At 71.7% G+C, this 55785-nt stretch carries 56 protein-coding genes and 1 riboswitch (1 of these 57 cut by a window edge); of the genes, 32 read left to right on the top strand and 24 right to left on the bottom strand.

Going from position 1 to position 55785, the window contains the following annotated elements; all coding sequences use genetic code 11:
• The 3 genes from ACFXOM_RS05935 to ACFXOM_RS05945 all read right to left on the bottom strand — a co-directional run.
• Window positions 1-896: cobalamin biosynthesis protein (locus ACFXOM_RS05935; RefSeq protein WP_385037081.1), on the bottom strand; the 896-nt coding region annotated here is incomplete at its 3' end.
• A gap of 30 nt (window positions 897-926) precedes the next feature.
• A riboswitch (cobalamin riboswitch) is annotated at window positions 927-1062 on the bottom strand.
• A 194-nt stretch (window positions 1063-1256) separates the two neighbouring features.
• Entirely contained in the window at window positions 1257-1493 is a 237-nt protein-coding gene (locus ACFXOM_RS05940) for a hypothetical protein (RefSeq protein ID WP_384935591.1), read from the bottom strand.
• Between the two features lie 12 nt (window positions 1494-1505).
• The gene (locus tag ACFXOM_RS05945) at window positions 1506-2762 is read right to left on the bottom strand and encodes an anion permease (protein WP_385037084.1); all 1257 of its coding nucleotides are present in this window, start codon (window positions 2760-2762) and stop codon (window positions 1506-1508) included.
• A 380-nt stretch (window positions 2763-3142) separates the two neighbouring features.
• On the opposite strand from ACFXOM_RS05945, the gene ACFXOM_RS05950 reads away from it, so the two are divergent.
• The 3 genes from ACFXOM_RS05950 to ACFXOM_RS05960 all read left to right on the top strand — a co-directional run bounded on the left by ACFXOM_RS05950 (window position 3143) and on the right by ACFXOM_RS05960 (window position 6569).
• Complete coding sequence (locus ACFXOM_RS05950; protein WP_384935586.1) at window positions 3143-3808, top strand: class II aldolase/adducin family protein; 666 nt, start codon at window positions 3143-3145, stop codon at window positions 3806-3808.
• A gap of 59 nt (window positions 3809-3867) precedes the next feature.
• Complete coding sequence (locus ACFXOM_RS05955; protein WP_384935583.1) at window positions 3868-4995, top strand: alpha/beta hydrolase; 1128 nt, start codon at window positions 3868-3870, stop codon at window positions 4993-4995.
• A gap of 203 nt (window positions 4996-5198) precedes the next feature.
• Window positions 5199-6569, top strand: coding sequence for a hypothetical protein (locus ACFXOM_RS05960; protein ID WP_384935581.1), 1371 nt, complete (start codon window positions 5199-5201; stop codon window positions 6567-6569).
• Between the two features lie 157 nt (window positions 6570-6726).
• On the opposite strand, the gene ACFXOM_RS05965 is transcribed toward ACFXOM_RS05960, so the two are convergent.
• Complete coding sequence (locus ACFXOM_RS05965; protein ID WP_385037115.1) at window positions 6727-7617, bottom strand: neutral zinc metallopeptidase; 891 nt, start codon at window positions 7615-7617, stop codon at window positions 6727-6729.
• A gap of 320 nt (window positions 7618-7937) precedes the next feature.
• On the opposite strand from ACFXOM_RS05965, the gene ACFXOM_RS05970 reads away from it, so the two are divergent.
• From ACFXOM_RS05970 to ACFXOM_RS05980, 3 genes are all read left to right on the top strand, one after another.
• The gene (locus ACFXOM_RS05970; RefSeq protein WP_384935578.1) at window positions 7938-9536 is read left to right on the top strand and encodes an ABC-F family ATP-binding cassette domain-containing protein; all 1599 of its coding nucleotides are present in this window, start codon (window positions 7938-7940) and stop codon (window positions 9534-9536) included.
• 640 nt (window positions 9537-10176) lie between these two features.
• Complete coding sequence (locus ACFXOM_RS05975; protein WP_006123601.1) at window positions 10177-10398, top strand: helix-turn-helix domain-containing protein; 222 nt, start codon at window positions 10177-10179, stop codon at window positions 10396-10398.
• Window positions 10399-10539: 141 nt separating this feature from the next.
• Window positions 10540-11331 carry an enoyl-CoA hydratase/isomerase family protein gene (locus ACFXOM_RS05980; RefSeq protein WP_384935575.1) on the top strand — a complete coding sequence of 264 codons (792 nt, stop codon included), beginning with the start codon at window positions 10540-10542 and terminating at the stop codon, window positions 11329-11331.
• Between the two features lie 176 nt (window positions 11332-11507).
• Here the strand turns inward: ACFXOM_RS05980 and ACFXOM_RS05985 are convergent, their stop codons facing one another.
• Complete coding sequence (locus ACFXOM_RS05985; RefSeq protein ID WP_385037087.1) at window positions 11508-12212, bottom strand: hypothetical protein; 705 nt, start codon at window positions 12210-12212, stop codon at window positions 11508-11510.
• Window positions 12213-12329: 117 nt separating this feature from the next.
• On the opposite strand from ACFXOM_RS05985, the gene ACFXOM_RS05990 reads away from it, so the two are divergent.
• The 6 genes from ACFXOM_RS05990 to ACFXOM_RS06015 all read left to right on the top strand — a co-directional run bounded on the left by ACFXOM_RS05990 (window position 12330) and on the right by ACFXOM_RS06015 (window position 14881).
• Window positions 12330-12779: an Asp23/Gls24 family envelope stress response protein gene (locus tag ACFXOM_RS05990; RefSeq protein WP_384935570.1), complete on the top strand. Its 450-nt coding sequence runs from the start codon at window positions 12330-12332 to the stop codon at window positions 12777-12779.
• A 24-nt stretch (window positions 12780-12803) separates the two neighbouring features.
• Entirely contained in the window at window positions 12804-12995 is a 192-nt protein-coding gene (locus ACFXOM_RS05995) for a hypothetical protein (protein ID WP_384935568.1), read from the top strand.
• Between the two features lie 6 nt (window positions 12996-13001).
• Window positions 13002-13373 (top strand): hypothetical protein, encoded by a 372-nt coding sequence (locus ACFXOM_RS06000; protein WP_384935565.1) that lies wholly within the window; start codon window positions 13002-13004, stop codon window positions 13371-13373.
• Complete coding sequence (locus ACFXOM_RS06005; RefSeq protein WP_384935562.1) at window positions 13370-13999, top strand: DUF6286 domain-containing protein; 630 nt, start codon at window positions 13370-13372, stop codon at window positions 13997-13999. The genes ACFXOM_RS06000 and ACFXOM_RS06005 overlap by 4 nt, the downstream gene beginning before the upstream one ends.
• Window positions 13996-14583 (top strand): alkaline shock response membrane anchor protein AmaP, encoded by a 588-nt coding sequence (amaP, locus tag ACFXOM_RS06010; RefSeq protein ID WP_384944713.1) that lies wholly within the window; start codon window positions 13996-13998, stop codon window positions 14581-14583. Before ACFXOM_RS06005 ends, amaP begins: the two co-directional genes overlap by 4 nt.
• 106 nt (window positions 14584-14689) lie before the next feature.
• Complete coding sequence (locus ACFXOM_RS06015; protein ID WP_384935556.1) at window positions 14690-14881, top strand: DUF6381 family protein; 192 nt, start codon at window positions 14690-14692, stop codon at window positions 14879-14881.
• Window positions 14882-15030: 149 nt separating this feature from the next.
• On the opposite strand, the gene ACFXOM_RS06020 is transcribed toward ACFXOM_RS06015, so the two are convergent.
• The 6 genes from ACFXOM_RS06020 to ACFXOM_RS06045 form a co-directional block, all read right to left on the bottom strand.
• A complete protein-coding gene (locus ACFXOM_RS06020) occupies window positions 15031-15786 on the bottom strand; it encodes an SDR family oxidoreductase (protein WP_384935553.1) in 756 nt (251 codons plus the stop codon).
• 4 nt (window positions 15787-15790) lie between these two features.
• Window positions 15791-17587 carry a glycoside hydrolase family 15 protein gene (locus tag ACFXOM_RS06025; RefSeq protein WP_384935551.1) on the bottom strand — a complete coding sequence of 599 codons (1797 nt, stop codon included), beginning with the start codon at window positions 17585-17587 and terminating at the stop codon, window positions 15791-15793.
• Window positions 17588-17628: 41 nt separating this feature from the next.
• Window positions 17629-18438, bottom strand: coding sequence for an SURF1 family protein (locus ACFXOM_RS06030; RefSeq protein ID WP_384935549.1), 810 nt, complete (start codon window positions 18436-18438; stop codon window positions 17629-17631).
• 93 nt (window positions 18439-18531) lie between these two features.
• Window positions 18532-18765, bottom strand: a complete 234-nt coding sequence (locus ACFXOM_RS06035) for a hypothetical protein (protein ID WP_384935546.1) — start codon at window positions 18763-18765, stop codon at window positions 18532-18534.
• A 122-nt stretch (window positions 18766-18887) separates the two neighbouring features.
• Window positions 18888-19862 carry a DEDDh family exonuclease gene (locus ACFXOM_RS06040; protein WP_384935543.1) on the bottom strand — a complete coding sequence of 325 codons (975 nt, stop codon included), beginning with the start codon at window positions 19860-19862 and terminating at the stop codon, window positions 18888-18890.
• 278 nt (window positions 19863-20140) lie between these two features.
• Window positions 20141-20854: a TetR/AcrR family transcriptional regulator gene (locus ACFXOM_RS06045; RefSeq protein ID WP_384935540.1), complete on the bottom strand. Its 714-nt coding sequence runs from the start codon at window positions 20852-20854 to the stop codon at window positions 20141-20143.
• Between the two features lie 182 nt (window positions 20855-21036).
• Between ACFXOM_RS06045 and ACFXOM_RS06050 the strand changes: the two genes are divergently transcribed.
• From ACFXOM_RS06050 to ACFXOM_RS06075, 6 genes are all read left to right on the top strand, one after another.
• On the top strand, window positions 21037-21837 hold the full coding sequence (locus ACFXOM_RS06050; RefSeq protein ID WP_384935537.1) for an acetoacetate decarboxylase family protein: 801 nt from the start codon (window positions 21037-21039) through the stop codon (window positions 21835-21837).
• The gene (locus ACFXOM_RS06055) at window positions 21834-22718 is read left to right on the top strand and encodes an SDR family NAD(P)-dependent oxidoreductase (protein WP_384935534.1); all 885 of its coding nucleotides are present in this window, start codon (window positions 21834-21836) and stop codon (window positions 22716-22718) included. The genes ACFXOM_RS06050 and ACFXOM_RS06055 overlap by 4 nt, the downstream gene beginning before the upstream one ends.
• Before the next feature lie 10 nt (window positions 22719-22728).
• Complete coding sequence (locus tag ACFXOM_RS06060) at window positions 22729-24024, top strand: amidohydrolase family protein (protein ID WP_384935532.1); 1296 nt, start codon at window positions 22729-22731, stop codon at window positions 24022-24024.
• A 59-nt stretch (window positions 24025-24083) separates the two neighbouring features.
• A complete protein-coding gene (locus tag ACFXOM_RS06065; protein WP_384935862.1) occupies window positions 24084-25313 on the top strand; it encodes an amidohydrolase family protein in 1230 nt (409 codons plus the stop codon).
• 24 nt (window positions 25314-25337) lie between these two features.
• Window positions 25338-26048, top strand: coding sequence for a VIT family protein (locus ACFXOM_RS06070; protein WP_384935529.1), 711 nt, complete (start codon window positions 25338-25340; stop codon window positions 26046-26048).
• 237 nt (window positions 26049-26285) lie between these two features.
• Window positions 26286-27329, top strand: coding sequence for a zinc-dependent alcohol dehydrogenase family protein (locus ACFXOM_RS06075; RefSeq protein ID WP_384935527.1), 1044 nt, complete (start codon window positions 26286-26288; stop codon window positions 27327-27329).
• A 172-nt stretch (window positions 27330-27501) separates the two neighbouring features.
• Here the strand turns inward: ACFXOM_RS06075 and ACFXOM_RS06080 are convergent, their stop codons facing one another.
• Both ACFXOM_RS06080 and ACFXOM_RS06085 read right to left on the bottom strand, forming a co-directional pair.
• A complete protein-coding gene (locus ACFXOM_RS06080) occupies window positions 27502-28851 on the bottom strand; it encodes a CoA transferase (RefSeq protein ID WP_385037090.1) in 1350 nt (449 codons plus the stop codon).
• A 95-nt stretch (window positions 28852-28946) separates the two neighbouring features.
• Window positions 28947-30479, bottom strand: coding sequence for a S8 family serine peptidase (locus ACFXOM_RS06085; protein WP_384935523.1), 1533 nt, complete (start codon window positions 30477-30479; stop codon window positions 28947-28949).
• A 281-nt stretch (window positions 30480-30760) separates the two neighbouring features.
• Here ACFXOM_RS06085 and ACFXOM_RS06090 point away from each other — a divergent pair, with 281 nt between their 5' ends.
• The 3 genes from ACFXOM_RS06090 to moaA all read left to right on the top strand — a co-directional run bounded on the left by ACFXOM_RS06090 (window position 30761) and on the right by moaA (window position 33905).
• Window positions 30761-31126, top strand: coding sequence for a DUF485 domain-containing protein (locus tag ACFXOM_RS06090; RefSeq protein WP_384935520.1), 366 nt, complete (start codon window positions 30761-30763; stop codon window positions 31124-31126).
• Complete coding sequence (locus tag ACFXOM_RS06095; protein WP_385037093.1) at window positions 31123-32754, top strand: cation acetate symporter; 1632 nt, start codon at window positions 31123-31125, stop codon at window positions 32752-32754. The genes ACFXOM_RS06090 and ACFXOM_RS06095 overlap by 4 nt, the downstream gene beginning before the upstream one ends.
• A 161-nt stretch (window positions 32755-32915) precedes the next feature.
• Entirely contained in the window at window positions 32916-33905 is a 990-nt protein-coding gene (moaA, locus tag ACFXOM_RS06100; RefSeq protein WP_384944707.1) for a GTP 3',8-cyclase MoaA, read from the top strand.
• On the opposite strand, the gene ACFXOM_RS06105 is transcribed toward moaA, so the two are convergent.
• Both ACFXOM_RS06105 and ACFXOM_RS06110 read right to left on the bottom strand, forming a co-directional pair.
• Entirely contained in the window at window positions 33888-34157 is a 270-nt protein-coding gene (locus ACFXOM_RS06105; RefSeq protein ID WP_384935512.1) for a hypothetical protein, read from the bottom strand. The genes moaA and ACFXOM_RS06105 overlap by 18 nt on opposite strands.
• Before the next feature lie 219 nt (window positions 34158-34376).
• A complete protein-coding gene (locus ACFXOM_RS06110) occupies window positions 34377-34757 on the bottom strand; it encodes a DUF3099 domain-containing protein (protein WP_384935510.1) in 381 nt (126 codons plus the stop codon).
• 215 nt (window positions 34758-34972) lie between these two features.
• Between ACFXOM_RS06110 and ACFXOM_RS06115 the strand changes: the two genes are divergently transcribed.
• The gene (locus ACFXOM_RS06115; protein ID WP_384935507.1) at window positions 34973-35248 is read left to right on the top strand and encodes a GlsB/YeaQ/YmgE family stress response membrane protein; all 276 of its coding nucleotides are present in this window, start codon (window positions 34973-34975) and stop codon (window positions 35246-35248) included.
• A 69-nt stretch (window positions 35249-35317) separates the two neighbouring features.
• Here ACFXOM_RS06115 and tyrS read toward each other — a convergent pair whose 3' ends face one another.
• From tyrS to ACFXOM_RS06130, 3 genes are all read right to left on the bottom strand, one after another.
• On the bottom strand, window positions 35318-36586 hold the full coding sequence (tyrS, locus tag ACFXOM_RS06120) for a tyrosine--tRNA ligase (RefSeq protein WP_384935505.1): 1269 nt from the start codon (window positions 36584-36586) through the stop codon (window positions 35318-35320).
• A 71-nt stretch (window positions 36587-36657) separates the two neighbouring features.
• Window positions 36658-38049: a metallopeptidase TldD-related protein gene (locus ACFXOM_RS06125; RefSeq protein WP_384935502.1), complete on the bottom strand. Its 1392-nt coding sequence runs from the start codon at window positions 38047-38049 to the stop codon at window positions 36658-36660.
• On the bottom strand, window positions 38046-39569 hold the full coding sequence (locus ACFXOM_RS06130) for a TldD/PmbA family protein (RefSeq protein WP_384944703.1): 1524 nt from the start codon (window positions 39567-39569) through the stop codon (window positions 38046-38048). The genes ACFXOM_RS06125 and ACFXOM_RS06130 overlap by 4 nt, the downstream gene beginning before the upstream one ends.
• A gap of 199 nt (window positions 39570-39768) precedes the next feature.
• Between ACFXOM_RS06130 and fabG the strand changes: the two genes are divergently transcribed.
• The 3 genes from fabG to ACFXOM_RS06145 all read left to right on the top strand — a co-directional run bounded on the left by fabG (window position 39769) and on the right by ACFXOM_RS06145 (window position 41803).
• Window positions 39769-40488, top strand: a complete 720-nt coding sequence (fabG, locus tag ACFXOM_RS06135; RefSeq protein WP_384935496.1) for a 3-oxoacyl-[acyl-carrier-protein] reductase — start codon at window positions 39769-39771, stop codon at window positions 40486-40488.
• Between the two features lie 4 nt (window positions 40489-40492).
• Window positions 40493-41263, top strand: a complete 771-nt coding sequence (gene fabI, locus ACFXOM_RS06140) for an enoyl-ACP reductase FabI (RefSeq protein WP_384935494.1) — start codon at window positions 40493-40495, stop codon at window positions 41261-41263.
• Window positions 41264-41461: 198 nt separating this feature from the next.
• Complete coding sequence (locus ACFXOM_RS06145) at window positions 41462-41803, top strand: hypothetical protein (protein WP_384935491.1); 342 nt, start codon at window positions 41462-41464, stop codon at window positions 41801-41803.
• Between the two features lie 27 nt (window positions 41804-41830).
• On the opposite strand, the gene ACFXOM_RS06150 is transcribed toward ACFXOM_RS06145, so the two are convergent.
• Window positions 41831-42505: a FadR/GntR family transcriptional regulator gene (locus ACFXOM_RS06150; RefSeq protein ID WP_384935488.1), complete on the bottom strand. Its 675-nt coding sequence runs from the start codon at window positions 42503-42505 to the stop codon at window positions 41831-41833.
• Window positions 42506-42634: 129 nt separating this feature from the next.
• Here ACFXOM_RS06150 and ACFXOM_RS06155 point away from each other — a divergent pair, with 129 nt between their 5' ends.
• The 4 genes from ACFXOM_RS06155 (at window position 42635) to ACFXOM_RS06170 (ending at window position 45072) form a co-directional block, all read left to right on the top strand.
• Window positions 42635-43915 (top strand): CynX/NimT family MFS transporter, encoded by a 1281-nt coding sequence (locus ACFXOM_RS06155; protein WP_384935485.1) that lies wholly within the window; start codon window positions 42635-42637, stop codon window positions 43913-43915.
• A 4-nt stretch (window positions 43916-43919) separates the two neighbouring features.
• Window positions 43920-44036: an SGM_5486 family transporter-associated protein gene (locus ACFXOM_RS06160; protein ID WP_384935483.1), complete on the top strand. Its 117-nt coding sequence runs from the start codon at window positions 43920-43922 to the stop codon at window positions 44034-44036.
• 146 nt (window positions 44037-44182) lie between these two features.
• Window positions 44183-44389 carry a hypothetical protein gene (locus ACFXOM_RS06165; RefSeq protein ID WP_384935480.1) on the top strand — a complete coding sequence of 69 codons (207 nt, stop codon included), beginning with the start codon at window positions 44183-44185 and terminating at the stop codon, window positions 44387-44389.
• Window positions 44390-44520: 131 nt separating this feature from the next.
• Window positions 44521-45072 carry a SixA phosphatase family protein gene (locus ACFXOM_RS06170; protein ID WP_384935478.1) on the top strand — a complete coding sequence of 184 codons (552 nt, stop codon included), beginning with the start codon at window positions 44521-44523 and terminating at the stop codon, window positions 45070-45072.
• Window positions 45073-45164: 92 nt separating this feature from the next.
• Here the strand turns inward: ACFXOM_RS06170 and serB are convergent, their stop codons facing one another.
• Both serB and ACFXOM_RS06180 read right to left on the bottom strand, forming a co-directional pair.
• Window positions 45165-46379, bottom strand: a complete 1215-nt coding sequence (serB, locus tag ACFXOM_RS06175) for a phosphoserine phosphatase SerB (RefSeq protein WP_384935475.1) — start codon at window positions 46377-46379, stop codon at window positions 45165-45167.
• 247 nt (window positions 46380-46626) lie between these two features.
• The gene (locus ACFXOM_RS06180) at window positions 46627-48291 is read right to left on the bottom strand and encodes a streptophobe family protein (protein WP_384944701.1); all 1665 of its coding nucleotides are present in this window, start codon (window positions 48289-48291) and stop codon (window positions 46627-46629) included.
• A gap of 244 nt (window positions 48292-48535) precedes the next feature.
• Here ACFXOM_RS06180 and ACFXOM_RS06185 point away from each other — a divergent pair, with 244 nt between their 5' ends.
• Window positions 48536-51073, top strand: a complete 2538-nt coding sequence (locus tag ACFXOM_RS06185; RefSeq protein WP_384935470.1) for an FHA domain-containing protein — start codon at window positions 48536-48538, stop codon at window positions 51071-51073.
• A gap of 97 nt (window positions 51074-51170) precedes the next feature.
• Here the strand turns inward: ACFXOM_RS06185 and ACFXOM_RS06190 are convergent, their stop codons facing one another.
• The 3 genes from ACFXOM_RS06190 to ACFXOM_RS06200 form a co-directional block, all read right to left on the bottom strand.
• Window positions 51171-51953, bottom strand: a complete 783-nt coding sequence (locus ACFXOM_RS06190) for a lytic transglycosylase (protein ID WP_384944699.1) — start codon at window positions 51951-51953, stop codon at window positions 51171-51173.
• A 278-nt stretch (window positions 51954-52231) separates the two neighbouring features.
• Window positions 52232-53350, bottom strand: coding sequence for an S-adenosylmethionine:tRNA ribosyltransferase-isomerase (locus ACFXOM_RS06195; RefSeq protein ID WP_385037096.1), 1119 nt, complete (start codon window positions 53348-53350; stop codon window positions 52232-52234).
• Window positions 53347-54042: an SDR family NAD(P)-dependent oxidoreductase gene (locus ACFXOM_RS06200; protein ID WP_384935462.1), complete on the bottom strand. Its 696-nt coding sequence runs from the start codon at window positions 54040-54042 to the stop codon at window positions 53347-53349. Before ACFXOM_RS06200 ends, ACFXOM_RS06195 begins: the two co-directional genes overlap by 4 nt.
• A gap of 171 nt (window positions 54043-54213) precedes the next feature.
• On the opposite strand from ACFXOM_RS06200, the gene ACFXOM_RS06205 reads away from it, so the two are divergent.
• Together ACFXOM_RS06205 and ACFXOM_RS06210 are read left to right on the top strand one after the other, a co-directional pair.
• A complete protein-coding gene (locus ACFXOM_RS06205) occupies window positions 54214-55368 on the top strand; it encodes a GAF domain-containing sensor histidine kinase (RefSeq protein WP_384935460.1) in 1155 nt (384 codons plus the stop codon).
• A protein-coding gene (locus ACFXOM_RS06210; RefSeq protein ID WP_384944695.1) for a response regulator crosses the window boundary here: on the top strand, window positions 55361-55785 show its 5' portion. The gene runs 220 nt beyond the window's last position; the window shows 425 of its 645 coding nt (coding positions 1-425); its start codon is at window positions 55361-55363; its stop codon lies beyond the right edge, outside the window. The genes ACFXOM_RS06205 and ACFXOM_RS06210 overlap by 8 nt, the downstream gene beginning before the upstream one ends.

Below are 55785 nucleotides of genomic sequence, written 5' to 3' on the forward strand. Positions count from 1 at the left end.
ACAAGACCGGTTCCCCCCACGCTCCGACACAGCCGCCCCGTACGAGCGATGCCCGTGACGCCGACTCCCCGACGGGCGGTGTGGGCCACTTTCTTTTGCCAACCACGGCCGCCGTACGCGAGGGTGCCGCCGAGCCGTACGCCGAGCGCCCCGGCGAACGACGCCTCCACCGGGCCCGCGTTGGGGCTCGGGTGCTTCGCCGCGTCGGCGCGCCAGGCCCGTGCGGCCCCGCGGGGATCACCGCCCGCGGCCGCCGCGAGGACGGCCGTCAGCCGCGCTCCCGGCCAGCCCGCCAGGTCGTCGAGCCGTGCCGAGGCCCAGCCGTACCGGCGGTGGCGGGGCGACTTGTGGCCCACCATCGCGTCGAGCGTGTTCACGGCGCGGAAGCCCACGAGGCCGGGGACCCCGCCGACCGCCCCCCACACCAGCGCCCCGACGACGGCGTCCGAGGTGTTCTCGGCGACGGACTCGACCACAGCGCGGGCGATTCCCGGCCCGTCCAGCGACTGCGGGTCGCGTCCGCACAGGTGGGGGAGCCGTTCCCGGGCGGCCTCGACGTCCCCCGCGGCCAGCAACTCGCCGATCGCCCGGGCCTCCCGACCGAGCGACGTGCCGCCGACGACCGCCCAGGTGGCAGCCGCGGTCAGGGCCAGGGAGGCGCTACGGGAACGGCGCGTGGCCCGCACGGCGAGCGCCGCCGCGCCCACGGCGCCTCCGGCGCACACGGCAGTGTGCAGTGCGCCCCATCCGCGGTGGTCACGCCACAGCTTCCGTTCGACGGCAACGGCAACCCGGCCGAACGCGGCGACCGGATGCCCGCGGCGGGGGTCGCCGAAGAGCAGGTCGCCGACGAGTCCGGCCGCGGCGCCGCACGCAAAGATCCGCGCGGTACGCATGTTCGTCCTCACTCAGGGTCCGCGCCCTGGCTCGACGTGACCGGCGGTGAGAGTTCCTGGCTCCGGGTGGGCACCCGTGACAGTGGCGGGACCGCGCCAGATTCGCACCGGCTTCCTCTTCTGCCGCCGTAAATGGCTCCGGAAGTCCACCATGGCTGCGAAGACGCGTCAACTCGCCTTTGACCTGGGGCGGGACAGTGTGCGGAGGCACACACGGCGGGCCGGAGCGGTGGTGTGCCCGGTGCCCGCGACGAGCAGGCCGGCGTCACCGCTCTCCGCTCCCACGGGCCTGTGCACGGACGACGTGGGCCGGGCGCACCCAGGGTGCGCCCGGCCCACGTGCGGGTCAGGGGGGATCCGTCAGGTGACGATCAGGTAGATCCCGTAGGACACGGCCGCCGCGCACAGCGCGAAGCACACGTACGCGCCGGTCCGGGCGAGAGGCGCGGAGCCGCCCCCACTGCCGTCGGCCCCTGCGGTGGCGGCCTCGTGCTTGGAGAGGCCCGCGATGCCGAGGGTGAACAGGCCCACGAGGGCGACGGTCACGACGAGACTCACGCCGAAGACGGAGCCCAGAGCTGCCCAGTCGATCTTCATGCTGTTCTTTCCTTACACCGTGGCGGCGGGCGCCGGGGCGGTCTCACTGGACGCGGCCGGAACGGAGGCCTTGGAGTCGACTTCGGAGGCGACCGCGGCGGCGGCCACGGTCGGCGGCGGGGTGACGGCCGCGATGGCGGTGGTGACCACGCCTGCGGGCTCGGAGGGCTCGTCGTCGGTCACGTTCGTGTGGGTGACCGGCTTGCGGCGCGAGAGCGCCCAGATCGCCCCGGAGCCCGCGACGAGCAGGACGGCGACGGCGGCTATGCCCCAGGTGCCCTGTCCGGCGAGGAACTCGGCGGCGGCGCCGACCAGTCCGGCGGCCGGCAGCGTCAGGCCCCAGGCCACGAACATCCGGGTCGCCGTGGACCAGCGGACCACGCCGCCCTTGCGGCCGAGGCCGGCGCCCATCACGGCGCCGGAGCAGACCTGCGTCGTGGACAGCGAGAAGCCGAGGTTGGAGGAGGCCAGGATGACCGTCGCCGCGCCGGTCTGGGCGGTGAAGCCCTGCTGCGGCTGGAGGTCGGTCAGGCCCTTGCCCATGGTGCGGATGATGCGCCAGCCGCCCAGGTACGTACCGAGAGCGATCGCCAGACCCGCGGAGACGATGACCCACAGCGGGGGGTTTGAGCCCGGGGCGAGGACGCCTCCGGTGACCAGGGCCAGGGTGATGACGCCCATGGTCTTCTGGGCGTCGTTGGTGCCGTGGGCCAGCGAGACGAGGCCGGCGGAGGCGATCTGTCCGGCGCGGTAGCCCTTGGACGTGGCCTTGTCGTCGGCCTTGCTGCCGATCCTGTAGGTCAGCTTCGTCGCGAACAGCGCGGCGAGACCTGCGACGACCGGGGCGGCCACGGCCGGGATCAGCACCTTGGTGATGACCGTGCCGCCGTTGACGGCCGAGAAGCCGGCAGACATCACCGCAGCGCCGATGAGACCGCCGAACAGGGCGTGCGAGGAGCTGGACGGCAGGCCCAGCAGCCACGTGAGGAGGTTCCACAGAATGGCGCCGACCAGCGCCGCGAAGATCACTTCTGTGCGTATGCCCTCTTCGTTGATGATCCCGCCGGAGATCGTCTTGGCGACCTCGATGGACAGGAAGGCGCCGACCAGGTTCAGCACGGCCGACATGGCCACGGCTGCCTTGGGCCTCATCGCCCCGGTCGAGATGGTGGTCGCCATGGCATTGGCGGTGTCGTGGAAACCGTTCGTGAAATCGAACACGAGAGCTGTCACGACGACGATCGCGAGCAGCAGAGTGATGTGTTCCATTTACCGAGTACCCAGGCAATCGTTCGGACGTCAGTGGCTTGGGTGAACGTAGGGTTATCAAGTGAACGGAAAGTGAACTGGGACCGGCGTCGTGGTGTCTCCAAGGGGCGGGTGGTCGCTCCGCTTTCGCGACGGAGGGGGGTCGGGTGCCCGGCGTTCCGGCCCGCGGCGGCTGTATGACGCCGATGCGGCGGTCTCCGGGCGGTGTTCGGGCCCCCGGTGCGCCGCTTGCGAACGGTCGTCGGTGTCACGATGTGACGCCTCTGATGTGACTCTGATCACAAGGAATTCGATCAGTGATCGACATGGATCGATACTGTCTGCCGCGGTTCACCCACGGATGCGAGAAGTCGTTCCCCGGGTGCTGGCAGGATCGTCGTATGACACCTCAGGACGCGATACCCCGGGCCTGGTCGGAGCTCGTGGCCACGGCCCGCAGGACATCGACGGACGGACTCGTCGTCGGAACCTCGGGCAACGTTTCCGTACGGGTCCCCACCGACTCCGGTGACGTCGTCCTGGTCACCCCCAGCGGGGTGCCGTACGACCGGCTCGGAGCCGAGGACGTGACCGGCGTCCGGCTCGACGGGCGGCAGGTCCTCGGCTCCCTCGTGCCCACCAGTGAACTGCCGATGCACCTCGCGGTCTACCGCGCCACGGACGCCTGCGCCGTCGTGCACACCCACGCCGTGCACGCCACCGCCGTCTCCACGCTGGTCACCGAGCTGCCGCTGATCCACTACATGGCCGCGGCACTGGGCGGCCCGGTCCGCGTCGCCCCCTATGCGCTGTACGGCACCGACGAACTCGCGGACAACATGCTCGACGCGTTGCGGGACCGCTCGGGCTGCCTCCTCCAGAACCACGGGACCGTCGCCCACGGGCACTCACTCGAGCAGGCGTACGACCGGACCGCGCAACTGGAGTGGATGTGCCGCGTCTGGCTCGCCGCGAGTTCCCTGCCGGGACGCGACCCCGCCCTGCTGTCCGGTTCCCAGCTCCACGACGTGGCGGAGAAGCTCCGCGGCTACGGCCAGTCGCACTGACGTCACTCCGGCGGGAGCGTCCACTGGCAGCCCCGCCGAGACGTCACCACACTGGAACGGTGCGCCCGGCAACAGCGACGGCAGCGGCCGTCACCACCGTCATCGGACTCGCCGCCGCCGCCCTTGCGGCCGGCCGGTACGCCAGCGACGCCGCGCTCAAGGTGCCCGCCGGCCGGCCCCTGCCCGGTGAACCACGGCTCACCGTCCACGCGACGGGGCCCGGCCGCATCACCCTCACCCGCAGCCTCGCGTCCCTGCGACCGGGAACGTACGGCCTCGCCGGCACCGCCGTGCACGCGGTCGTGGGACCCGTCCTCGAGGGCGTGCCGCACGCCGCGGACGAGGTCGTGAGGAGGCTGGATCGGGTCGAGCACGGCAGCCTCGACCCGGGCAGCCGGGTGCGCCTCACCCCGCAGCTGCACACCGGCACCCCGGGCGACGCCCTGGGCGTCGACTACCAGGACGTGGAGGTCCCCGGCGAACTCGGCTCCCTCCCCGCCTGGTTCGTGCCGGGGCCCCGCTCCACCTGGGTCATCGCGGTGCACGGCATCGGCGGCACCCGCGAACACACCATGAACCTCTTGCCGTTCCTGCTGGAACGGCGCCTGCCCACACTCGCCCTCGCCTACCGGGGGGACCCCGGGGCGCCCGGCTCCCCCGACGGCCTCGGCCACCTCGGCGACTCCGAGTGGCGCGACCTCGACGCGGCCGTACGGTTCGCCGTCCGCAGTGGCGCCGAGCGCGTGGTCCTGCACGGCTGGTCCACCGGTGCCGCCATGGCCCTGCACGCAGCCGCCAACTCCGTCCTGCGCGACCGGATCGCAGGACTCGTCCTGGACTCCCCGGTGCTCGACTGGGAGACGACCCTGCGGGCCCTCGCCTCCGCCCGTCGCACCCCGACGGTGCTGCTGCCGCTCGCCGTGCGCGCCGCCCACGGGCGCACCGGACTGCACGGGGACCGGCTGAAGGCAGCCGCCGCCCCGAACGCCCTGCGCGTACCCACGCTCGTCTTCCACGGACCCGGCGACACCCTCGCCCCCTGGGGGCCGTCCCGTGAACTGGCCGAGCGGCGCCCGGACCTGGTGACCCTGCAGACGGTGCCGGACGCCCCGCACGCGGCGATGTGGAACGCGGACCCGGCGCACTACGAGGAGGCCCTCAGGCGCTTCCTCACGCCCCTGGTCTGAGCCTCGCCGCTCCGCTCGCGCGGCCCCCCGTCGCCCTGGGGGCGGCGGCGCCGGGCACGGATGGCCGAGGCCGGCCGACGGGGAGCGTCCGGTGCCGACGGGTTCCCCCCACGGCCCGGCCGGGGCGGCCCTCCACACCTCCCCGCCGGCAGATCCCGCATTCCGTTTGGGCTTTCGGGGGCACAGCGGGAAGACTGCTCCTCGTGACGTCCCGTAACCTGCGCGACTCCAGGCTTCGTCTTGTCCGCCCCCGGCCCACCGCCACGGCCCGCCGCGCCGTGACCAACCGGCGTACCCGGCCCGCTCCCCGACCTCCCGAGGGCACCCCTCCGCCCGCGGAACTCGCCCGCCAGGCACGCGAGGTCCTCGCCGATGCCGTCCGCGTCGCCCGGTGGGCGGCCGACCACGGCGGGTCGGGGGGCTCCGCCGACCGGGAACGGGCAGCCCCGGCGCTGGGGCTGACACCGGGCCAGGCACACGCAGGCTGGGACCGCGCCAGGCTGGCCGGACTCGTCGAGCTGCACGGCGGAACCGTACGACCCGGATGGCGGCTCAACGCCTGGAACGGCGACGACGCCGCCGTGTTGCGCGGTTGGGTCGCGCTCTTCGACGCGTGGTCACTGGTGCACCCGGCCCCTGCCGCCGTGCCCCCCGCGGCCGTCGCGGAGGTGGTCGAGGCCGTCCCGCAGGTCCTCTCCCTCCTCCAACTGTCCGCCGGGCCCGTTCTCGTGCCGGCCCTGCTGGACCTGCTCCGTCAGCGCGTCGAGGAGCTGCGCGAGGAGCGCTGCGAGGTGCCGTTCGGTCCGCAACCCGACGCGGAGGCGGCCGAGCCCGCCGAACCGCCCGCCGACGTTCCGCTGTCCGCGCTGCTCGACTGGGCCCTGGAAGGGCTGGCCGCCGTCGGCGCCCTCACCCTCGGCGACGGGCAGGCCACCCTCACGCCGCTCGGCAACTGGGCGGTCTGGGTCAAGCTCGAACAGATCTGCGTCGCGGCACAGAGTCCGGCCGGCAACATCGAGCAGTCCGCGGAGGAGATGCTGCGCGGTTGCGCCCGGCTCACCCCCGGCCCGGCCCGCGCCGAGTACCGGGCCTGGCTCGCCGCCCGCACCGCGTCCACCGCGGTCACCGAACTCCTCGCGGCCGCCCGCGGTGAGGACGCCCTGCTCAGGGGTCTCGCCTTCGAGGCGCTCCGGGTCGTCGGCGCGCCCGCCGAGGCCGGGGTGCGCGCCGCCGCGGCGGACCCCTCTCTCAGGCCGTACGCCCTGCTCTGGCTCGCCGAGTACGAGGGAGCGGACCCCGAGGACACCGCCGACGTCCTCTCCAGGGAGGAGGCGACCTGGCTCTGGGTGGACACCGCGGCGGCCGTGGCCGACCACGGCGAGAGCGCGCTCCTGGTCCGCCACCTCGAATCGGCCGTCCAGGGCACCGTCCCGGCGCTTCTCGACGAGGTCAGGGCCGTGGGGCATCCGCGCACGGTCCAGGTCCTGGTCGCCCTCGCCGCCGCGCACCCCGATCCCGCGCTGGCCAAGGCCGTCCGCCGGGCCGCCTTCCAGGTACACACGGGGGGAGCCTGACGACGTGCGGGGCCGGACGGGCGGGGCGCCGCCGAGGAATCCACCGCGCCCGGCCGGAAGGTCCCGAAGCTCCAGGCGTGGCCCTCACGGTGACGCACCACGTCGTCGCGGGACCGCAGTCCCGGTGGGCGGGCAGCCCACGACCCTCGCTCCGCGCTCAGCGGAAGGTGTCGCACTGCGCCATGTCGCCGGTGCGGTAGCCCCGGTAGAACCACTGCTGGCGCTGCGCAGCCGAGCCGTGCGTCCAGGTCTCCGGCGTGACCCGGCCCTGGAACCTCTCCTGGATGCGGTCGTCACCGACGGCCGCGGCGGCGTCCAGGCCGTCCTGGATGTCGGCGTCCGTCAGCTGCGTCAGCAGCGGCCGGCCCGACCTCTCGTCAGGCGTGGTGGTCGCGTGGTGGGCCCACACCCCGGCGTAGCAGTCCGCCTGGAGCTCCACCCGCACCGCGTTGCTGCCCGCGCCCTGCTGCGGGTCCTGTGCGAGGCGCAGCGTGCCCATCAGGTTCTGCACGTGGTGGCCGTACTCGTGCGCGACGACGTAGGCCTGCGCGAACGGACCGTCGCCCGCGCCGAACCGGGTGCGCAGATCGTTGAAGAAGCCGAGGTCCAGGTAGACCCTGTGGTCACCGGGGCAGTAGAAGGGCCCGACCGCCGACGTTGCCGCGCCGCAGGCCGTGTCCACCCGGCCCCGGAACAGCACCGTCCGCGAGTCCGGGTACCGCGCACCGCGCCGGGCGAACTCCGCCCGCCAGAAGTCCTGCACGCTGTTGACCACCGCGACGGTCCGGCAGTCGTCCCGGGCGTTCGCGTCCGCGCCCTTCCGGCAGGTCTGCGCCACCTGGGCGGCGGAGGACGCATCCGCCGCGGGCTCCCGCCCGCCCTCGGTCAGGCCGAGCTGTTCCGGTCCCACGCCGAAGAACAGGCCCAGGACCAGTGCGACGAAGCCGATGATGCCGCCGCCGATGGTCGCCCGACCGCCCGGGATCCCACCGCCGCGCGCGTCCTGGACCTCGGAGGTGTCCAGCTCGGCGTCGTCGTCGAACTGCACCACGACCTCCCGCTCGGCTCCGCTGGGCGGCGCGTCGCCGTCCTGCGGCCGAGTATCGATCAAGGAAGGGCATCCTGCCCTTTATGTTGGTCCGCACCGTCCTCGACCCCGCCAGGCGCCGGGCGACCGGAAGACGGACGGCGGCGGGCCACCCCTCCGCGGCAACCGTGCGGCCATCGAGCGCGCGGGGAGGGCGGAAAAGCAGTTGCCCCGTCCCGGTAGACTTCCCCGCATGGCATTTCTCCTCGTGGATTAGACGGCGTAGAAGCCTCCGCACGCCCCGTCGTCCTTCCGTCGTCCATCCGTCCTGGAGTCTTTCCGTGATCACCGCTTCCGGCGTAGAGCTGCGTGCCGGCGCCCGCGTCCTCATCGAGTCCGCCACCTTCCGCGTCGCCAAGGGCGACCGCATCGGCCTGGTCGGCCGCAACGGAGCGGGCAAGACCACCCTCACCAAATGCCTCGCCGGCGAAGGCGTCCCCGCCGCGGGCAGCATCGCGCGCTCGGGCGAGGTCGGCTACCTCCCGCAGGACCCGCGCACGGGCGACCTCGACGTACTCGCCCGCGACCGCATCCTGTCCGCCCGTGGTCTGGACGTCCTGATCCGCAAGATGCGCGAGAACGAGGAGCGCATCGCGACCGGCAAGGGCGGCACCCGTGAGAAGGCGCTGAAGCAGTACGAGCGCCAGGAGACCGAGTTCCTGACGAAGGGCGGGTACGCGGCCGAGGCCGAGGCCTCCACCATCGCGGCCGCGCTCAATCTGCCCGACCGGGTGCTCGGCCAGCCCCTGCACACGCTCTCCGGCGGTCAGCGCCGCCGTGTCGAGCTCGCCAGGATCCTGTTCTCGGACGCGGACACGCTCCTGCTCGACGAGCCGACGAACCACCTCGACGCCGACTCGATCGTCTGGCTGCGCGACTACCTCAAGACCTACCGGGGCGGCTTCATCGTCATCTCCCACGACGTCGACCTCGTCGAGACCGTCGTCAACAAGGTCTTCTACCTCGACGCGAACCGCTCGACGATCGACTTCTACAACATGGGGTGGAAGCTCTACCAGCAGCAGCGCGAGGCGGACGAGAAGCGCCGTAGGCGGGAGCGCCAGAACGCGGAGAAGAAGGCCGCGGCGCTCAACGCCCAGGCCGACAAGATGCGCGCCAAGGCCACCAAGACCGTGGCCGCCCAGAACATGGCACGCCGCGCCGAGCGTCTGCTCGCCGGACTCGACGAAGCCAGGGTCGCCGACAAGGTGGCCAAGCTGCGCTTCCCCGAGCCCGCGCCGTGCGGCAGGACCCCGCTGACGGCCGAGGGCCTGTCCAAGTCGTACGGCTCCCTGGAGATCTTCACCGACGTGGGTCTGGCCATCGACAAGGGCTCCCGCGTCGTGATCCTCGGCCTCAACGGCGCGGGCAAGACGACGCTGCTGCGCCTCCTCGGCGGGGTGGAGAGGCCGGACACGGGCCAGGTTGTCGAAGGCCACGGCCTGAAGCTGGGCTACTACGCGCAGGAGCACGAGACCCTCGACCCGGACCGCACGGTCCTGGAGAACATGCGGTCCGCCGCACCCGACCTCGATCTGGTGGAGGTCCGCAAGGTCCTGGGGTCGTTCCTGTTCTCCGGAGACGACGTCGACAAGCCGGCCGGGGTGCTCTCCGGTGGTGAGAAGACCCGACTCGCCCTGGCCACGCTGGTGGTCTCCGCGGCGAACGTGCTGCTGCTCGACGAGCCGACGAACAACCTGGACCCGGCCAGTCGCGAGGAGATCCTGGGCGCGCTGCGCACCTACAAGGGCGCCGTCGTCCTGGTCACCCACGACGAGGGGGCCGTCGAGGCTCTCCAGCCGGAGCGGATCATCCTGCTGCCCGACGGGGTCGAGGACCTCTGGGGTGCGGACTACGCGGATCTCGTCACCCTCGCCTGACCGGGACCGACCGAAGGGCGTCGAGGTCCGGCCGGGGAGGTCCTCGGCCGGGGAGGCACCGGGACGGGCCCGCCGTTCCGGTGCCTCCCCGGCCCCTCCCGGCGTGCCGGCGTTCTCCGGTGCGTGTCGCACCTCCGTCGTGCGCGTGCGGCGTCCGGTCGCCGGAGGCGCGCCCGTGGTGCCCGCGCGGTCCCACGAGGGCCGTCAGCGCCGCCGCCCGGACGTCGCGGGCTCCGGCGCGCGGGTCCCGGACGGGAAGGTCGGGGGCGCTGCCGTATCCACCGCCCGGCCGCCGTTCCTCCCGGGGGTCGGGTGTGATGCACGTCATATGGATCATTCGGCCCACGGGTGATCCTTCATCTGAGTGAGTGCGTCTCGTACCCCGGCGTGGCGGGCCGCGGCGGCAGCCCCTCGCTCCCGGAATGAGCCCGTCCGTATCGTGGCCATCCTGACCTGGAGTTTCGTCCAGCGAGACGCGGAAACGTCACGGCTGCGACGGACGGAATCCGTGGCTCCAGCCCGGGGCGAGCCCCTCCGGGAGGCAAAGCCGGTTGCACAGACCTTGTCGAATGGGTGGCCATGAAGCCCTTGAGGGGTGATCATGAGAAGTCCAGAGCGCACTTCCCATGAGGAGGCACGGGTGGCCGAGACTCTGAAGAAGGGCAGCCGGGTGACCGGCGCCGCGCGCGACAAGCTCGCGGCAGACCTGAAGAAGAAGTACGACTCCGGTGCGAGCATCCGGGCGCTGGCCGAGGAGACGGGCCGCTCCTATGGGTTCGTCCACCGGATGCTCAGCGAGTCCGGAGTCACGCTGCGTGGACGCGGCGGGGCGACGCGGGGCAAGAAGGCCGCTTCGGCCTGACGCCTGACGATCCCGAGCGACGTTTGGGGCCGACCGGTTCACGGTGTCGGCCACCCGGCCGATCGCGCGGTCGGCCGGGTGGTTACTGTGCAGTCACTTAGTCTGTGCTGCACTGGCCGCACCGGAACCGAAAGGCGCCCTATGGCTTCGCTCGACTCTGTGCTCGACAAGGACGGCGTACGGCTCACCGTCGATGACGCGGTGGCCACGGTGACGCTCACCAATCCGGCCAAGCGCAATGCCCAATCTCCCGCTCTCTGGCGGGCGTTGGCCGAGGCCGGGCGATCGTTGCCGGGCAGCGTGCGCGTCGTCGTACTGCGCGGTGAGGGCAAGTCCTTCTCCGCGGGGCTCGACCGGCAGGCGTTCACGCCCGAGGGCTTCGACGGCGAGCCGTCGTTCCTCGATCTGGCGCGCGGTTCCGACGAGGAGCTCGATGCCGTCATCGCCGAGTACCAGGACGCGTTCACCTGGTGGCGCCGCAACGACATCGTCTCGATCGCGGCGGTCCAGGGGCATGCGATCGGCGCCGGGTTCCAACTCGCCCTCGCCTGCGACCTGCGGGTCGTTGCGCAAGACGTGCAGTTCGCCATGCGCGAGACCAGCCTGGGTCTCGTCCCCGACCTCACCGGGACCCACCCGCTTGTCTCACTCGTCGGTTATGCGCGTGCGCTGGAGATCTGCGCCACCGGGCGCTTCGTCCACGCCGACGAGGCGGAGCGGACCGGCCTGGCCAACCTCGTCGTGCCCGGCGAGGAACTCGACGCGTCCGTGCACGACCTGGCGGGTGCGCTGCTCGCCGCACCGCGTGACGCCGTGATCGAGACGAAGGCGCTGCTGCGGGGTGCGCAGTCCCGTGGGTACGAAGACCAGCGGGTGGCCGAGCGCGCCGCACAGGCACGACGGCTGCGCGACCTCGCCGGGCTCTCCGACTGACGCTCCGGGGCGGGGCCGACCGTGTCACGCCGGCGACGGTCGGCCCGGCGACGGCGTGGCCCGGTCCCGTGGTCGCCCCGGCAGCGGTGGCGTCCCCTTCGGCGTCGGACCGGAAGGACGTGCCCGCCGTGGCCGTCGTGGTCGGCATTCCGCGACCGTCGCCCCGCGCCCCGGCATCAGGTGCCGGGGGCGTGCCGCGCGGGGATGCCCGGGTCGGCCACGCCGGTGATCAGAACGGTCACCGGCGCCGGTGCCGGGAGCAGCGGCGTGATCGCCCCGCGGACCGCGCGGGCCACCACCAGCGGGTGGTGGCCCGCCGCCGTGGCCAGTTCGACGCGGGTGCCGGTCCGGCCGACCCGCACCGGCACGCCCAGGGTCCCGGTCAGTCGCGCGACGCCCGGCACCGCGGCGACCGTCGCCCCCAGGTCGTCCTGCGGTGCCACCCCGGGCGGACCGGAGGGCGTCGCACCCGGTGCCGGGGCGACGTCCAGCAGGGCCGTCACCCTCAGGTCGATCTCCTCCACCACGAGGCCGAGCCCGTGCCAGGACGCCGTGGAGAGCGCGGCGCGCAGTCCTTCGGCGAGCTCGCGGAGCGGACGGTCCCCGTACGCGGCGAACTCCGCCGCGACACGCAGCGGCCCCGGAGGCAGGGCGGCCGGCGGGGGCGGGAACACGGGCGACCCCGCCGTATCCGGGTCGGCGAGTGCGATCCGCAGCGGCCCCGGATCGACGCCGTCCACCGTGCGCGCCGCCGCGCACAGCACCGCGCGCGCCGCCCGTTCCGCCAGCCAGGCGCCGTCCTCCGCGCGACCGAGAGGCAGCAGTCTGTCGGTGCCCGGCCGGGCCCGTACGGTCGCGGTCCGTCCGCGCGGCGTGGTCACCGCACCAGCCTCGCCATTGCTCCAGCCTGCCGCATCCCCGGCGCGGGAGGGACCAACCCCACCTAGTGTGGTCAGCGAGTACGGAATTCACCGGTGCCCGGAAAGGGACGAGTGGCGATGACCGAACCTGACCCGAGTCCCCTGAAGGATCCCTCCGTGTCCAGACGGGGCGGTGGCGATCCGGCGGTTCGGGGCCGCACCACCATCGCCGACGGCGTCGTCGAGAAGGTCGCCGCGCTCGCCGCCCGCGACGTGGTCGGGGTCCATGCCATGGGCAACGGTGTCTCCCGGGCCTTCGGCTCGGTGCGCGACCGCGTCCCCGGCGGCAAGCCGTCCGTCACCCGCGGGGTGAATGCCGAAGTCGGGGAGGTGCAGACGGCCCTCGACCTCGAGATCGTGGTCGACTACGGAGTGTCGATCGGCGATGTGGCCCGCGCCGTCCGCGAGAACGTCATCGCTGCGGTCGAGAGGATGACCGGACTCGAGGTCGTCGAGGTCAACATCGCGGTCGGGGACGTGAAGCTCCCGGAGGAGGAAGACGAGGAACCGGAACCCCGGATCCAGTAGCAGAGCTCGCGAGAGGAGCTCACGATGAGCATGGCGGTGGCCGGTCTGCTGGCCGGCATGGCACTCGGCTTCGCCGGCTACTTCGGCGGTTTCGCAGCGTTCCTGCTGGTGGCCGCGCTCGGTGCGGTCGGATTCGTCGCCGGGCGGTTCCTGGACGGCGACCTCGAACCGGGGGACATCTTCCGCGGCCGCGAGCAGGACGACCGGAGGGGGTGACACGGCGTGGTTGCGGATCCGAGCCCGCCCCTTGTCAGCGGGGGGACCGCCGCTGCCGAGCGGGGAGCGACGACGATCGCCGACCACGTGGTGGCGAAGATCGCGGCGCGGGCGGCGCGCGAGGCGCTCATGCGCCTACCGGAGGGTGGCGCGCTCCCGTTCGCCACGGTCACCGTGCACCAGGACCACGCCCGCGTGGTCATCGGCCTCGAACTCGACTACCCCTGCGACATCGGCGGGCAGTGCCGCGCGGTGCGCCGCCAGGTCGTCCGGAGGGTGGAGGCGCTGACCGGTCTGGAAGTGCCGGAGGTCACCGTGGACGTGGAGCGGCTGCACTCCGTCCACACCCGCCGGACTGCCCGGGTGAGGCTGCGATGACCGAGCCGGCGGAGGAGGCGGAAGGACCGGACCGGCCCGCTTCCCCGGCACCGCCCCGGGGCGGCGGGGTCACGGGCCGCAGCGGCAGGTTCTGGTCCCGCCGGCGCGTTCCCGCCGCGCTACTCGCCGCGGGCGTGACGGGTGCCGCGGGCCTTTTGCTGTACGACGTGGCGGCGGTGCGTACCGAGCACGCCGGGATGCACTGGCGGCGGTGGCTCGCCGACCAGTTGGACAGGCGGCCGTTGGACGACGGCTGGTTGCTGGTGGGTGCGGCCCTCGCGGTGCTGCTCGGTCTGGTGCTGATCGTGCTGGCGGTGACCCCGGGGCTGCGGACGATCCTGCCCATGCGTCGCGACACGGACCGTGCGGACGTCCGGGCCGGGCTGGACCGGGAGGCGGCGGCGCTGGTGTTGCGCGACCGGGGCATGGAGGTGTCGGGCGTGCAGTCCGTACGGGTCCGGGTGCGCCGTTCCCGAGCCACGGTCCGCGTGGTGTCCCACTTCCGCGATCTCCACGACGTCCGGCGCGACGTGCACGCGGTGATGGGCGACGGGATCCGCGAGCTCGGCCTGGCCCGCCCGCCGGCGCTGTCGGTGCACCTGCGCAGGCCGGCGAAGAAGGGATGAGCACGGTGACCGGAGCCGTCAACCGCGTCCTGATCGGAGTCGTCGGCCTGGTGCTGTCGGCCACCGGGGTCGCGGTGCTCGCCGCCGGAGCCGGCCTCGGGGTCCCGTCGTGGTGGCCCTGGAACGGACCGGACGACGTGCTGCTCAGCAGGAGCGAGCGGAAGCGGTGGCAGGGCGAGGACTGGTGGTGGCCGCTGGTGATCACGGTGCTCACCGTCGTCGTCCTCCTCGCCCTCTGCTGGCTGATCGCGCAACTCCGCAGATCACGGCTGCCCGGGATCCTGGTCGACAGCGGTGACGGCGACGGCGCGACCCTGCGTGGGCGTGCGTTGGAATCCGTACTCGCCGGCGAAGCGGAACACGTCGCCGGCGTGTCGCGCGCCCAGGTGGTTCTCCACGGCCGCCGTACCGTGCCGACCCTCCGCGTGAGGCTGCTCCTGGAGCCCTACGCCTCGCCGGGCGAGGTGCTGGACCGCGTCTCGGCCGGGGCGTTCCGCAACGCGCGTGAGTCGGTGGGGCTGTCCGTGTTCCCCGCGGAGGTCCGCCTCCGTGCCGTGACGTACCACGCGCAGCGCGTGACGTGACCGCGGGGGATCGAGCGTCCTCGCACGGCCCGCTCGGGATGCGGGGCGGTGGGAGCGCTGCTTCGCTGAGAGGGGTTCGCCCATAGCGAGGAGCCGAGGAGTGACCATGAGTGATGCAGGCGAACTTGGCGGCCGTATCCGGCAGATGCGGCAGAAGGCCGAGGAGTTGAAGCAGGCCGCGGAGCGGGCGGGCGATCCGGAGGAGCGCCGGCGACTCCAGGACAAGGCCCGCAAGTTGCAGGAGCAGAGTGAACAGGAGAGCGCCATGGGCTCGGGGGACATCTACCCGATGGAGTGAACTCCTGAGGGAGTGCAGCCCGTGGCACGAGCTGGTCGGCGGTCGCACCTGGGAGCGGTCGCCGACCGGTTGCCGTGCCGGCCGGTTCCCCGCCGCGCGCAGCGCGTCCCCTGCGGGCCCCTGCGGGAGGCAGGACCTTCCGGAGCCCGTCAGAATCCCCGCCGGGCACCGCCGTCGACCGGCAGCATCACGCCCGTGACGTACGAGGCCGCCGGAGACAGAAGGAACGCCGCGGTACGCCCGAACTCCTCCGGTCCGCCGTAGCGCCGCAGCGGGATCCGGGACTCCGACGCGGCACGTGCCGCGTCCGCGTCTCCCGACAGCGCGTCGAGTTCACGGACCCGGTCCGTGTCGATCCGGCCCGGCAGCAGGCCCACCACACGGATGCCGCGCGGCCCCAACTCGTCGGCGAGGGACTTGGCGAACCCGGCCAGACCGGGGCGCAAGCCGTTGGAGATCGTCAGACCCGCGATGGGCTCGTGAACCGAACCGGACAGCACGAACCCGATCACACCGCCGTCTCCGAGCACAGCCGCAGCGGCGCGAGCCAGTCGGACCGCGCCCAGGAAGACCGTGGTGAAGGCCGCCTCCCACTGCTCGTCCGTGTTGTCCGCGACGAAGCCGGGAGCGGGCCCGCCGACGCTGATCAGGATGCCGTCGACGCGGCCGAAGCGTTCGCGCGCCGCGGCGACGAGCCGGTCCGCCGCGGCCGGGTCGGCGTTGTCGGCCCCGACGCCGACGGCGTCCCCGCCGAGCGCCTCCGCCGCGTCCGCCGCCGTCTTCCCGTCCCGGCCGGTGACGACCAGCTTCGCGCCCTCCTCGGCCAGTGCCCGTGCCGTTGCGTTCCCCAGACCACGGGTGGCGCCGGTGACGATGAAGACGCGGTCCTTCAGTCCAAGATCCATGGCCCTATCCTGCCGCCTCCTGGGCGGCCAGGGCGAGGGCCGATCCCACGAGACCCACATGGCTGAACGCCTGCGGGAAGTTGCCGAGCTGCCGTCCCGCCGCGGGGTCGTACTCCTCGGCGAGCAGGCCGACGTCATTGCGCAGGTCGAGCAGCCGCTCGAAGAGCTCCGTGGCCTCCTTCACCCGCCCCGTCATCCGCAGGGCGTCGACCATCCAGAACGAGCAGACCAGAAAGGTTCCTTCACTGCCCGGAACGCCGTCGACCGAGGCGCCCCGCGTGCTGTAGCGATGGACCAGACCGCCGCGGCTCAGCTCCGCGCGCACCGCCTCCACGGTGCCGATCACCCGCGGATCGTCCGGCGGGAGGAAGCCGACCCGGGGGATCATCAGCAGGGACGCGTCCAGTTCGGCCGAGCCGTAGAACTGGGTGAAGGTGTTGCGCTCCGGGTCGTAGCCCTTCTCGCACACCTCCCGGTGCACCTCGTCCCGCATGGCCCGCCACCGGGACACGTCGCCGTGCAGCCCCGGGTCGCGCTCCAGGGCCCGTACGGCCCGGTCCGCGGCGACCCAGGCCATCACCTTCGAGTAGACGAAGTGGCGCCGCGGGCCGCGTACCTCCCACAGCCCCTCGTCCGGCTCGCGCCACTTCGACTCCAGGAAGCCCAGCAGGCTGAGCTGGACGTTCCACGCGTGCGCCTGCGGCGTCAGTCCCGCCTCGGCGCGGTGGTGCAGGGAGTCCATCACCTCGCCGTAGACGTCGAGCTGCAGCTGGTCGGCGGCGGCATTGCCTATCCGTACCGGCGATGCGGCCTCATGGCCCCGCAGCCAGGGCAGCTCCAGCTCGGGCAGTCGGCGTTCGCCCGCGACGCCGTACATCACCTGTAGGTCCGCCGGATCACCCGCCACGGCACGCAGCAGCCAGTCGCGCCACGCCGCCGCCTCGTCCGTGTAACCCGTCGCCATCAGCGCGCCGAGGGTGAGGGTGGAGTCGCGCAGCCAGCAGTAGCGGTAGTCCCAGTTGCGCACGCCACCGGGATCTTCCGGCAGGGACGTGGTGGCGGCGGCGACGATTCCTCCCGTAGGGGCGTACGTCAGCGCCTTGAGGGTGATCAGTGAACGCAACACCGCGTCGCGGTACGGGCCGTCGTAGGTGCACCTGCCCGACCACTCCGTCCAGTCCTCCACACTGTGCCGCAAGGCTTCGAACGGGTCGATGAGCCTCGGGCGGGGCCGGTGCGAGGGGTGCCAGGTGAGGACGAAGGCCACTGCGTCCCCCTCGCCGACCGTGAACGACGAGCAGGTGCTGAACTGCTGCCCCCAGGTCTTCACCGGGACCGCCTCGGGGCTCTCGATGCGCAGCCAGACGGAGTCGGGGCCGGCGACCGCCACCCGGTGCCCCTCGGCCCGGCGCATCCACGGGACGATCGAGCCGTAGTCGAACCGCAACCGCAGTGTGGCCAGCATATCGACGGTTCCGCTGACGCCCTCGACGATGCGCACGACGTCCGGGGCGGTGTCGCGCTGCGGCATGAAGTCGATGACCTTGACGGTGCCCGTCCTCGTCTCCCACACGGATTCGAGGACCAGGGTGCCGGGCAGGTAACTCCGACGGGTGCAGTTCCCTGCGCCCTTCGGGGCGATCCGCCAGTGGCCGTTGTCCTCCGTGCCGAGCAGCGCGGTGAAACAGGCCCCGGAGTCGAAGCGGGGGAGACAGAGCCAGTCGATCGAACCGTTCTTGCCGACCAGGCCCGCCGTCTGCAGATCGCCGATCAGGGCGTAGTCCTCGATGCGTTGGGTCACGCTCTGGCGTGTTCCCACGCTGCTGTGAGATTAAGCGCAGCTCAGACGGTACTTTGCGCGGCTTCGGCCGCGGCTTCCGGAGCCGCCGTCGTTCGTTCGGTGGCTGTGGCTTCCCGGTCCCGCTTCTCGCGCCGCACGAGGACCACCCACCCCACGGGTACACCAGCCGCGAACAGCCACCACTGGACCGCGTAGGCCATGTGCGGACCGATCGAGTCGTGGTCGGGGTCGGGGATCAGCTCGGGCGTCCCGCCGGACGGCTCGGGTGCCGTCTGCTGTACGTAGCCGCCGAGCACGGGCAGGCCGAGCCGCTTCGCCTGCTGCTCGCTGCTGATCAGCATGACCTGACGCGGGGGCAGGCCCTTCAGGTCCTTGATGCCGCTGGCGCCGGTGGTCTCGTCGGCCATGAGCCGGCCCGTGACGGTGACCTCGCCCCGGGGCGCGGGCGGTACGGCGGGGAATGCCTTCTGGTCGGCCGCCGACGGCACCCAGCCGCGGTTGACCAGGACGGCACGGCCGTCGGGGAGGAGCAGCGGGGTCAGGACGTGCACACCGACCCGGTCGTCACTGTTGGTGCGGCGGCGCACCACGACTTCGTGCGCGGTGTCGAACGTCCCCCGCGCCGTCACCCGGCGCCAGAAGTCGGCGTGCGGCACGGAGTGGCCGGGGGAGGTGAGTTCGGTGACCGGCACCGGCCGCGCCGAGAGGTTGTCCGAAATCAGCTGGTTCTGGGCGACCCGGTTCTGGTGCCGGTGCAGCTGCCAGAAGCCCAGCTCGACCATCACCGGGATGAGGGCGAGGCTGACGAGGGTGAGGATCACCCACTGCCGGGACAACAGGAAGCGGTACACGGTTTGACCGTACCTGTTCGGATCTGCGGCCCGGACAGTGGGTCCCGTCCGGGCCGCCGGGCCCTGCGTGCCGGGGCGCCGTGACGTTGCCGGTCACACCCTGTCGACGATGCCCGCCCTCCCCTCGGCCCGGGCGCAGTGCGCGCCGCAGTACCAATGACCCTGGACCTCGACGCCCTGGCCGATGATCTGGACCTTGCAGTGCTCGCAGATGGGCGCCATCCGGTGGATGGCGCAGGAGAAGCAGTCGAAGACGTGCACCGCGCCCTGCGCGTGCACCTCGAAGGACATTCCGTAGTCGTTTCCGCAGACCTCGCATCGTGCCATGCGCCGCATGGTCCGGAGCGAGGGGGAGCGGGGCAAGGTCCGGCCGGGCGGGTCGCGAGGCTCTACCCGACCGGCTCAGCAGGGACGCCCCGGCCCGACCGGTTCCCGCCGGGCGCCCGCCGTCACCCGTCCGCCGGTTGCACGTCCCTCAGCAGTTGGGTGAACGCGGCCTCGTCCACGATCGGCGTCCCGAACGACTTCGCCCGGAGTGTCTTCGACGTCGATGCGTCGGGATCGTTGGTCACGAGCAGGCTGGTCAGCCGGGACACGCTCGTGGCGACGTGCAGACCGGCCTCGATCGCACGGTCCTCCAGGAGCTCCCGCTCCACGCTGGTGTCGCCCGAGAACGCCACCCTCATGCCCTGTTTGAGCGGGTGGTCCGCTTCGTAGCGTCCCGGATTGGGGTGGGGGCACGGGGGGCGCTTGCGCGACGGGCGCCAGCCGTGCTGACGGTACGTCGCCTGGTGGCCGATGCGCGGCGCGGCGGGTGCGGAGGACCACTCGGTCAGCGGCCGGCACTCGAGGAGCGGCAGGCGTACGCCGCGCCGCGCGGCCGTGTGCAGGCTCGGGCGGAAGGCTTCGGCGAGCACCCGCGCGTCGTCGAGCGCATGGTGCGCGCGCCGCTGGACGACGCCGAAGTGGGCCGCGAGCGACTCCAGCTTGTGGTTGGGCAGGGGGAGGGCCAGCTCCTTGGAGAGCGCGATCGTGCAGAGTCGCTGCCGGACGGGCGCGGTGTGTTCGGCCCGTGCGTACTCCCTCGCGATCATGGACCAGTCGAAGAACGCGTTGTGCGCCACGAGTACCCGGCCGTCCAGCCGGGCCGCGAACTCATGGGCGATGTCACCGAAGAGCGGCGCGCCCTCCAACACGTCGCGCGTCAGCCCGTGGATCCACACGGGGCCGGGATCCCGTTCGGGATTCACCAGCGAGTACCAGTGGTCCTCGACGTTGCCCTGGGCGTCGAGCCGGTAGACGGCAGCCGACACTATCCGGTCGTCGCGGGCGAGTCCGGTGGTCTCCACGTCAACGACCGCGTACCCCTTGGGGTACGCGGTCGGCCACGCTGCTGCGGTCGTACGGTCGTCGAGCATGGTCACAGAGAATACGGCCCGCCACCGACAGTGCTGTCCCGGCCCATCGGCACGGGACGTCGGCCCCTACACGGCGGCGGGTCCGCTGCGGGTGCCCGCTCCACGCCCGAGGTCGCCAACCTCTTCCGGAAGCGGGTTACGGGCGCGGCCGTTTCCCACCGGTCCTGCGGAACCCGAGGTCCGAAGCGAGCGGGCCGGGCGTTCTCCGGTGGGCGGCCCGCCTCGGTCGAGTACCCGCCGGGCCGGGGCGGCTCTGTCAAGCCCCTTGGTGGGGGGCGGAGTCCTCATCCGCCCGTTGTGCCCGCGCCCGCGGTGGCGCTCGTGGTGGCGCTCGTGGTGCGCCCTGTGGCGGATGGCTGCGACGCCCCGGACGGCGCCAGCAGCGTTTCCACCAGGGCCCTCACGGATGCGGCGAACAGCCGCTCGGGATTGGCCGGTCGGGCCAGGGCGCGGGCCAGGGCGGGGTCGTGTTCGGCGCTCTCCTCGTCCGAATGCGGACCCCACAATTCCGTCTCGCCCGGAGACTGTACGGGCGCCCGCTCCCGGTTGCGCTCCACGAGGACGAAGCCGACTATCTGGTACTGCACCGCCCGCACGGCCTGTGCGGCGCGCGCCCCGCGCAGGCCCGCCGCGTGCACCTCGTGGATGAGCGCCCGCTGTGCGGGCAGGAACATCCGCTCGGTCAGGCCCCGTTCGTGGACCATGGCGATCAGGTGCGGGCGTGCGCGCAGCTCCTGTCGCAGCCGCCGTGCGACGGACACGATCCGAGTGGTCGGGGTACGGCCCGTGGGCCGGATCGCGCCCATCTCCTCCACGGTCCGGGCCACGAGCGCGTCGAGGAGGGACTCCCGGTTGCCCACGTGCCAGTAGATCGACGTGACCGCCGTGCCCAGTCTGGCTGCGAGCCCCCGCATGGTGAGGGCGTCCGGACCGTGCTGCCTGACGAGGTCCGCGGCGGTGGCCAGCACCTCTTCACGAGTCAGGGCTGTGCGTGACATGAAGCTCCCAATTCCGTTGTGTGCATGACTCTTTACCCTTCACCGGCAGCGGTGTAACTGTGTTACAGAAATGCCCCCGTGGCGGCGCACCACGACGCCAGACGCCAGGACGGACCCCGTCGGCGCACCACGCCCGCCGACGGCGACGTCCCCCGACGACGCACGAGGAAGGGCGGCACGACATGGCACGCGTACGGTACGGAGCACGCACCGGGACGGAGATCGCGGCGGCACGCGCGGCGGGCACCGGACTCCCCACCGTCTGGTCCACGGGTGTCGTGGCGGTGTGGGAGACCGACCCCGACGTGGTGGCCGCCGTGCTGCCGCCCCCGCTGAAGCCGACGGAACGGCCGTTGGTCCGGGCGAGCATCAGCAAGGTGGAACTGCCCGGGTATCCACTCGGCGCCGGGTCGGTCGCGGTCGCCGCCTCCCACGGCGACCGGCAGGGCTGGTACCCCCTCGTGATGCCGATGACCCACGAGCGGGCCCTCATCGGCGGGCGCGAGGTCTTCGGCGAGCCCAAGAAGCTGGGCGAGGTGTCCGTCGAGCGGGACGGCCTGGTGGTGCGGGCGTCGCTGGCGCGGCACGGGATCGCGTTCCTCGAGGTGCGCGGCGCCGTCAGCGGCCCCCTGCCGCTGCCCGAACCCACCGAGAAGTTGGACTTCTACTTCAAGTTCCTCCCCGCGGTGGACGGTTCCGGACTCGACACCGACCCGGTGCTCGTGCACTGCACCCGGAACGAGCGGGTCCGCAGGCTGGAGCGGCTCACCGGCGACGTGGTGCTCCGCGAATCGATGTACGACCCGGTGGCGGACCTGCCCGTCCGTGAGCTGGTGGACCTCACGCTCGGCGAGAAGACCTCCGACCAGCGGGGAAGGATCGCGGAACGGGTCAGTGCCGAGGCCCTCCTGCCGTACGTCCACCAGCGCTACGACGACCCGCAGCAGATGCGCGACGGACTCCCGGAAGCGAGCACCCGATGAAACTGCAGCGCGGGCAGGTCGCCGTCGTCACCGGTGCGGCGAGCGGCATCGGCCTGGCGATGGCACGGCGCTTCGCCGCGGAAGGGCTCAGGGTCGTCCTCGCGGACGTCGAGGAAGCCGCCCTGCGCAAGGCCGCCGATGTACTCGCCGCAGGGGCCGCCGAGTCGATGGCCCGCGTCGTCGACGTGTCGGACCGTTCCTCCGTGCTGGCCCTCGCCGACGCCGTCTACGAGACCTACGGCGCCGTCCATGTGCTGTGCAACAACGCAGGCGTCGGATCAGGTGCCGAAGGCCGGATGTGGGAGCACGAGCCGAACGACTGGAAGTGGGCGTTCGCCGTCAACGTCTGGGGCGTCTTCCACGGCGTACAGGCCTTCGTCCCGCGCATGCTCGACGGCGGAGAGCCCGGCCACGTCGTCAACACCTCCTCCGGTGACGGGGGGATCGCCCCGCTGCCCACGGCATCGGTGTACGCCGTCACCAAGGCGGCCGTCGTCACGATGACCGAGTCGCTGTACGCGCACCTGAAGGCGGAGGGCGCGGGCATCGGCGCGTCGGTGCTCTTCCCCGGACCCCACATGCTGCGCACCGGTCTGTGGGAATCGCACCGCAACCGCCCCGAGCGGTACGCGAAGGAGCGGCCGCGCAGGACCCCTTACCGCAGTCTCGACCAGTGGGAGGCGGCGATGACGGCAGCCGGCCGCGAGGTCACGTTCACCCCCGTCGAGGAGGTGGCCGAGCACGTCGTGGCGGGGATCAGGGCGGACCGCTTCTGGATGCTGCCGGACAGCGAGCACAGCGACCACCAGATCCGCGCCCGCGCGCAGTCGATGCTCGACCGTGCCAACCCGTCGTACCTGGAGAGCTTCGTACTCGACTGAGGGAGCCGTGATGACGGATCCGTACGCTCCGAACGACCCGTACCTGATCATCTCGTCCGACTGCCACGCGGGACTGCCCACCGAGCAGTACCGGCCTTACCTCGACGCCCGCTTCCACCGGGACTTCGACGAATTCCTCGCCGGACGCGACCGCCGCCGCGAGGAGATGACCCGCCTCGGCGTGCGCAACGAGGCCTTCGCCGACAAGTGGTTCAGCGACCACGAGGAGGGGCTGCGCGGCGGCTGGGACACCACCCGGCGGCTCAAGGAGCTCGACGGCGACGGCGTCGCCGCCGAAGTCGTCTTCCCCGACGCCGACGCCGTCGACAGCAGGACCGCCGCACCCTTCGGTGTCGGGCTCGGCCTCTCCGGCGACCAGGACCCCGACCTCGGCATGGCCGGGGCCCGGGCTCACAACCGCTGGCTCGCCGACTTCGTGTCGCAACACCCCGAACGGCACTGCGGAGTCGCCCTGCTGCCCGTCACCGGCGAGGTGGACCGGGTCGTCGCCGAGATCCACCGTGCCCGCGAATCCGGTCTCGGCGCGTTGATGATCCCCTCGATGTGGGTGGACGGGGCGCCGTACCACGACCGTAGGTACGACCCGGTCTGGGCGGCGGCCGCGGAGACCGCGATGCCGGTACTCACCCACTCCGGTGCCGCGCCGCGCCACGAGTACGGCAACCACCTCGGGATCTACGTCTCCGAAGTGACCTGGTGGCCCGCGCGGCCGTTGTGGTTCCTCCTCTGGTCGGGCGTCTTCGAACGCCACCCCGGCCTGAAGTTCGGGGTCGCGGAGTCCGGCTGTTGGTGGCTGCCCAACCTCCTGTGGTTCATGGACCGGCTCTACCTCGGGGCGCACGGGGGCAAGAAGCTGTCCCCGTTCGCCGAACTGGAGCGGCCGCCCAGCGACTATCTGGACCGGCAGGTCTTCATCTGCGCCACCAACACCAAGCGCCGCGAACTCGCCCAGCGGTACGAGATCGGGGTCGACAACATCCTCTGGGGCTCCGACTTCCCGCACCCCGAGGGCACCTGGCCCCGTACCAGGGCCTGGTTGAAGAAGACCTTCCATGACATTCCGGTCGCCGAGACACGGCGCATGCTGGGCCTGGCGGCGGCCGAGGTCTTCGGCTTCGACACCGCGAAGCTCACTCCGCTCGCCCGCCGCATCGGGCCCACCCCGGCCGAGCTGGGCCAGCCCGACGACCAGGCGGCGGTCGAGGCGACGTGGGCGCGGTCGCGCGAGGTCGGCCGCCACTGGCTGACCGACCACGACTTCCCGTCCCTGGGGGTGTCGCTGTGAGCGGTGCGGGTGCCGCAGAGGAACGAGGCGCGGCCGGGAAGCCCGGCGACGACGGTCCCGTGGGGCCGGACCGTTACACGGTCATCTCCGCGGACTGCCACGCCGGGGCCGACCTCCTCGACTACAGGCCGTACCTGGAGAAGCGGTACCACGAGGACTTCGACGCCTGGGCGGCGACGTACGTCAACCCCTACGAGGACCTGCTCGCCGACACCGCCGACCGCAACTGGAACTCGGACCGCAGGATCGCCGAACTGGAGGCGGACGGCATCGTCGCCGAGGTCGTCTACCCCAACACCATCCCGCCGTTCTTCCCGTCCGCCTCACTGATGGCGCCGCAGCCGACCCGGGAGGACTACGAGCAGCGATGGGCGGGACTGCGAGCCCACAACCGCTGGCTGGCCGACTTCTGCTCGCTGGCCCCGGGCCGGCGTGCCGGTGTCGCCCAGATCCTGCTCAACGACGTCGACGAGGCAGTCGCGGAGGTCCGCCGCGCCAAGGCGGCGGGGCTGACCGGAGGGGTCCTGCTGCCGGGCGCCCCGCCCGGCTCGGGTGTCCCCGAGCTGTACTCCGCGGCCTACGACCCGCTCTGGGCGGTGTGCCAGGAACTGGACGTCCCCGTGAACCACCACGGCGGCTCCGCGTCCCCGCCGCTCGGCGACGAACCCGCCGCCCGAGCGGTGTTCATGGTGGAGGCGACCTGGTTCTCGCACCGCGCCCTCTGGCACCTGGTCTTCGGCGGAGCGTTCCGACGTCACCCCGGTCTGCGGCTGGTCCTCACCGAGCAGGGCTCCGGCTGGATCCCCGGCGTGATCGACATGCTGGACTACTACCACGGGCGGCTGGTCGCGGCCGCTTCCCGGGCCACCACGGCCGAGTCCAAGTTCGGCGCCGGACTGGCCGGCTCCATGGGCAAGGGCCCGAGCGAGGTGTGGCGCGACAACTGCTTCGTCGGCGCGAGCTTCATGCGCCCCCACGAGGTGCCGCTGCGCGACCGGATCGGCCTCGACAAGATCATGTGGGGCAACGACTACCCGCACGACGAGGGCACCGCGCCGTACTCCCGCGAGGGCCTGCGCATCGCCTACGCGGGCCTGCCGCGCGCGGAGGTCGCCGCGATGGCGGGCGGGAACGCGGCGCGGGTCTACGGTTTCGACCTCGCCCTCCTCGACCGGATCGCCGCGGTGCACGGCCCCACCGTCGACGAGATCGCCGAGCCGCTGAAGGAAGTGCCGCCGGACGCCACGAGCCCGGCCTTCGCTCCTGGCGGGTCGGTGCGCGTCTGGTGACGCCGGCGGTGAGACCCTCCCCAGGTGACCGAACCCATCCACGAAGAGGGCCACGGCGAAGCTCTCGGCCCCCGCCTCAACTGGCTTCGTGCCGCGGTCCTCGGCGCCAACGACGGCATCGTCTCCACGGCGGGCCTGGTCGTCGGCGTCGCCGGCGCGACCAACGACCGGGGCACCCTGCTGACGGCGGGCCTCGCCGGGCTGCTCGCGGGGTCCATGTCGATGGCGGCCGGCGAGTACGTCTCGGTGTCCACGCAGCGCGACTCGGAGAAGGCCGCGCTGGACATGGAGAAACGCGAGCTGAGGGAGCAGCCGGAAGCCGAACTGGCCGAGCTGACCGACCTGCTGGCGGACCGCGGCATGTCCCGGGACGTCGCCCGCGAGGCGGCGGTCCAGCTCACCGAGCGCGACGCGCTGCGCGCCCACGCCCGCATGGAGCTCGGCATCAACCCGGACGAGCTGGCGAACCCCTGGCACGCGGCCGGTGCGAGCTTCCTCGCGTTCACCGTGGGTGCACTGCTGCCGCTGTTGGCGATCGTGCTGCCCCCGGCGGGCGTCCGCCTCTACGTGACGGTCCTGTCGGTCCTCGCGGCACTCACCGTCACCGGTTGGTGGAGCGCCCGGTGGGGGGCCGCCCCGGTGGGCGTCGCGGTCGTGCGGAACGTGGGCGGGGGCGCGCTGGCCATGGGGGTGACGTACGCGGCGGGGGCGTTGCTGGGGGCGGCGGGAGTCTAGGCGCGGAGACGGGGCGGCGGACCCCCGGCGGATCGCGGGACGCTCGGCCCGGAGGGGGCCGGGACGGCGCCGGGCCGTCTGCCGGGCGGCGCGTACGCAGCCGGAGCTCCGGTGCGTTGCTGCCGGTACGTCCCGCCGCTGTGAGCGGGAACGGCCGGTTCGGTGCCGGCACTGGAGCGGGCGTACGGTGAAGCGCGTACCGAACGAGAAGCGTCGAGAAGCAAGGACCCCTCCGTCATGCGCGCCACCACCATCCACGCCCCGTTCGACATACGTGTGGAGGACGTACCCGACCCGAAGGTGCAGCAGCCGGGCGACGCCGTCGTGCGCGTCCTGCGGGCCTGCATCTGCGGCAGCGACCTGTGGGCGTACCGCGGTGACTCGGCACGGCAGCCGGGCCAGCGCATCGGCCACGAGTTCCTGGGCGTCGTGGAGGAGGCGGGCGCTGATGTCGCCGCCTTCGCCCCCGGCGACCTCGTCGTCGCGCCGTTCGTCTGGTCCGACGGCACCTGCGACTACTGTGCCGAGGGGCTGCAGACCTCCTGCCCTCAGGGCGGCTTCTGGGGCTCCGCCGGCCACGACGGCGGCCAGGGCGAGGCCGTACGGGTGCCGTTCGCCGACGGCACCCTCGTCAAGCTCCCGTCCGCCGCGGCTTCCGACGACCGGCTGCTGACGGCACTGTTGGCGCTCTCCGACGTCCTCGGAACCGGCCACCACGCCGCCGTCGGTGCGGGCGTCACCGAAGGCAGCACGGTCGCAGTCGTCGGCGACGGCGCGGTGGGTCTGTGCGGGGTGCTCGCGGCCAGGAGGCTCGGCGCCGAGCGGATCATCGCGCTCGGCCGCCACGAGGCGCGCACGGGCATTGCCAGGACGTTCGGTGCCACGGACGTCGTCGCGGCGCGCGGGGACGAGGCCGTCGCGGCGGTGCGCGACCTGACCGGCGGACACGGCGCGCACGCCGTGATCGAGGCGGTCGGCACCGAGCAGTCGATGCGGACCGCCGTCGGGATCGCGCGCGACGGCGGTGCCGTCGGCTACGTCGGAGTGCCGCACGGCAGCGGGACCGGACTGGACCTCGGAGTGATGTTCGCCCGCAACATCGCGCTGCGCGGCGGTGTCGCGCCGGTCCGGGCGTACATCCCCGAGCTGCTCCCCGACGTCCTGGACGGCACCATCGACCCGTCGCCGGTGTTCGACGTGTCCGTCGGGCTGGAGGGCGTGCCGGACGGCTATCGCGCCATGGACCAGCGCACCGCGCTGAAGGTCCTGGTCACGCCCTGACGGCTGCCTCGCCCGGCAGGCACGGGCGGCATCACGCCGGGGAGCGCGGACCCGGCCGACGTGCGGGAAGGCCGAGGAGGCACGCGTTCCCCGTGGGACGGGGCAGGGGCAGGGTAGGGGAGCGCCGAGACCCGTGCCCCGTGCGCCTGCCGCCCGGGCTCCCGCAGCTCCCTCACTCCCACGCCGCGGCGTCGGCGCCCCACCGTCCGGGGGGACGCGACCAGTCGGCCGGGGCCCCGTCGTAGTGCACCGGTGGTAGGGCGTAGCGCAGCCTGCCGAGCGGGCTGTCGGTCGTGGCCAGCCACCGGTCGGGGGCGTGGTCGGCGTCCTCGGCGTCCTTGGTGTCCTCGGCGTCCGCCTCGGCCCGGAGCCCGTGGAGCAGCCGGTGGGCGGTGCGGGCCAGCGCCAGCCGTACGAGACGGGTGCCACCGGAATCCTCCTGCTCGGTCAGGGACCTGAGCACGGCAGCGGCGAGCAGGTACCCCGTGCCGTGGTCGAGGGCCTGCGCGGGCAGGGCACCCGGTGCGTCCGCCGAGCCCTCCGCCACGGCGATGCCGGTGGCGACCTGGACCAGGCTGTCGAAGCCGCGTCGTCCGGCCCACGGGCCGTCGTCGCCCCACGCCGAGAGCCGGGCGATCACCAGCCCCGGCCGGTCCACGGCGAACCGCTCCAGTGCACCCGGGCGGTAGCCGGTGACGAGCACGTCCGCCCGGTCCAGGAGCTCGCCGAAGGTCCTCCGGTCCGAAGGGCTGTCCAGGTCCAGGGTTGCGGACCGCTTGCCGAAGCCGGTGTCCGCGTGCTGGTCGGGCAGCTCGGGGAGTCGGGGCGGATCGATGCGCAGTACGTCCGCGCCGAGCAGCGCGAGGGTGCGCGTGGCGACGGGGCCGGCGATGACCCGGGTCAGGTCGAGGACCCTCAGCCGTCCCGAGCGGCGCCGCGGGGCGACGTCGTCCAGCCGCTCCCGCGACACCAGCGGTTGACGCGCCACGGCGGCACCCTGGGGATGCGCCGCCCATTCCTCGGGCGTGCGCAGGGCGACGGCGAGGCCCCCGGCCGCGTACACCGTGTCCTCCACCTCCAGCGCCGTTCGCCCGGCGAGCACGGACGCCACACCGTCCTCGTCCGTGCCCAGTGCGGCGAGCAACGCGGCCCGGTGGTGCGGGTAGTTGGCGTGCGTCCGTACCCAGCCGTCGGCCGTGCGCCAGAACCGTGACAGCGGGGCGAAGGACACCGGGGCCCTCCCGCCCACGAGGAGACGGCGTTCGCTGACGAAGGCAGTGGCCACTGCCCCGTCGTCCACGTACACGGCGGGGACCGCGCCCCCGGTGTGCTGCGCCGCCTGCTCCGCCGCCGCGAGCGAGCACACCGCCACCGTCCCACGGGCCAACTCCCCGACCGGCAGCCGCGCAGCCAGCGGCCACGCCGGGCCGCCGTACGAGACGCGCGCGATGAGCCGGGGATCTCCGCCGAGCCCTGCCCAGAGGTGCTCGGTGGCGGTGTTGTGCGGGGGAATGTCGATCACGGTCGCACTATGCCACCCGCGTCGCGTCGGACGCACGGGGGCCCGGGCGCGATTCCTCGGCGCCCGGGCCCCCGCCCGCCTTGGGTCCTTCCGCGTCAGCGGCGCACCGCGTCCAGCGCGTCCGTCAGTCCGGCACCGTAGAAGCCGTTCTTGCTCTTCCCGCCCTCGCAGACCGCGTCGACCGTGCCGTCGCCGTTGATGTCGTACGGGTTGGTGCACGCGCGGTCGTCCGCCTGTGCGTACAGCCGGGCCTTCACCTCGGCCGCCGAGGCGTGCGGGTGCCGCGACTTGATGAGTGCGGCCACGCCCGCCACGTGCGGGGAGGCCATCGACGTGCCGGCCTTGTAGCCGTATCCGCCGTTCATCACCGTCGAGAGGATGAGCCCGCTCGTCGCCGGAGCGTCCGGTGCCTGGTACTTGGTGGAGTCACCACCGGGCGCGGCGATGTCGATCACGCCCTTGCCGTAGTTCGAGTACGACGACTTCAGCCCCTTCGCGCCGGTCGCCGCGACCGTGACGACACCGGGCAGCATCGTCGGGTAGTCGAGGCACTCGCGGGGGTTGACGGTACGCGTCACCGGCGTGGTGTCGTTGGGGCTCGTCGTGTCCGTCAGTTCCTTGGCGGCGAGGTCCATGGCCGAGTTGCCCGCCGCGGCGACGTTCACCGTCCCCTTGCGCTCCGCGTACTTCGCTGCCCGCGTCACGGACTCCAGAAGGGCCTTCTGGTCGTCGTCGGTCTTGCACGCGAACAGCCACGGGTCGGTGTAGTAGCTGTTGTTGGTGACGTCGACGTGGTGCTCCGCCGCCCACACGAAGCCGCAGACGACCGATTCGGTGTAGAAGAACCCGTCCGGGTTGGCCACCTTGATGCCGGCCACCTTCACACCCGGCGCGATGCCGGTGACGCCGACCCCGTTCTTCGCGGCGGCGATGGTGCCCGCGACGTGGGTGCCGTGGTCGCTCTCGCCGGGGTTCGGCCGCCAGGAACCCGGCGTGGTGTCCGCCTTGCCCGTCACGCAGTTGGCCGAGGCGGAGGCGTTGAAGTTCGGCGCGAGGTCGGGGTGGGTGTCGTCGACGCCCGTGTCGATCACGGCGACCGTGACCCTCTTGCTGCCCAGCGTCCTCTGGTGAGCCTTGTCCGCCTTGATGGCGGGCAGGTCCCACTGCAACGGCTCCAGCGGGTCCTGGTCGTCGTCTGCCTTCGCCGCGGCCGCCTTCGCCTCGGCGGCGGTGAGCGGCTGCTCCGCGTCGATCGCGTCGTCGGTCTGCGGCGCCAGCGGCTTGGTCCGGGTGGCGCCCGCGGACGAGACGCCCCTGACCGTGCGGATCTGCTTCGCGAAGTCCGGGTTCTGCGAGTGGACGACGATGACGCCGATCCGGTCGTAGGCGACCAGGACCGTGCCGCCGGCCTTCGCGATCGCCCGCTTCACCGCCGCGGCGGTCGCGCGACCACCGGAGACGTTGACGACGTAACTCAGCGTCGGGCCGTCGGTCGAGACGGCCGCGGGCGCGGCGTCGGCGGCGACGGCTGCCGCGGGCCCCGCGGGCAGGAAGCCGAGCGAGGCCGTGAGCGCCAGACCTGCGGGCAGAGCTATCGCACGCATTCGTCTGGGTCGCAGATGAGCCATGGAATCTCCACATCGTCCGAGTGACCACCCATCACCCCTGTTCGGATGGGCGGGTACATGACGAATGAAGCTATCGCCGATCATCCGGACACATCAACGGCTTCGCACAGTTCGTTCGGAAGTCGTCCGGGAGGCGTGCGGACCCCCTGTGGGAAACGCGGATGCTGAACCGCGTCGCGGTGCGCTCCGTGCCGTTGTCTGGGAGGAGCAACATCACCGCCGCACCGACCGTGCGGGGTCCCCATGTCCACGTTCGCCCACCCGTGTCGCGAGGAGATGCCGTGGCAACCGACGCACCGCCGCCCGAGGGCCGTACGGACACCCGTCCCACCCAGCCCACGTCAGAGACGTATCGAGAGGTGCAGCAGAGCGCGGAGTTCGCCGAACTGCGCCGCACCTACCGTTCCTTCGCCTTCCCCCTGACCGTCGCGTTCATCGCCTGGTACCTGCTGTTCGTCCTCCTGTCCAACTACGCGGGCGGCTTCATGGGGACCCGGCTCTTCGGCAATGTCAACGTGGCCCTGGTCCTCGGGGTCGCCCAGTTCGTCACGACCTTCCTCATCGCCTGGTGCTACGCGAGGTTCGCGGCCGGAAGGCTCGACCCGCGGGCGGAAGCGATCAAGTCCCGGATGGAGGCCGACGCATGAGCCACGCACTCACCACCGTGCCGCTCGCGGCGTCCAACGCCACCAGCGAACACCGGCCTCTGATCATCGGCCTCTTCGCGGCCTTCGTCGTCGTCACCCTCGTCATCACCGTATGGGCCGGCCGACAGACCAAGGACGCCGCCGACTTCTACGCGGGCGGACGTCAGTTCACCGGCTTCCAGAACGGTCTCGCCATCTCCGGCGACTACATGTCCGCCGCGTCCTTCCTCGGCATCGCCGGTGCGATCGCCCTCTTCGGGTACGACGGTTTCCTGTACTCCATCGGCTTCCTCGTCGCCTGGTTGGTCGCCCTGCTGCTGGTCGCCGAACCCCTGCGCAACTCGGGGCGGTTCACCATGGGCGACGTGCTCGCCTACCGCATGCGGCAACGGCCCGTCCGCACCGCCGCGGGGACCTCCACCATCGTCGTCTCGATCTTCTACCTGCTGGCCCAGATGGCGGGCGCGGGCGTCCTCGTCTCCCTGCTGCTGGGCATCACCAGCGACGCGGGCAAGATCGGGATCGTCGCCCTGGTGGGCGTCTTGATGATCGTCTACGTCACCATCGGCGGGATGAAGGGCACCACCTGGGTGCAGATGGTCAAGGCCGTCCTGCTCATCGCGGGCACCCTGCTCATCACCTTCCTCGTGCTGTGGAAGTTCCACTTCAACGTCTCCGACCTGCTCGGCAAGGCCGCGGACAACAGCGGCAAGGGCGCGGCGTTCCTGGAGCCGGGGCAGAAGTACGGGGCCACCGGCACCTCGAAGCTGGACTTCCTCTCGCTCGGTGTCGCCCTCGTCCTCGGCACCGCGGGCCTGCCCCACATCCTGATCCGCTTCTACACCGTGCCCACCGCCAAGGCCGCCCGTAAGTCGGTCATCTGGGCCATCGGCATCATCGGCGCCTTCTACCTGATGACGATCGCGCTGGGCTTCGGGGCGGCGGCGCTCGTCGGACCGGAGGAGATCAAGGCGTCCAACAGGGCGGGCAACACCGCCGCACCCCTGCTCGCGCTGCACGTCGGCGGTGCCGACTCCGCAGGGGGCGCGATCCTGCTCGCCGTGATCTCCGCGGTGGCCTTCGCCACCATCCTCGCCGTCGTCGCCGGGCTCACCCTCGCGTCCTCGTCGTCCTTCGCGCACGACATCTACGCGAACGTCATCCGCCGGGGGCGGGCGAGCGATCAAGAGGAGGTGCGCGCGGCCCGCTGGGCGACCGTCCTGATCGGCGTCGTGTCGATCGCACTCGGTGCGATGGCCCGCGACCTGAACGTGGCCGGGCTGGTCGCGCTCGCCTTCGCCGTCGCCGCGTCCGCGAACCTGCCGACGATCCTGTACAGCCTGTTCTGGAAGCGGTTCACCACCCGGGGCGCGCTGTGGTCGATCTACGGCGGCCTGGTCTCGTCCGTGGTCCTGGTGCTGTTCTCCCCGGTCGTCTCCGGAAAGCCGACGTCGATGTTCCCCTCGGCGGACTTCGCCTGGTTCCCGCTGGAGAACCCGGGCCTCGTCTCCATTCCACTGGGTTTCCTGCTCGGCTGGATCGGCTCCCTGCTGTCCGAGGAGGAGCCGGACCGCGGCAAGTACGCCGAGTTGGAGGTCAAGTCCCTCACAGGCATCGGCGCCCACTGAAGAGCATTCCGACACACGGATGAACGCTGCCGCGTCGTAGGGTCCTACGACGCGGCAGCGCCGTACCTCGTGGCAAATGGCGCCCTCCGTTGTCGCAGCCGTCGCGTAGGCTCGTCGGTAGACGAGTTCGAAGACTTCCGGACACGGGGAGGGGCCCCGCAGTGCTGCGTGACACCTACGGCCGTGTGGCTACTGACCTGCGGGTTTCGCTCACGGACCGATGTAATTTGCGGTGTGCCTACTGTATGCCCGAAGAAGGCCTGCAGTGGCTCGGCAAGTCCACGCTGCTGACCGACGACGAGATCGTCCGCCTGGTCGGCATCGCGGTGACGCGCCTGGGGATCACCGAGGTCCGTTTCACCGGCGGAGAGCCGCTCCTGAGGCCCGGCCTGGTCGGCATCGTCGAGCGGTGTGCCGCGCTGGCACCCCGGCCCGAGATGTCGCTGACCACCAACGGCATAGGTCTGCGGCGCACGGCGACCGCCCTCAAGGCCGCGGGCCTCGACCGGGTCAACGTCTCGCTCGACACGCTCCGACCCGACGTCTTCAAGACCCTCACTCGGCGTGACCGCCACCATGACGTGCTCGACGGGCTCCAGGCCGCCCGTGACGCCGGACTGACCCCGGTCAAGGTCAACAGCGTCCTGATGCCGGGGTTCAACGAGGACGAGGCGCCCGATCTGCTGGCCTGGGCCGTCGAGCACGACTACGAGCTGCGCTTCATCGAACAGATGCCGCTCGACGCACAGCACGGGTGGAAGCGCGAAGGAATGGTCACCGCGGGTGACATACTCCAGTCGCTGCGCACCCGCTTCGCGCTCACCCCCGAGGACGACGACGCCCGGGGGTCCGCCCCCGCCGAGCGTTGGCTGGTCGACGGGGGACCACACCGGGTCGGCGTCATCGCCTCCGTGACCCGCCCCTTCTGCAGGGCCTGCGACCGCACGCGCCTGACCGCCGACGGGCAGATCCGCACGTGTCTGTTCGCCCAGGAGGAGACGGATCTGCGGGGGGCCCTGCGGTCCGGCGCGCCGGACGAGGAGATCGCGAAGATCTGGGAGGTCGCGATGTGGGGGAAGAAGGCGGGGTCCGGCCTGGACGATCCGTCCTTCCTCCAGCCCGACCGCCCCATGTCAGCCATCGGCGGCTGATCCCCGCTCGTTCGGCGCCGCATCCCGTCCGGTGGCGTTCCGGTCGTGGTCCCACGCGTCGAGCGTGACGACGTCCTTCAGGAAGCCGCGGACGCCCAGGAACTGGGACAGGTGCTCGCGGTGTTCCTCGCAGGCCAGCCAGGTCTTGCGGCGCTCCGGGGTGTGCAGCTTGGGGTTGTTCCACGCCAGCACCCACACGGCGGCCGCCCGGCAGCCCTTGGCGGAACAGATCGGGGTCTCGTCGTCGCTCACCGGGTCATTCTCCACGATCACCCCGACCGGGCACCGCGGCCTCCGCCCGCCCCACACATGGCGACGCCGGGCAGCCACGGGGGGAGCTGCCCGGCGTCGGTCCGTCGCTCCGACGGGGGATGCGGAGCGCACACGCAGTATGCCACGGCGAACGGGGTGTGGTGCACTGGAACTTCATGATTGATCTGAGCTTTTCCTGAGGTTCGAGCGGAACCCGACCTACCTCATCTGCTCGCCGTGCCGAGCCGCACGTTCCGCTGTCTCCTCCGCCTCGTCGTCCGCGGTCGAAGGAGCGTCGGTGGGCCCGTTGCCGAGAGCGAGTCGGGAGGGGGTCGGGACGAACGTGGGCGGCAGGTCGGGGGCGGACTCGCGGCCGGCGTTCGCGATCACCACGGCGATGTACGGAAGGGTCGCACCCAGGATCAGCGCCACGATCGCCACGTGCCGTTCGACGTTCCACAGCACGGCGGCGAGGACCACTGCCACGGTGCGGATCGACATGGAGATCACATAGCGCCGCTGGCGGCCGCGCACGTCGTCTGCCAGTCCCTGGCGCGCTCCGGTGATCCGGAAGACCTCGTTCGTCCTGTGCTTCCGCATGTCGTTCCACCGCCCGGGCAACCGTGCCGGACCTCCCCGGTCCGGACCTGCTTCAACGGTACGCCGCGGTCGGGCCGCATCGGAGGCCGGGGCGGCCCGACCAGACGGATGACTCCCCTGCGTACGGCGTACGGGGCCGTCCGACATGCGCCGTTTGGCATATACATCGAGACTGTCCGATAACTGCTCACGTCGATCCGAACCAGGAGGCAGCCATGGGCTGGTTGTGGGCGATCATTGTCGGGTTCGTGTTGGGACTGCTGGCCAAGGCAATCCTCCCGGGGAAGCAGCACAGCCCGCTCTGGCTGATCACGATCTTCGGCATCATCGGGGGGATCGTGGGCAACGCCCTCGCGGGAGCGTTCGGGGTCCGCGATACCGCCGGAATCGACTGGTGGCGACACATCTTCCAGATCGTGGCCGCGATCGTCATCGTCGGTGTCGGCGACTCGCTCTACATGTCGCTCCGCGGCAGGAAGCAATCGGCCTGACGGGCCGGCGTGCGACTCGGGCCGGGTGGGCGACCCCACCCGGCCCGAGTGCTGCCGTGCGCCGGCGCGTCAGCCGGCCGAGACCTCGACCGCGGCGAGGTTCTTCTTGCCGCGGCGCAGTACGAGCCAGCGGCCGTGCAGCAGGTCCCCGGCCTCGGGCGCCGCGTCCTCGGACGTCACCTTCACGTTGTTCACGTAGGCACCGCCCTCCTTGACCGTGCGGCGGGCGGCCGACTTGCTCGCCGCCAAACCGACCTCCGCGAACAGGTCGACCACGGGAGCGAGCGCCGCCACCCGGGCGTGCGGCAGCTCCGAAAGAGCGGCCCCGAGCGTCGCCTCGTCCAGGTCCGCCAGGTCGCCCTGCCCGAAGAGTGCCTTCGACGCGGCGATGACAGCCGCGCACTGCTCCGCGCCGTGCACCAGCGTCGTCAGTTCCTCGGCCAGAGCACGCTGGGCCGCGCGGGCTTGCGGTCGCTCCTGCGTTTGGCGTTCCAGCTCCTCGATCTCCTCGCGGGAGGCGAAGCTGAAGATCCGCAGGAACTTCGAAACGTCCCGGTCGTCGGCGTTCAGCCAGAACTGGTAGAAGGCGTACGGGGTGGTCAGCTCCGGGTCGAGCCAAACCGTCCCGGACTCCGTCTTGCCGAACTTGGTACCGTCCGCCTTGGTGATCAGTGGAGTGGCCAGGGCGTGCACCGCGGCATGGGGTTCGACCTTGTGGATCAGGTCGGCGCCCGCCGTCAGGTTCCCCCACTGGTCACTGCCACCGGTCTGAAGCACACAGCCGTGCCGCCGGTACAGCTCCAGGAAGTCCATGCCCTGCAGGATCTGGTAGCTGAACTCCGTGTAGCTGATTCCGGCATCGGAGTTGAGGCGCCGGGAAACGGCCTCCTTGGCGATCATCTTGTTGACCCGGAAGTGCTTGCCGACGTCGCGCAGGAAGTCGATGGCGGACAGACCCGCGGTCCAGTCCAGGTTGTTGACCATCGTGGCGGCGTGCGGCCCCTCGAAGTCGAGGAACCGCTCCACCTGACCCCGTAGCCGCTCGACCCAGCCGGCCACGACGGCGGGGTCGTTCAGCGTGCGCTCCGCGGTCGGCTTGGGGTCACCGATCAGGCCGGTGGCACCGCCGACCAGCCCCAGCGGGCGGTTGCCCGCCTGCTGGATCCGCCGCATGGTGAGGATCTGGACCAGATTTCCCAGGTGGAGGCTGGGCGCGGTCGGGTCGAAGCCGCAATAGAACGTGACGGGACCGTCCGCGAACGCCTTGCGCAATGCGTCCTCGTCAGTGGAGAGGGCGATCAGCCCGCGCCACGTGAGCTCGTCGACGATGTCCGTCACGGTTCTCTCTCTCCTCGACCCCGGGGAAACGATGGAATTGCCTGCAGCAGTCTATGGGCTTGCCCGGGGGCTCAGACGCCCTGGCTGACCGAGCTCATGTTGAAGTCCGGAATGCGCAGCGCAGGCATCGCGGCCCGGGTGAACCAGTCGCTCCACTCGCGCGGCAGCGTCTTCTCGGTCCGCCCCGCCTCCACGGCCCGCGACAGCACGTCGACCGGCGACTCGTTGAAGCGGAAGTTGTTCACCTCGCCGATGACCTCGCCGTTCTCCACCAGGTAGACGCCGTCCCGGGTCAGTCCGGTGAGCAGCAGCGTCGCCGGGTCGACCTCGCGGATGTACCAGAGGCAGGTGAGCAGCAGTCCCCGTCCGGTGGAGGCGACCATCTCTTCCAGGGACCGCTCCCCGCCGCCGTCCAGGATCAGGTTGCCGATTGCGGGCGCGACCGGCAGTCCGGTGAGACCGGCGCTGTGCCGCGTGGTGACCAGCCGGTCCAGCGTGCCCTCCCGCACCCAGTCGGTCGCCGACAGCGGCAGGCCGTTGTCGAACACGGAGAGGTCGCCGCCGGAGGAGTGCGCGATCACGAAAGGTGCCGATTCCAGGCCCGGCTCGCTCGGGTCGCTGCGCAGGGTGAGCGGCAGCTGCGCGAGGGGTTCGCCGAGCCTGGTGCCCCCGCCGGGCTTGGAGAAGACCGTGCGGCCCTCCGCCGCGTCCCGGCCCGAGGCCGACCACAGCTGGTAGATCAGCAGATCCGCCACCGCGGTCGGCGGCAGCAGGGTCTCGTAGCGTCCCGCGGGCAGCTCGATGCGACGTTCGGCCCAGCCCAGCCGGGTCGCCAGCTCGTGGTCCAGCGCCGCGGGATCGACGTCCTTGAAGTCCCGCGTCGAGTGGCCCGCCCAGGCGGAACGGCTGCGGTCCGGAGACTTGGCGTTCACCTCCAGCGTCCCGTTCGGCTGGTCGTGCCGCAGCCGTACGCCCGTGGACGTGCCGAGGTAGGTCGAGGTCAGCTCGTGGTTGGCGAAGCCGTACAGCTCTCGTCCGCCGGACCGGGCCCGGGCGAACGCCTCACCGAGTGCGGGCGCGAACTCGGCGAACACGGCAGAGGACGTCTCGGCCGGAGCGTCCGTGAAGTCTCCCGCCACCGGGATCCCTGCGACCAGCGGCTGGGCGTCCTCGGCGGGGCCCGCGGCCCGCGCGGCCTCCTCGGCGGCCCGCACCAGCGGTTCGAGGTCGTCCGCGGTCACGGCTGACCGCGACACCACCCCGGACGCGGTGCCCTCGGCGCCGTCGACCGTGGCGATCACGGTGAGCGTGCGGCCGCGCGTCACGCCGTTGGTGGTGAGCGCGTTCCCGGCCCAGCGCAGGTTCGCCGACGAGTGCTCGTCGGCGATGACCACACAGCCGTCGGCTGTGGACAGTTCGAGGGCGCGCTCGACGATCTCGTGCGGCTTGCTGACGGGGCTCATCGACCGGCCTCCTGGGTGGTGTTCAAGATGTTTACGCCCCGGAACAGGGCGGAGGGGCAGCCATGCGAGACCGCCGCGACCTGGCCCGGCTGGGCCTTGCCGCAGTTGAAGGCGCCGCCGAGGACGTATGTCTGCGGGCCGCCGACCTTTTCCATCGAGCCCCAGAAGTCGGTGGTCGTCGCCTGGTAGGCGACGTCGCGCAGCTGTCCGGCCAGCCGGCCGTTCTCGATGCGGTAGAAGCGTTGGCCGGTGAACTGAAAGTTGTAGCGCTGCATGTCGATCGACCAGGAACGGTCGCCGACCACGTAGACGCCGCGCTCCACCCCGCCGATCAGGTCCTCCGTCGACAGGCCGCCCGGCTCGGGCTGCAGCGATACGTTCGCCATCCGCTGCACCGGCACGTGCCCGGGGGAGTCCGCGAACGCACAGCCGTTGGACCGGCCGAGGCCCGTCAGCCTCGCGATCCGCCGGTCCAACTGGTAGCCGACGAGGGTGCCGTCCTTGACCAGGTCCCAGCTCTGCGCCTCGACGCCCTCGTCGTCGTACCCGATCGTGGCGAGGCCGTGCTCCGCGGTCCGGTCGCCCGTCACGTTCATCACCGACGATCCGTACCTGAGCTTGTTCAGCTGGTCGAACGTGGCGAACGACGTGCCCGCGTACGCCGCCTCGTAGCCGAGCGCCCGGTCCAGTTCGGTCGCGTGGCCGATCGACTCGTGGATGGTGAGCCACAGATTGGACGGGTCCACCACCAGGTCGTAGGACCCCGCCTCGACGCTCGGCGCCCGCATCTTCTCCGCGAGCAGCTCCGGAATTCCGTCCAGCTCCGAGTCCCAGTCCCAGCCGGTGCCGGTCAGGTACTCCCAACCGCGCCCCACCGGCGGCGCGATGGTCCGCATGGAGTCGAACTCGCCGGTCGTCTCGTCGACCGCGACCGCGGTGAGTTGCGGGTGCAGCCGCACCCTCTGCTGGGTGGTCACCGTCCCCGCCGTGTCGGCGTAGAACTTGTTCTCGTGGACGGTGAGCAGCGAGGCGTCCACGTGGGCCACGCCGTCCGCCCGCAGCAGCCGCGTGCTCCAGTCCGCCAGCAGCCCGGCCTTCTCCTCGTCGGGGACCGAGAACGGGTCGATCTCGTACGACGAGATCCACGTCCGGTCCGCGTGCACCGGCTCGTCGGCGAGCTCCACCCGCTCGTCCGACCCGGCGGCCGCGATCACCTGCGCCGACAGCTTCGCCATCGCCACTGCCTGGCCCGCGACCCGGGCCGCGGCGTCCATGGTCAGGTCGACCCCGGAGGCGAAGCCCCACGCCCCACCGTGCACGACCCGCACCGCGTACCCGAGGTCGGTGGTGTCGGACGAACCCGCAGGCTTCGCGTCCCGCAGTCGCCAGGCCGCACTGCGCACCCGTTCCAGCCGGAAGTCGGCGTGTTCAGCGCCGAGTGCACGTGCTCGTGCGAGCGCTGCGTCGGCGAGCGCCCGCAGCGGCAGCGCCGTGAAGGCTTCGTCGATGGAATGAGCCACGAATGTCTCCTGTCCTGGTCGGACTCGTCGTCATGGGACGGTCCACCCGATCATGTCGTGCTTCGGTGCCGCTGCCTACCGCTTTCTGTAGGGATCCGACAGTGCATCCCGCACGCCACTGTCAGGGGTCGATCCCCTGTGCACGGGACGGTACCGATAGGTTTTCGCAGTACCAGACCTCTACCGAAAGGGTGATCCGTTGAGCCGCTCGGTTCTCGTCACCGGAGGAAACCGGGGCATCGGCCTCGCCATCGCCCGCGCATTCGCCGAAGCCGGAGACAAGGTCGCGATCACGTACCGGTCGGGGGAGCCGCCGGAGGAGCTGACCAAGCTGGGTTGCCTGCCGGTCCGCTGCGACATCACCGACGCCGATCAGGTGGAGCAGGCCTACAAGGAGATCGAGGACAAGCACGGTCCCGTGGAGGTGCTGGTCGCCAACGCCGGTGTCACCAAGGACCAGCTGCTGATGCGGATGTCGGAGGAGGACTTCGTCACCGTCCTCGACACCAACCTCACGGGAACCTTCCGCGTCGTGAAGCGTGCCAACCGCGGCATGCTGCGTGCCAAGAAGGGCCGTGTCGTCCTGATCTCCTCGGTGGTCGGACTGCTCGGCTCGGCGGGCCAGGCCAACTACGCGGCCTCCAAGGCCGGCCTGGTGGGCTTCGCCCGCTCCCTCGCCCGCGAACTCGGCTCGCGGAACATCACCTTCAACGTCGTCGCGCCCGGTTTCGTCGACACCGACATGACCAAGGTCCTCAGCGACGAGCAGCGCGCGGGCATCGTCTCGCAGGTGCCGCTCGGCCGTTACGCGCAGCCGGAGGAGATCGCCGCCACGGTGAAGTTCCTCGCCTCCGACGACGCCTCGTACATCACTGGAGCCGTCATCCCCGTTGACGGCGGATTGGGCATGGGTCACTGATCACATGAGTGGAATCCTCGCCGGCAAGCGCATCCTCATCACCGGTGTGCTGATGGAGTCCTCCATCGCCTTCCACACCGCCAAGCTGGCCCAGGAGCAGGGCGCTGAGATCATCCTGACGGCGTTCCCGCGACCGACGCTGACCGAGCGGATCGCCAAGAAGCTGCCCAAGCCCGTCAAGGTGATCGAGCTCGACGTCACCAACGACGAGCACCTCGGCCGCCTCGAAGAGGTGGTGCGCGCGGAACTCGGCGGTCTCGACGGCGTCGTGCACTCCATCGGCTTCGCCCCGCAGGACGCCCTCGGCGGCAACTTCCTGAACACCCCGTTCGAGTCCGTGTCGACCGCGATGCACGTCTCGGCGTTCTCGCTGAAGTCGCTGACCATGGCCTGCCTGCCGCTGTTCCCGCAGGAGGGCGCCGCGGTGGTCGGTCTGACCTTCGACGCCCAGTTCGCCTGGCCGCAGTACGACTGGATGGGCCCGGCCAAGGCCGCGCTGGAGGCCACCTCCCGGTACGTGGCCCGCGATCTGGGCAAGCAGAACGTCCGGTGCAACCTGGTCTCGGCGGGCCCGCTCGCCTCGATGGCTGCGAAGTCCATCCCTGGCTTCGCCGAACTCGCGGACGTCTGGAACCACCGTTCGCCGTTGGAGTGGGACATGGCCGACCCGGAGCCTGCCGGCCGCGGAGTCGTCGCGCTGCTCTCCGACTGGTTCCCCAAGACCACCGGCGAGATCGTCCACGTCGACGGTGGCGTCCACATGATGGGTGCATAACGCACCGTTACGAGCGCAGGGCGTCACCCGGTCGCCCGCGACGCCCCGGTCACCCGCTGTGCGCGGGGGCCGGGGCGTCGCCCGTTCGGGTCAACGGAACGGGCGGACCGACCCCGGGCCGGGGAACCTGGAGAGGCATTCCCTCCCTTGTGGTGCAGCAGCGGCGCATGCCGCAGTACGGCCGAGGAGGTCTTGCTCGTGGTTACGTCCTGGCGTTCCGCAACCGTACTGGGGGTGCTCGCGGCCCTCCTGTGGGCGGCGGCCCCTGCGGCCTCCCTGCCGCAGCCGGCGTCCACCCCCCGCCCCTTCGGAGCCGACTGCAGCGTCTTCGTCGAAGGTTCCCGGGCCACGGCCTACTGCCACAACCCCTACCCGGACACCGATCGGGTCCAGCTCCACGTCGAGTGCGCACGCTGGTGGGACGTCGACGCGGACAGCAAGCCCGTCGACGTCGCGGCGACCGGACGGGCCCGGCTCAGTGAGCGGTGCTGGAAGGAGATCAGCAGCGTCTGGGTGAGCCATCTGCGACGGTCGGCGTGACGACCCGGGTCGACCCCCGCACGGGCGTCAGGATCCGCCCTTCGAGCACATGAACGGATAGGCCGCCGCCTCGGTGGCCGCCGCGTCCCCGTCCGAGGCCCGGATCGCGTCGACCAGTCGCGTGTGGTCCATGTGGTTCTCCGGCCGCAGCTCCTGGCCCACGTCGCCGCGCAGCCAGTCGCGCAGCAGATCGCCGAGGTCGGCGTAGACGGCGGTCAGGACGTCGTTGTGCGATGCCGCGACCACGGCCAGGTGGAACGTCGTGTCGGCCGCGACGAACTGCTCCGCGTCCCCCGACTCCCACGCCTCCTCACGGCGGGCCAGCAGGGCGTCCAGCTGCTTCAGATCGCGGTCCGTGCGTCGTTCGGCAGCCAGCTTGGCCGCCGAGGACTCCAGGGTGGAGCGCAACTCGGCGATGTGCCGCGGGTCGGCGTCGGCGAACCTGCGGTGCATGACCCCGGCGAGTTCGCTCGTCGCGACCACGTACGTGCCCGAGCCCTGCCGGATGTCTAGCAGCCCGTTGTGGGCGAGCGCGCGCACTGCCTCACGGATGGTGTTGCGGGCCACGCCCAGCTGCTCGACCAGTTCCGGTTCGGTGGGGATGCGGGACCCCACCGGCCACTCACCCGAGGTGATCTGGTTGCGCAGCTCGGCGATCACCTGGTCGGAGAGGGCGGATCGCCGGGGAGAGGTCAGCGCCATGGTGCTCCTTGTCCGCACGAACGGTCAGCGCAGTCGTCGCCGTCACCCGCAGTTATACGGGATCACGGTCGCGGGGCGAACGGCAACTCATTGGACAACTAATCATCCCATGATTCTATGATGGGCTCCATGCTTGATGAGACGACCTCCCTGATCCCAGCCGCCACGGACGCCCGACCGCACTCCGGCCCTCCCCGGAGAGCGGTCTGGACCCTGCGCCTGGTGACGGCGGGACTCGTCCTCGCCGCGCTCAATCTCCGCCCCGCGATCACCAGCCTCGGCGCCCTCCTCGACGAGGTGCAGAGCGGCCTCCACATGAGCGGAACCGTTGCCGGGGTCCTCACCTCCGTGCCGCCGCTCTGCTTCGCTGTCTTCGGGCTGACCGCGCCCCGCCTCGCGCGGCGCTTCGGTCCTGCAGCCATCGTCTGCGCCGGGATGACGGCCATCGCCGCCGGCCTGCTGATCCGCCCCCTCGCCGGCGGCACCGCCGCGTTCCTCGCGGCCAGCGCCCTCGCGCTCATGGGAATCGCCGTCAGCAACGTCCTGATGCCGGTGATCGTCAAGCGCTACTTCCCGGACCGCATCGGCAGCGTCACCGGCCTGTACTCGATGGCGCTGTCATTGGGCACCGCCCTCGCCGCGGCCGTGAGCGTCCCCATGACCACGGCGCTGGGTGGCAGTTGGCGCGCCGGACTCGGAGTCTGGGCTGCGCTCGCCGTCGCCGCCGTACTGCCCTGGACCCTCCTGGTCCGCGAACGGGCCGCGGGGGCGCCCGCCCCGGCGCCGCACACAGCCCCCGCGTCCGTCCGGACGGACGTCCCGCCCATCACCCGGAGCCGTACCGCCTGGGCCCTGGCCTGCTTCTTCGGGATCCAGGCCACCGGCGCCTACATCACCATGGGGTGGATGCCGAAGATCTTCCGCGACGCGGGTGTCCCCGCTGGCACGGCCGGGGTGCTGCTCGCCGTGACCATGGTCATGGGCGTCCCGCTCGCCTTCGTGATCCCGCGACTGGCCACCCGGCTGAAGCAGCAGGGCCCCATCGTCGTCGTCCTCGGCCTGTGCGGGCTGACCGGATACGCGGGCCTGTTCCTCGCGCCCGCCGCCGGCGCCTGGGCCTGGGCGCTGCTGCTGGGGATCTCCAACTGCTCGTTCCCCCTGGCCCTGACGATGATCGGGCTGCGCTCCCGCAGCGGTGCGGGTGTCGTGCGGCTCTCCGCCTTCGCCCAGAGCACCGGCTACCTGATCTCCATCCCGGGCCCGCTGCTGGTGGGCGTGCTCTACCAGCACAGCGGCGGCTGGCAGCTGCCGCTCGCGCTGATGGCTGGGCTGATGCTCCCGCAGATCGCCGTCGGAATCCTCGCCGGACGGGACCGCACGATCGAGGACGAGGCCGGGATGCGAGACTGACCCCATGCCTGTGCTCGACCCGAACCCCCCGAACGGCCAGAAGAAGCTCCTGCTCATCTTCGGCGTGATGATCGCCATCACGGTGGTCATCGGCATCGTCGCCTCGATCGCCGCGCCCTGAACCCGGCCCCGAAGGGGGTTCTCCCCACCGTCCCCTAGGGGGCGGGCGTCAGGGGGAAGTGGGTGGTTCACCGGATGGGGGAGCAGCGCCGCGATCCGTACGTTGGAGGCCACGCAACCGCGCACCTTCAGACCACGGAGGCGGCCATGTCGGCCCGCACGCACCCTTCGTCCCCCACCCCGGCCGCGGGCGGCGTCGACGTACGCCTGCCGTGGTGGGCCGTCGCGCTCCCGGTGATCGCCTTCGCCGTACTGCTCGTACTGGTGACCGGCACGGGCGAGGTGCACGCCGCCACCGGCGACCCCGCCGTCGGAGCCCTCCTCGACCGGATCCACCAGACCCTGACCCGTTGATCCGGGTCCCACCCGTTGGTCCGAAGGCCCGCGCCCCCCTTCCCGGTACGGGGCCCACCGGCGCTCACCCTCGCGGGATTGCACGCCAACACCCTGCGCCCGCTGGCGCATTTCATGCGAAGCTGGTGAGCATGAGCGCCGCTGAACTCTCCGGAGGGACAGCCCCCGGACCCCTCGCACCCCGAAGGATCGTCCTGCTCCGTCACGCGAAGGCCGACTGGCCCCAGGTGTCCGATCACGAGCGGCCGCTCGCCGAGCGGGGCCGGATGGACGCCCCCGTGGCGGGCCGCAAGCTCGCCGACACCGGCATCCCGTTCGACCTGGCCCTGTGCTCGACCTCGACGCGGACGCGGGAAACCTGGAAGCTCGCGGTCCAGGAACTGCCGCAGCGGCCGAAGACGGTGTACGAGGAGCGGCTCTACGAAGCCTCGCTCGGTGATCTGCTGGCGCTGCTCAACGAGACCCCCGACGACGTCGACGACCTCCTGCTCATCGGTCACAACCCCGGCATGCACGCGCTCGCGGACGCCCTCGCCGGCAAGGCCGAGGGGGACACCCTCGGCAGGATGAACCGGGGAGGATTCCCGACGGCCGCGTTCGCCGTGGTCGGCTTCTCCGGCACCTGGAAGTCCGTCGAGCACGGCGTGGGAACGCTCCTCGACTACTGGGCCCCGCACGACTGACCGCACAGGTCGTGGTCGCGGAGCAGCCCCGGGGCGCGACAGCACACCGGGGCGCGACACGCACGTCAGGGCCGCTTCTCGGCCGCCGTCCGTCAGTCCTCGTGGACGTCCGCGGCCTCGACCTCTTCCCGGGTGACGCCGAGCAGATACAGCACGGCGTCCAGGAAGGGCACGTTCACCGCGGTGTCCGCAGCCTTGCGCACCACTGGCTTGGCGTTGAACGCGACCCCGAGCCCCGCGGCGTTCAGCATGTCGAGGTCGTTGGCCCCGTCCCCGATCGCCACCGTCTGCGACAGCGGTACGCCCGCCTCCGCCGAGAACCGGCGCAGCAACCGGGCCTTGCCCGCCCGGTCCACGATCTCGCCGATGACCCGCCCGGTGAGCTTGCCGTCCACGATCTCCAGCGTGTTGGCGGAGGCGAAGTCCAGCCCGAGACGCTCCTTGAGATCATCCGTGACCTGGGTGAACCCGCCCGACACCACGCCCACTTGGAATCCGAGCCGCTTCAGTGTGCGGATCAGGGTGCGGGCGCCGGGGGTGAGCCGCACCTCGGTGCGCACCTTCTCCACCACCGACGCGTCCAGACCGGCGAGCAGCGCCACCCTGGCGTGCAGCGACTGCTCGAAGTCCAGCTCCCCCCGCATCGCCGCCGCGGTCACCGCGGCCACCTCGGCCTCACAGCCGGCGTGCGCCGCGAACAGCTCGATGACCTCGTCGGTGATCAGCGTGGAGTCCACGTCCATGACGACCAGCCGCTGCGCCCGACGGTGCAGCCCGGCCGAGACCACCGCGACGTCCACTCCGATCTCCGCGGCCTCGGTGGCCAGCGCGGTCCGCAGGGGCCCGGTCTCGCAGCCGGACACCGCGAACTCCACCGCGGTCACCGGGTACTTCGCGAGCCGGAAGATACGGTCGATGTTTCCGCCGGTGCTGGTGATCCGGGCCGCTATGGCGGCCGTGGACTCCGCGGTCAGCGGGTGCCCCAGGACCGTGACGTGCGAACGGCCGCTACCGCGCGGCCTGTTGTCGCCGATGCCCGAGATGATCTCGGCCTGCATCTTCAGCGACTCGGCCCAGCCGTGCACGGTTGCGCGAAGTTCGCCCTCGGAGCCGGCGGTCGGCTTCGTGACGAGCGCGCACAGGGTGATGCGGCCACGCGTGACGACCTGCTCGATGTCGACCACGTCGACGGAGAAGGCTGCGAGTGTGTCGAAGAGCCCGGCGGTGATCCCTGGACGGTCCTTCCCGAAGATCTTGACGAGCAGGGTGGGGACGTCGTTCGGCTGAGGTGGCTGCGATGCGCTCATGGTGTTTCCACCGTATCGGGCACCGCGTGCCACGCGCTGCTCCGGTCCGTAGACCGGACACGACCACGTGGTGGGGCTTGCGGGGCTGGGGGAGCGCGGTGGAGTCGTGACCGGCCGGACAGGCCCGGGGCCGTCCGCGCCGCCCGGCCACGCACTCCCATACCGCTCCGGCCGCGCGCCTCATGCCGGTCCGGCACACCGGACCCGTCCTCCACATCCGTCGCGGGCACCCCGTGCCGCACTCGCCTCACCGATGGGTCCCGGGCGTGCCCGGGGGCGGCGGCCCGTCAGAGGGCTGGTCCGCGGAGGAGGCGTCCGGCTCGGCACGGGGAGGGCGCGGTCGGCGTACCGGCGGCAGAGGCCCGACGGGACCGGCAATCGTCGGCGCCCCGTGCACCCACCCCTCCGGCATCCTCAGGTACGGGTTGGTGTCCGGGTTCGGCGGCCGGTACGGCACCGACGGTCGGTACGGACCCGGTGGCGGCTCCCCGGTCCGCCGTGTCGCCCCCTGCGCGGAGGCACGCCGGCCGGCGGCTCCGGTGCTCCACGCCAGCAGGGCGCCCGCGCAGCCCGCCCCCGTACCCCACACCGCTCCCAGGACCAGCGCCGTCCCCGACCGTCCCCTCACGTCGATCCCGGCCCCGAGGGCATCGACCCCGAGCACGGACAGCGACGCTTCCGCCGACACCTCCGTGAGGAACACCAACAGGAGCAGCGCCCCTGCGGTGACCAGTCCCAGCGGCACCGCACACCGCACCGCGAAGGCCACCACCCCGGTCTCTGCCGCACGAGGCGTACGGACCGCCGTCAGCACCCCGGCGTACAGCATCATCGCCGCGCAGGCCACCGCCAGCAGCCAGGCCTTCCCGTCGAGCGCCGCAAGTCGGGTCAAGGTCACCGGTTCACCCGCCGAGACCCGAAGCAGTTCGTCCAGGGGGTCGGGCAGCCGTTGCGCGAGCCCACCGGTCGCCGTGCCGTCCCACGGCACGAAGAGGCCCAGCAGGACGCCCAGCCACACGCCGTTCGGCGTGCCGAGCAGCGCCGCACCGCAGATCCGGCCGGGACGGTCGTCACCCGCGGCCGCGTACCCGGCTGCCGCCGCCCCGGCCGCCACGGCGACCAGCAGCACGGTCACGAGCGCGGACGCCGCGGGGCGTACCGTCCGCTGCACGGCCCCCCAGCCGCGGGGCAGCGGGGCGCGGCGGGACGCGAGCAGCGCGACGACCAGCACGGCGAGCAACCATACGGCGGCGCCCCGCAGTGAATCCCCGGTGTTCACCGTGAAACCGACCGACGCCTCGGCGCGCACCAGGTCCCCGAGCCGGTCGGGCAGCAGCCCCCCGATGCCGTCGATGCCGTCGATGCTGCCGAGGTCGCCGAGCCCCGGTACCGCGGCCCCGCCGCCGTTGCCGTCCCCGCCGGACCGCAGCGCCTTCCCGTCGAAGTCGAAGGTGACGGTGTCGTGGCCCATCCAGCACAGCCCGCCGACCACGCAGAGGAACACCGCCGACAACATCCCCGCACGCGCGACGAGTTCCCGGCCCGGCAGGTGCGGCCCTCCCGTGCGCAGTGAGCGCAGGAAGACGCGGGCGAGCAGCAGCGCGCCGACCAGACCGACCCCGAGTGGCGTGATGTCGACGGCCGTCGACGCCTTCGCCCCCTCCAGACCGAACACGGAGACGTCTCCCGAGGGAGTGACGGTTCCCCCCACCGCGAGCACCGTCACCGCCGCGGCCATCGGTCCCAACGACCCGTGCCCATCCGCCCCCAGGAGGTGCAGCCCCAGCGCCGCCGCGCCCACCATGCCGACCGTCGCCCAGCTCACGGCCGCGACGGCAGCGAGCGCCGCATCGGCCCAGGGCACCCCGCCACGCCCACCGCGCACCGGGTACCCGCCGTCGCACCCCGCCATCAGGACCCCCCGATCCGTGCCGAGTTGTCCCCTTCGTGCATGATCCGTGTGCACTCATGGGTTCTTACCACTCTCCGGGCGCATTTCTCCGGAGTCAACGGCGCACGGGTGGACGCCTCGACGCCCCTTCACCAGGGCCGGCTTTTGGATACGGGACTGCGCCTGAAATAGTTCCCCACGATGTTCGCCATCCCTAGACTCCCTGTGACGGGGGTACCTCGGGGGACAACTAGTGGGGCATGGAGTGCCGGAACTCGTACTGGAATTGAACGGAAGGACCTGGGCGCTCGATCCGTCCAGGTCGTACACCCTGGGGCGGGACCCGCAGGGCGACGTGGTGATCGATGACGCCAGGGTCTCGTGGCGGCACGCCACGATCAGCTGGGGCGGCCGGGGTTGGGTCATCGAGGACCACGGCAGCACCAACGGCACCTATGTGCAGGGCCAGCGCATCCACCAGATGGAGATAGGCCCCGGCTCCGCCGTCCACCTCGGCAACGCCAACGACGGCCCGCGGGTGAGCCTCTCCGGCGCCGCGGCCGGCGCGTACAGTGCCCAGGGCGCCGCACCGCAGGCGGTTCCCCAGGCCCAGGCGGCTCCCCAGGCCCCGGCCCCGCAGCAGGCCCACCAGGGATGGGCCCAGCAGGCCCCGCAGCAGCAGCCGCAGTGGCAGCAGCAGCGCGCCGCGCAGGTGCCGTCACAGCAGGCCCCGCAGGATCCGTACGCGCAGAACAGCCCGGCCGCGGGCGGTGCCGCGGGGGCTCCGCCGGTCTACGGCGACCGCAGCCCGACGACGTTCCACCAGTTCTTCCTGGGACGCGTGATGCGCATCGGGCGTGCGCTGGAGAACGAGTTGGTGGTCTCCGACCTCCAGGTCTCGCGCCACCACGCCGAGTTCCACGCCACGCCGGACGGCCGCTTCGAGATACGCGACCTCGGCTCGCACAACGGCACCTACGTCAACGGCCAGCCGCTCGCGAAGTCCGGCTCCGCGGTCATCGGCCCGAGTGACATCGTCGGCGTCGGCCACTCCACCTTCCGACTGGTCGGCGACCGTCTCGAGGAGTTCGTCGACACCGGTGAGGTTTCCTTCTCGGCCCGCCACCTCACCGTGACGGTCGACGGCGGAAAGCAGATCCTCAACGACGTCTCGTTCGGCGTTCCCGAGAAGTCGCTCGTCGCGGTCATCGGCCCGTCGGGCTCCGGCAAGTCGACGCTGCTGAAGGCGCTCACCGGCTACCGCCCGGCCAACCAGGGCGACGTCCTCTACGACAACCGGAACTTGTACAAGCAGTTCGCCGAGTTGCGCCAGCGCATCGGACTGGTCCCGCAGGACGACATCCTCCACAAGGAGTTGACCGTCGGCACCGCGCTGAAGTACGCGGCCAAGCTCCGCTTCCCCGGTGACACTGCCGAGACCGAGCGCGCGGCCCGTATCGACGAGGTGCTGCGCGAGCTGAAGCTCGACGTCCACAAGGACAAGAAGATCACCTCGCTCTCGGGTGGTCAGCGCAAGCGGGTGTCCGTCGCACTGGAGCTGCTGACCAAGCCGTCGCTGATCTTCCTGGACGAGCCCACTTCCGGCCTCGACCCGGGCATGGACCGCGATGTCATGCAGTTGCTCCGCGGCCTCGCCGACGACGGCCGCACGGTCCTGGTGGTCACGCACTCCGTGGCGGAGCTGGCGCTGTGCGACAAGCTCCTGGTGATGGCGCCCGGTGGTTCCGTCGCCTACTTCGGCCCCCCGGAAGAGGCGCTGAACTTCTTCGGCTACGACACCTGGGCCGATGTCTTCTCCGCATTCGAGAACTACCGCGACTACGACTGGGCGGGCCGCTGGAAGGGCTCGCAGCACTACCAGATGTACGCCGCGGACATCGACGCCGTCGCCCCGCAGTCCGTGCACATGCCGTCGCCGCAGCAGATGCGTCCGCCCAAGCCACAGGGCTGGGGCTCCCAGTTGTTCACCCTGGTCCGCCGCTACCTCGCGGTGATCGCTTCGGACAAGGGCTTCATGGCGCTGATGCTGATCCTGCCGGCCGTCCTCGGCACGGTCAGCATGCTGATCAAGCCCGACGAGGGGCTGCTCCCGAGTTCGCGGGGGCCGAACGCCACCGCCGCCACCGTCCTGCTGATCCTCGCGGTCGGTGCCTGTTTCTCCGGTGCGGCCAACTCCGTACGAGAGCTGATCAAGGAACGGGTGATCTACGAGCGCGAGCGTGCCACGGGACTCTCGCGGTCGGCCTACCTGATGTCCAAGGTGATCGTCCTGGGCATGATCACCGTGCTGCAGGGCGGCATCATCGGAGCCATCGGCTTCGGCTTCCGTGAGGCGCCTGCGGAGGGGCTGGTCCTCGGTACCGCCACCAAGATCGAGATGACGCTGCCGGTCATGGCGCTCGGCTTCACCGCCATGATGTTCGGCCTGATCATCTCCTCCCTGGTCAAGACCGCGGAGAAGACCATGCCGCTACTGGTGATGTTCGCGATCGTCCAGGTCGTCTTCACCGGTTGTCTGTTCACCCTGCACGGCAGCGTCGGTGTCAACGAGTTGTCGTACGTCATGCCGTCGCGCTGGGCGGTGGCCGCCGCGGGCACCACGCTCCAGTTGAACGTGCTGTTCCCCAACGAGAACGACCCGACGAACACCGACCCGCTGTGGGACCACGAGGCCGCCCAGTGGTTCGTCGACATGGGCGTCCTGATCGCGATCGGCGTGGTCTGCGCGGTCATCGTGGCACGGTTCCTGCGTCGCCACGAGCCCGAGGTCATGCGCAAGTAGCGCACGCGTGCCGGTCGGTCCGACGCCGGCGGTGGAACGACGCCGAAGGGCGGCACCCGAGAGAGGGTGCCGCCCTTCGGCGCGTGTCCAGCGTCCGTCAGTAAGCGCTGTTCACGTTGTCCATGGAGCCGTAGCGGTCGGCCGCGTAGTTGCAGGACGCGACGATGTTGGCGACCGGGTCGTACTGGTCCCAGGAGGTGCCGGGGACGTGGTACGCGTCGAAGGTGGGCTTGATGATCTGCAGCAGGCCCTTCGAGGGGACGCCGTTGATGGCGTTGATGTCCCAGTTGTTGATCGCACGCGGGTTACCGGAGGACTCGCGCATGATGTTGCGGTGGATGCCCTCGTAGGTGCCCGGGATGTTGTGCTTCTTCATGATGTCCAGGGCCTCGCGGATCCAGCCGTCCAGGTTGTTGGCGTAGACGGGCTTGCGAGCGGCAGCGCGGCTGGCGGCCTGGGCGGCGGCGCGCTTCTTGGCGGCGGCCTCGGCCTTCGCCTTGGCGGCAGCGGCGGCCTTGGCCTTGGCGGCGGCCTCGGCCTTCGCCTTGGCAGCAGCAGCGGCGGCCTTGGCCTTCGCGGCGGCCTCGGCCTTCGCCTGGGCGGCAGCGGTCTTGGCCTGCTGGGCGGCCTTGGCCTGGGCAGCGGTGAAGGCGTTCTGCTCGGCGATGCTCGCCTGCAGCGCGGAGGCCTTCGCGGCGTCGACGGTGGTGGTCCAGGCGACCTGGGAGGAAGACACGGCCTGCGTCTCGGTCCCGGCGACTGCGTTGCCCGGGACGAGCGAGAACGCGACGGCGGTGGCGCCGACGGCGGCAACACCAGCGATCGAGAACTTGTGGGTCTTGGACAGACGGCGGGCGCCGGGGGTGCGGGACGCGAACATGCGAGACGTACCTCTTCGAATAGCGGGAGTCGCGACGGCCGGGGAGGCTCAGCGCCTGCTCGGCGGCGACGGACGCAATTCTTAGCGGCCGCAAAATCCTGTGGCAAAGGTGTGACATACGAAGCTCGATAGTGGAGAGGTAAGCCGCAAATTCGGACAAGTCACTCGCCTCTTGCTGCTCAGATGTCCTTTATGTATCCACTAGCGCGCTTCGTAAGTGACGTACGTCCTATGTGCGGGCTCACATCCCGCCTTTATCTCCCTCACCCTCTGTTGCATCAGCAACGCAATCGGTGGTCGTCCTCGTTCGGAAGGAGGAGATGCACGTCCCCGAACTCGTGCCACAGGTAGAGGTGCTCGAGTGCCTCGGTATAAGCCCTGGTCAGCGCCTCGGTTCCGGCGACGGCCGCGAGGAGCAGCAGGTGCGAGGCCGCCGGCTCGTGCAAACCGGTCAGCAGCCCGTCGACCACTCGCACGCCCCGCGCCGGTGTGACGACGAGGTCCGTCCACCCCGCAGCCCCCGCGACCCGACCGTCCGCACCGGCCGCGCTCTCCAGCGCCCGCACCGCCGTCGTCCCGACCGCGATGACGCGCCCACCCCCCGCCCGGGCGGCGTTCACCAGCCACGCCGTGGTCGCCGGCACCTCGAAGCGCTCCGGGTACGGCGGTTCGTGCGCCTCCGCGGACGCCACCCCCGTGTGCAGCGTCAGCGGGGCGAACTGCACCCCGCGGTGCACCAGCCGTGCGACCACTTCCTCGGTGAACGGCCGGCCCGCACTCGGCATCTCCGCCGACCCCGCCCCGTCCGGCGCCGGAACCGCGAACACCGTCTGGTGGGCGGCAAGCGGCTGGTCGCACGCCGTGTAGCGGTAGCGGATGGGCCTGCCGTACCGCTGCATCACCTCCGGGACGTCGACGGACGCGATGGCCCACCACAGCCGCCCGCCGGTGCCGGGCTGCTGGTCGATCGCGCCACCCGCCAGCGGCTCCTCCAGGACGAGCAGGCCGCCTCCCGGCAGTCGGATCCGTGCTCCGGCGGGTCCCCCGGGCCGCGGACGCGTGCTGCCCGACCCGTCGGGCGTGCGCAGCTCCACCGCCCACCGCCGCCCATCGGGCCCCGTACGACCGGGGCCCCTCTCCCCGCACGTCGAGAAGTGGACGACGAGCCGCTCGCCCCCGAGCCTGCCGTTCACCGCGGCCGGCAACGTCGGGGACGTGTTCACCACCAGCACGTCACCGGCCCGCAGCTGCCCCGGCAGCTCCCGGAACGCATGGTGCGACACCGCCGCCCCACGGGACACCAGGAGCCGCACGTCGTCGCGCCCCGTCCCCCGCTGCTCGGCCGGCACCCTCGCCGACAGTTCCTGCGGCACGTGCAGCGTCTCCAGTGCGTTCACCGGACCTCCAGCAGTGCCGACGCCGTGTACCGGCCGCTCGCCGGCCGCTCGTCCAGCAGCCGCAGGAACGCCGGGACCACCGTGTCCGGCGCCGGGCGCGGCCCGTCGTCGTCCGGCACCGCCGCCGCGTACAGGTCGGTCCCCATGTCGCCCGGATCGACGGCCCACACCCGCAGCCCCGGTTCCTCGACGCCGAGGACCGCTGCGAGCAGGTCGAGTGCCGCCTTCGACGCCCCGTAACCGCCCCAGGTCCCGTATGCCCCGACCGCAGCGTCCGACGAGACCGCGACCACCGTCCCGTGCTCCCCGGCGCGCAGCAGCGGGAGAGCCTCCTGCACCAGCCCCAGAGCCGAAACCGCATTGGTCTCCAGCGCCGTCCGCAGCCCTTCCAGCGGCAGTTCCGCCAGCCGCACGAGCGGCTCCGCCCCCAGCGCGCTGGCGTTGCACACCAGCAGCTCCAGGGTGCCGAGGCCCCGGGCCGCCGACACCAGGTCCGCCCGGTGCCCCGCGTCCGTCACGTCCCCCGGCAGCGGCACCACCTTCGTCCCGTACGGCTCCAGGGCCCGTGCGGCCTCCCGCAGCACCCGGTCCGTCCTGGCGTCCAGCACCAGGTCCCAGCCGCGCTGCGCCAGCGCGGCCGCCAGTGCGCGTCCCAGACCCTTCGAAGCCCCCGTGATGATCGCGACAGGCATGTCCGTCCGTCCCCTCTGCTCGATGACCTCCAGAGTGGAGCCGTGCGCCGGTCCGCCGCCTCGACCCCGGGGCGGGGGGAGGCCGGGCACTTCGGCCTACGCCCACGGACCCGGTCGGTGGCCGTCCACGGGCCGATACGCAGGGTCACCCCCCGCCGGTACGGTGATCCCATGAGCCATCGACCGCGCTCCGGGCTGTACGCCGTGAGCACCGCGCTCCTCGCCATGAGCAGGCACCTCGAAGTGCGCGACGTCCTCAAGACGATCGTCGCCTCCGCCCGGGAACTGCTCGACGCCGAGTACGCGGCCCTCGGCGTGCCCGACGACCACGGGGGCTTCGCCCAGTTCGTCGTCGACGGCGTCAGTGACGAGCAGTGGCGGGCGATCGGTCCGCTGCCGCGCCAGCACGGCATCCTCGCCGCGATGCTCAGGGCGGCGAAGCCGGAGCGCCTCGCGGACGTGCGGAAGGATCCGCGGTTCGAGGGCTGGCCCGCCGCGCACCCCGACATGTCCGACTTCCTCGGTCTGCCCATCAAGGACGGCGAGGAGACGATCGGAGCCCTGTTCCTCGCCAACAAGCGGTGTCCCGAGGAGGCCGCACGCCGGGACGGATGCGGCTTCACGGAAGCGGACGAGGAACTCCTGACCATCCTGGCCCAGCACGCCGCGATCGCCCTCACCAACGCCCGCCTTTACGAGCGCAGCCGCGAGCTGACCATCGCCGAGGAACGCTCCCGGCTCGCCCACGAGCTGCACGACGCCGTCAGCCAGAAGCTCTTCTCGCTCCGGTTGACGGCCCAGGCGGCCGCCGCCCTCGTGGACCGTGACCCGGTCCGCGCCAAGGGCGAGCTGCAGCAGGTCGCGGTCCTCGCCGCCGAGGCGGCCGACGAACTGCGGGCCGCGGTCGTCGAGCTGCGCCCCGCGGCCCTCGACGAGGACGGTCTGGTCCACACGCTGCGCACCCAGGTCCAGGTCCTCGACCGGGCCCACAGCGCGCGGGTCACCTTTGACGGCGGCGGGGTGCGCGCCCTGCCGGCCGCCCAGGAGGAGGCGGTGCTGCGGGTCGCCCAAGAGGCCCTGCACAATGCGCTGCGGCACTCGGGCGCCGACCTCGTCGCGGTCGGCCTGGCCCGTCGCGGCCAGGGTGCCGTCCTCACCGTCGCCGACGACGGCAAGGGGTTCGACCCGGGGGCCGTCCGCAGGGCGGGCCGCCACCTCGGTCTGGTCTCCATGCGCGACCGGGCGAGCGGTGTGGGCGGCACGCTCACGGTGGAATCGGCGCCCGGCAAGGGCACGACGATCGAGATGGAGGTCCCGGGTGGCTGACAGGACTATTCGCGTGCTGCTGGTCGACGACCATCAGGTGGTCCGCAGGGGGCTGCGCACGTTCCTCGAGGTGCAGGACGACATCGAGGTCGTGGGGGAGGCGGCGGACGGTGCCGAGGGCGTGGCCCGCGCCGAGGAGCTGAAGCCCGACGTCGTGCTGATGGACGTGAAGATGCCCGGCACCGACGGCATCGAGGCGCTGCGCAGGCTCCGCGGGCTCGCCAACCCCGCCAAGGTGCTGATCGTGACGAGCTTCACCGAACAGCGCACGGTCGTACCGGCCCTGAGAGCGGGTGCGTCGGGCTACGTCTACAAGGACGTGGACCCGGAGGCGCTGGCCGGCGCCATCCGTTCGGTGCATGCCGGCCACGTGCTGCTCCAGTCCGAAGTGGCGGGTGCCTTGCTGGCACAGGAGGA

The organism is Streptomyces sp. NPDC059169 (genome assembly GCF_042755225.1).
In the GTDB taxonomy this organism is placed as follows: domain Bacteria; phylum Actinomycetota; class Actinomycetes; order Streptomycetales; family Streptomycetaceae; genus Streptomyces.

Excerpts from the sequence above, each read along its gene's own strand:
- ACFXOM_RS06045 (WP_384935540.1), bottom strand. The coding sequence starts at position 20,854 with ATGTCACGCACAGCCCTGACTCGTGAAGAGGTGCTGGCCACCGCCGCG.
- ACFXOM_RS06200 (WP_384935462.1), bottom strand. The coding sequence starts at position 54,042 with ATGCCTGTCGCGATCATCACGGGGGCTTCGAAGGGTCTGGGACGCGCA.
- ACFXOM_RS05980 (WP_384935575.1), top strand. The coding sequence starts at position 10,540 with ATGGCTTCGCTCGACTCTGTGCTCGACAAGGACGGCGTACGGCTCACC.
- ACFXOM_RS06205 (WP_384935460.1), top strand. The coding sequence starts at position 54,214 with ATGAGCCATCGACCGCGCTCCGGGCTGTACGCCGTGAGCACCGCGCTC.
- ACFXOM_RS05995 (WP_384935568.1), top strand. The coding sequence starts at position 12,804 with ATGAGCATGGCGGTGGCCGGTCTGCTGGCCGGCATGGCACTCGGCTTC.
- ACFXOM_RS06150 (WP_384935488.1), bottom strand. The coding sequence starts at position 42,505 with ATGGCGCTGACCTCTCCCCGGCGATCCGCCCTCTCCGACCAGGTGATC.
- ACFXOM_RS06075 (WP_384935527.1), top strand. The coding sequence starts at position 26,286 with ATGCGCGCCACCACCATCCACGCCCCGTTCGACATACGTGTGGAGGAC.
- ACFXOM_RS05940 (WP_384935591.1), bottom strand. The coding sequence starts at position 1,493 with ATGAAGATCGACTGGGCAGCTCTGGGCTCCGTCTTCGGCGTGAGTCTC.
- ACFXOM_RS06165 (WP_384935480.1), top strand. The coding sequence starts at position 44,183 with ATGTCGGCCCGCACGCACCCTTCGTCCCCCACCCCGGCCGCGGGCGGC.
- ACFXOM_RS05945 (WP_385037084.1), bottom strand. The coding sequence starts at position 2,762 with ATGGAACACATCACTCTGCTGCTCGCGATCGTCGTCGTGACAGCTCTC.
- serB (WP_384935475.1), bottom strand. The coding sequence starts at position 46,379 with ATGAGCGCATCGCAGCCACCTCAGCCGAACGACGTCCCCACCCTGCTC.
- ACFXOM_RS06020 (WP_384935553.1), bottom strand. The coding sequence starts at position 15,786 with ATGGATCTTGGACTGAAGGACCGCGTCTTCATCGTCACCGGCGCCACC.
- ACFXOM_RS06125 (WP_384935502.1), bottom strand. The coding sequence starts at position 38,049 with ATGAGCCCCGTCAGCAAGCCGCACGAGATCGTCGAGCGCGCCCTCGAA.
- ACFXOM_RS06035 (WP_384935546.1), bottom strand. The coding sequence starts at position 18,765 with ATGGCACGATGCGAGGTCTGCGGAAACGACTACGGAATGTCCTTCGAG.
- ACFXOM_RS06060 (WP_384935532.1), top strand. The coding sequence starts at position 22,729 with ATGACGGATCCGTACGCTCCGAACGACCCGTACCTGATCATCTCGTCC.
- ACFXOM_RS06180 (WP_384944701.1), bottom strand. The coding sequence starts at position 48,291 with ATGGCGGGGTGCGACGGCGGGTACCCGGTGCGCGGTGGGCGTGGCGGG.
- ACFXOM_RS06190 (WP_384944699.1), bottom strand. The coding sequence starts at position 51,953 with ATGTTCGCGTCCCGCACCCCCGGCGCCCGCCGTCTGTCCAAGACCCAC.
- ACFXOM_RS05950 (WP_384935586.1), top strand. The coding sequence starts at position 3,143 with ATGACACCTCAGGACGCGATACCCCGGGCCTGGTCGGAGCTCGTGGCC.
- ACFXOM_RS06155 (WP_384935485.1), top strand. The coding sequence starts at position 42,635 with ATGCTTGATGAGACGACCTCCCTGATCCCAGCCGCCACGGACGCCCGA.
- ACFXOM_RS06005 (WP_384935562.1), top strand. The coding sequence starts at position 13,370 with ATGACCGAGCCGGCGGAGGAGGCGGAAGGACCGGACCGGCCCGCTTCC.
- ACFXOM_RS06170 (WP_384935478.1), top strand. The coding sequence starts at position 44,521 with ATGAGCGCCGCTGAACTCTCCGGAGGGACAGCCCCCGGACCCCTCGCA.
- ACFXOM_RS06160 (WP_384935483.1), top strand. The coding sequence starts at position 43,920 with ATGCCTGTGCTCGACCCGAACCCCCCGAACGGCCAGAAGAAGCTCCTG.
- ACFXOM_RS06050 (WP_384935537.1), top strand. The coding sequence starts at position 21,037 with ATGGCACGCGTACGGTACGGAGCACGCACCGGGACGGAGATCGCGGCG.
- fabI (WP_384935494.1), top strand. The coding sequence starts at position 40,493 with ATGAGTGGAATCCTCGCCGGCAAGCGCATCCTCATCACCGGTGTGCTG.
- ACFXOM_RS06110 (WP_384935510.1), bottom strand. The coding sequence starts at position 34,757 with ATGCGGAAGCACAGGACGAACGAGGTCTTCCGGATCACCGGAGCGCGC.
- ACFXOM_RS06095 (WP_385037093.1), top strand. The coding sequence starts at position 31,123 with ATGAGCCACGCACTCACCACCGTGCCGCTCGCGGCGTCCAACGCCACC.
- ACFXOM_RS06055 (WP_384935534.1), top strand. The coding sequence starts at position 21,834 with ATGAAACTGCAGCGCGGGCAGGTCGCCGTCGTCACCGGTGCGGCGAGC.
- ACFXOM_RS05990 (WP_384935570.1), top strand. The coding sequence starts at position 12,330 with ATGACCGAACCTGACCCGAGTCCCCTGAAGGATCCCTCCGTGTCCAGA.
- ACFXOM_RS06115 (WP_384935507.1), top strand. The coding sequence starts at position 34,973 with ATGGGCTGGTTGTGGGCGATCATTGTCGGGTTCGTGTTGGGACTGCTG.
- ACFXOM_RS06085 (WP_384935523.1), bottom strand. The coding sequence starts at position 30,479 with ATGGCTCATCTGCGACCCAGACGAATGCGTGCGATAGCTCTGCCCGCA.
- ACFXOM_RS06015 (WP_384935556.1), top strand. The coding sequence starts at position 14,690 with ATGAGTGATGCAGGCGAACTTGGCGGCCGTATCCGGCAGATGCGGCAG.
- amaP (WP_384944713.1), top strand. The coding sequence starts at position 13,996 with ATGAGCACGGTGACCGGAGCCGTCAACCGCGTCCTGATCGGAGTCGTC.